Source organism: Flammeovirga agarivorans (genome assembly GCF_012641475.1).
Lineage (GTDB): Bacteria > Bacteroidota > Bacteroidia > Cytophagales > Flammeovirgaceae > Flammeovirga > Flammeovirga agarivorans.
This window is the reverse complement of record NZ_JABAIL010000004.1, coordinates 173,015-230,685: the sequence shown is the minus strand read 5'-3', so window position 1 is coordinate 230,685 and position 57,671 is coordinate 173,015. Positions and strand designations below refer to the sequence as shown.

General features: G+C 34.1%; 37 protein-coding genes and 3 tRNA genes (2 of these 40 running past the window's edge). 11 read left to right on the top strand and 29 right to left on the bottom strand.

The features are described from left to right. The 3 genes from HGP29_RS13900 to HGP29_RS13890 all read left to right on the top strand — a co-directional run. Positions 1-2,708 carry the 3' portion of a CHAT domain-containing protein gene (locus HGP29_RS13900; RefSeq protein WP_168883026.1) on the top strand. Its footprint begins 751 nt before the window's first position, so 2,708 of the gene's 3,459 nt are visible here — the last part of the coding sequence; its start codon lies beyond the left edge, outside the window; it ends in the stop codon at positions 2,706-2,708. 124 nt (positions 2,709-2,832) lie between these two features. Beyond that, positions 2,833-3,192, top strand: a complete 360-nt coding sequence (locus HGP29_RS13895) for a CidA/LrgA family protein (protein WP_168883025.1) — start codon at positions 2,833-2,835, stop codon at positions 3,190-3,192. Then, complete coding sequence (locus tag HGP29_RS13890; RefSeq protein ID WP_211093293.1) at positions 3,176-3,880, top strand: LrgB family protein; 705 nt, start codon at positions 3,176-3,178, stop codon at positions 3,878-3,880. Before HGP29_RS13895 ends, HGP29_RS13890 begins: the two co-directional genes overlap by 17 nt. 66 nt (positions 3,881-3,946) lie before the next feature. Here HGP29_RS13890 and HGP29_RS13885 read toward each other — a convergent pair whose 3' ends face one another. The 4 genes from HGP29_RS13885 to HGP29_RS13870 form a co-directional block, all read right to left on the bottom strand. Beyond that, complete coding sequence (locus HGP29_RS13885) at positions 3,947-5,152, bottom strand: ATP-grasp domain-containing protein (RefSeq protein ID WP_168883024.1); 1,206 nt, start codon at positions 5,150-5,152, stop codon at positions 3,947-3,949. Further along, positions 5,149-5,958, bottom strand: a complete 810-nt coding sequence (locus HGP29_RS13880; RefSeq protein ID WP_211093292.1) for a type 1 glutamine amidotransferase — start codon at positions 5,956-5,958, stop codon at positions 5,149-5,151. The genes HGP29_RS13885 and HGP29_RS13880 overlap by 4 nt, the downstream gene beginning before the upstream one ends. A 17-nt stretch (positions 5,959-5,975) precedes the next feature. Continuing rightward, positions 5,976-7,130 carry a carboxylate-amine ligase gene (locus HGP29_RS13875; RefSeq protein ID WP_168883022.1) on the bottom strand — a complete coding sequence of 385 codons (1,155 nt, stop codon included), beginning with the start codon at positions 7,128-7,130 and terminating at the stop codon, positions 5,976-5,978. A 134-nt stretch (positions 7,131-7,264) separates the two neighbouring features. Then, a complete protein-coding gene (locus HGP29_RS13870; protein ID WP_211093291.1) occupies positions 7,265-8,383 on the bottom strand; it encodes an ATP-grasp domain-containing protein in 1,119 nt (372 codons plus the stop codon). 300 nt (positions 8,384-8,683) lie between these two features. Here HGP29_RS13870 and HGP29_RS13865 point away from each other — a divergent pair, with 300 nt between their 5' ends. The 4 genes from HGP29_RS13865 to HGP29_RS13850 all read left to right on the top strand — a co-directional run bounded on the left by HGP29_RS13865 (position 8,684) and on the right by HGP29_RS13850 (position 13,923). Continuing rightward, positions 8,684-10,345: an alpha/beta hydrolase-fold protein gene (locus HGP29_RS13865; RefSeq protein WP_168883021.1), complete on the top strand. Its 1,662-nt coding sequence runs from the start codon at positions 8,684-8,686 to the stop codon at positions 10,343-10,345. A 34-nt stretch (positions 10,346-10,379) separates the two neighbouring features. Next, positions 10,380-11,828 carry a leucyl aminopeptidase family protein gene (locus HGP29_RS13860; protein WP_168883020.1) on the top strand — a complete coding sequence of 483 codons (1,449 nt, stop codon included), beginning with the start codon at positions 10,380-10,382 and terminating at the stop codon, positions 11,826-11,828. Between the two features lie 76 nt (positions 11,829-11,904). After that, positions 11,905-13,128 (top strand): ATP-grasp domain-containing protein, encoded by a 1,224-nt coding sequence (locus HGP29_RS13855; RefSeq protein ID WP_168883019.1) that lies wholly within the window; start codon positions 11,905-11,907, stop codon positions 13,126-13,128. A 60-nt stretch (positions 13,129-13,188) separates the two neighbouring features. Next, positions 13,189-13,923 (top strand): esterase family protein, encoded by a 735-nt coding sequence (locus HGP29_RS13850; protein ID WP_168883018.1) that lies wholly within the window; start codon positions 13,189-13,191, stop codon positions 13,921-13,923. Positions 13,924-13,980: 57 nt separating this feature from the next. Here HGP29_RS13850 and HGP29_RS13845 read toward each other — a convergent pair whose 3' ends face one another. Beyond that, positions 13,981-16,185 (bottom strand): caspase family protein, encoded by a 2,205-nt coding sequence (locus HGP29_RS13845; protein ID WP_168883017.1) that lies wholly within the window; start codon positions 16,183-16,185, stop codon positions 13,981-13,983. 224 nt (positions 16,186-16,409) lie between these two features. On the opposite strand from HGP29_RS13845, the gene HGP29_RS13840 reads away from it, so the two are divergent. Together HGP29_RS13840 and HGP29_RS13835 are read left to right on the top strand one after the other, a co-directional pair. Further along, positions 16,410-18,590 (top strand): 7TM diverse intracellular signaling domain-containing protein, encoded by a 2,181-nt coding sequence (locus tag HGP29_RS13840; RefSeq protein ID WP_168883016.1) that lies wholly within the window; start codon positions 16,410-16,412, stop codon positions 18,588-18,590. A gap of 1 nt (position 18,591) precedes the next feature. Then, a complete protein-coding gene (locus HGP29_RS13835) occupies positions 18,592-20,211 on the top strand; it encodes an alpha/beta hydrolase (protein ID WP_168883015.1) in 1,620 nt (539 codons plus the stop codon). A gap of 67 nt (positions 20,212-20,278) precedes the next feature. On the opposite strand, the gene HGP29_RS13830 is transcribed toward HGP29_RS13835, so the two are convergent. The 3 genes from HGP29_RS13830 to rpe form a co-directional block, all read right to left on the bottom strand. Further along, positions 20,279-20,698 (bottom strand): hypothetical protein, encoded by a 420-nt coding sequence (locus tag HGP29_RS13830; protein ID WP_168883014.1) that lies wholly within the window; start codon positions 20,696-20,698, stop codon positions 20,279-20,281. A 140-nt stretch (positions 20,699-20,838) separates the two neighbouring features. Then, complete coding sequence (locus tag HGP29_RS13825; RefSeq protein ID WP_168883013.1) at positions 20,839-22,107, bottom strand: aspartate kinase; 1,269 nt, start codon at positions 22,105-22,107, stop codon at positions 20,839-20,841. A 136-nt stretch (positions 22,108-22,243) separates the two neighbouring features. After that, on the bottom strand, positions 22,244-22,894 hold the full coding sequence (gene rpe, locus HGP29_RS13820; RefSeq protein WP_168883012.1) for a ribulose-phosphate 3-epimerase: 651 nt from the start codon (positions 22,892-22,894) through the stop codon (positions 22,244-22,246). Positions 22,895-23,268: 374 nt separating this feature from the next. Between rpe and HGP29_RS13815 the strand changes: the two genes are divergently transcribed. Further along, positions 23,269-25,296: an alpha-amylase family glycosyl hydrolase gene (locus tag HGP29_RS13815; protein WP_168883011.1), complete on the top strand. Its 2,028-nt coding sequence runs from the start codon at positions 23,269-23,271 to the stop codon at positions 25,294-25,296. A 174-nt stretch (positions 25,297-25,470) separates the two neighbouring features. Here HGP29_RS13815 and HGP29_RS13810 read toward each other — a convergent pair whose 3' ends face one another. The 21 genes from HGP29_RS13810 to HGP29_RS13710 form a co-directional block, all read right to left on the bottom strand. Beyond that, complete coding sequence (locus HGP29_RS13810) at positions 25,471-27,201, bottom strand: SusD/RagB family nutrient-binding outer membrane lipoprotein (protein WP_168883010.1); 1,731 nt, start codon at positions 27,199-27,201, stop codon at positions 25,471-25,473. Between the two features lie 70 nt (positions 27,202-27,271). Continuing rightward, a complete protein-coding gene (locus HGP29_RS13805) occupies positions 27,272-30,343 on the bottom strand; it encodes a SusC/RagA family TonB-linked outer membrane protein (RefSeq protein ID WP_168883009.1) in 3,072 nt (1,023 codons plus the stop codon). A gap of 608 nt (positions 30,344-30,951) precedes the next feature. Further along, entirely contained in the window at positions 30,952-32,574 is a 1,623-nt protein-coding gene (locus tag HGP29_RS13800; protein WP_168883008.1) for a SusD/RagB family nutrient-binding outer membrane lipoprotein, read from the bottom strand. A gap of 72 nt (positions 32,575-32,646) precedes the next feature. After that, complete coding sequence (locus HGP29_RS13795; protein WP_168883007.1) at positions 32,647-35,724, bottom strand: SusC/RagA family TonB-linked outer membrane protein; 3,078 nt, start codon at positions 35,722-35,724, stop codon at positions 32,647-32,649. Positions 35,725-36,193: 469 nt separating this feature from the next. Next, complete coding sequence (locus HGP29_RS13790; protein ID WP_168883006.1) at positions 36,194-36,397, bottom strand: hypothetical protein; 204 nt, start codon at positions 36,395-36,397, stop codon at positions 36,194-36,196. 154 nt (positions 36,398-36,551) lie between these two features. Further along, positions 36,552-36,625, bottom strand: a tRNA-His gene (locus HGP29_RS13785). Between the two features lie 26 nt (positions 36,626-36,651). Beyond that, a tRNA-His gene (locus tag HGP29_RS13780) sits at positions 36,652-36,725 on the bottom strand. A gap of 266 nt (positions 36,726-36,991) precedes the next feature. Continuing rightward, a tRNA-His gene (locus HGP29_RS13775) sits at positions 36,992-37,065 on the bottom strand. 78 nt (positions 37,066-37,143) lie between these two features. Next, positions 37,144-38,478, bottom strand: coding sequence for a dihydroorotase (locus HGP29_RS13770; protein WP_168883005.1), 1,335 nt, complete (start codon positions 38,476-38,478; stop codon positions 37,144-37,146). Positions 38,479-38,569: 91 nt separating this feature from the next. Next, a complete protein-coding gene (locus HGP29_RS13765) occupies positions 38,570-40,174 on the bottom strand; it encodes a PepSY-associated TM helix domain-containing protein (protein WP_168883004.1) in 1,605 nt (534 codons plus the stop codon). A 3-nt stretch (positions 40,175-40,177) separates the two neighbouring features. After that, positions 40,178-40,453: a hypothetical protein gene (locus HGP29_RS13760; protein ID WP_168883003.1), complete on the bottom strand. Its 276-nt coding sequence runs from the start codon at positions 40,451-40,453 to the stop codon at positions 40,178-40,180. Between the two features lie 384 nt (positions 40,454-40,837). Then, entirely contained in the window at positions 40,838-42,160 is a 1,323-nt protein-coding gene (locus tag HGP29_RS13755) for a hypothetical protein (RefSeq protein WP_168883002.1), read from the bottom strand. An 11-nt stretch (positions 42,161-42,171) separates the two neighbouring features. Next, on the bottom strand, positions 42,172-44,559 hold the full coding sequence (locus tag HGP29_RS13750) for a TonB-dependent receptor (RefSeq protein ID WP_168883001.1): 2,388 nt from the start codon (positions 44,557-44,559) through the stop codon (positions 42,172-42,174). Between the two features lie 394 nt (positions 44,560-44,953). After that, on the bottom strand, positions 44,954-47,947 hold the full coding sequence (locus HGP29_RS13745; protein ID WP_168883000.1) for a golvesin C-terminal-like domain-containing protein: 2,994 nt from the start codon (positions 47,945-47,947) through the stop codon (positions 44,954-44,956). Positions 47,948-48,269: 322 nt separating this feature from the next. Continuing rightward, positions 48,270-48,851, bottom strand: a complete 582-nt coding sequence (locus HGP29_RS13740; protein WP_168882999.1) for a TetR/AcrR family transcriptional regulator — start codon at positions 48,849-48,851, stop codon at positions 48,270-48,272. Between the two features lie 154 nt (positions 48,852-49,005). Then, the gene (locus HGP29_RS13735) at positions 49,006-51,405 is read right to left on the bottom strand and encodes a TonB-dependent receptor domain-containing protein (protein ID WP_168882998.1); all 2,400 of its coding nucleotides are present in this window, start codon (positions 51,403-51,405) and stop codon (positions 49,006-49,008) included. Positions 51,406-51,411: 6 nt separating this feature from the next. Continuing rightward, entirely contained in the window at positions 51,412-52,761 is a 1,350-nt protein-coding gene (locus HGP29_RS13730) for an HTTM domain-containing protein (RefSeq protein WP_168882997.1), read from the bottom strand. Further along, positions 52,751-53,830, bottom strand: a complete 1,080-nt coding sequence (locus HGP29_RS13725) for an imelysin family protein (protein ID WP_168882996.1) — start codon at positions 53,828-53,830, stop codon at positions 52,751-52,753. The genes HGP29_RS13730 and HGP29_RS13725 overlap by 11 nt, the downstream gene beginning before the upstream one ends. A 90-nt stretch (positions 53,831-53,920) precedes the next feature. Then, complete coding sequence (locus HGP29_RS13720; RefSeq protein WP_168882995.1) at positions 53,921-54,991, bottom strand: DUF4856 domain-containing protein; 1,071 nt, start codon at positions 54,989-54,991, stop codon at positions 53,921-53,923. A 200-nt stretch (positions 54,992-55,191) separates the two neighbouring features. Next, complete coding sequence (gene eno, locus HGP29_RS13715; RefSeq protein ID WP_168882994.1) at positions 55,192-56,490, bottom strand: phosphopyruvate hydratase; 1,299 nt, start codon at positions 56,488-56,490, stop codon at positions 55,192-55,194. Between the two features lie 316 nt (positions 56,491-56,806). Next, positions 56,807-57,394 (bottom strand): HAD family hydrolase, encoded by a 588-nt coding sequence (locus HGP29_RS13710; protein WP_168882993.1) that lies wholly within the window; start codon positions 57,392-57,394, stop codon positions 56,807-56,809. Positions 57,395-57,636: 242 nt separating this feature from the next. Between HGP29_RS13710 and HGP29_RS13705 the strand changes: the two genes are divergently transcribed. Then, positions 57,637-57,671 carry the start of a ligand-binding sensor domain-containing protein gene (locus HGP29_RS13705; protein ID WP_168882992.1) on the top strand. It continues 2,890 nt past the right edge of the window, so the window shows 35 of its 2,925 coding nt (coding positions 1-35); it begins with the start codon at positions 57,637-57,639; its stop codon lies beyond the right edge, outside the window.

Below are 57,671 nucleotides of genomic sequence, written 5' to 3'. Positions count from 1 at the left end.
AACTTATGTATCGATTAGGTGACCTTCATTTTTATAATAATGAACTATCTATTGCATTACACTACTACAATAAGTATCAAAAGGTATCTCAAAAGATGTTGGGAGATCATAATATCTTAACCAATAATGCCAATTTTAAACTCGCTACAGTTTATAAAAGACAAAACTATTTTAATAATGCTATTCCTTTATTTGAAACGGTCATCAAAAAATATAATAAACATGATGATGATGTAAATAAATACGCTCAAGCTATCTTAAGCTTAGCGGATATTTATATTTGCCAAGGACATTACAATAAAGCAAAATCATTATTGGATTTAACTGATGATATTGAGTACAATAAAGCACAGGTTCAATATTATCATTTACGATTAAAAGGAAGTTTAGCGATGTATAAAGGAGACTTTATTAATGCTGAAAAATTTCTCTTAGAAATGATGGCCTTTGTAGAATTAAAAGCCAAACATTACTCCCCGCAGTATACAGAAGCGGTGATTTCATTAGTTGAATTAAGTATAATTCTAGGTAGGGTAAATACCGTCACAGATGTTGTTCGAAAAGAGTTGAACTATCTCGAAAAAGAAAATTTGACGCATACAATATATTATCAGAAGCTTCAATTGGCACATATAAGAATACAATTATCCTTGGGTAAATATGAAAAGCAGTACGGAGAATTAGAAACCATATATGATAATACAAGAAAAATCACTGGTAATAATCACTATAGCAACATTAAAAATTTCTTCCTTAAAGGAATCATTGCAGAGAAGAACAAGCAGTTCGATTTAGCCATCAACTTTTATGATTCGGCAGATCACATCTCTGAACAATTAGAAATAATACCTAAAGAGTATCATCGGTTACATATAATTAATGCTAGAGCATTGATCTATCTGAATGAAAACAATTATCTAAATGCATTAAAAGAATATCAACGATTAGAAAATGTTTTCTCAAAAAACTCTGTGTATTATCCTTCTATCCAAGCAAGGTTGGCTTATGTTCACTCGTTAAATGGGAATAATAAGTTGGCAGAAGATATCATCATTAAAGCAACCCAAAACAGACTCAATCAATTTGATCAAAAATTAAAGTTCACTTCTGAAGATGAAAAGATCAATTTCATCCATAATAACAAAGATGTTTTTATCTTTTTCAATAGCATTATGATGCATAATGAGGGAGTGCAATCGCAGAAAATGATCAATCAATGTTATAATATTCAGTTAAACTATAGGAAGTTTTTCCTTACTGAAGAAATTAAACGAAAAAACAGAATTCGATCTTTTGGCAACTACAGAACACAACTCCATTTTACGGACTATGCCTATGATCTTGCTGTAAAACGTTCTCAATTATCTGCGGCCAATTTTTTCACAAAACAGGAAAGAGATTCTTTACATTTTGATCCTTTTGAACAGGTACAACAGATCAATAATCTTGAAAAATCTATTGTATACGCAAGTGCAGATATCAAAGACTCTGTACAATATACGAAAGCGATCAAATGGGAATCAATAAAAAATAACCTTTCCGAAGGTGAGGTTGCAATTGAAATTATTAAACTAAAAAACATTGATTCAACTAAAGATTACTACGGTGCTCTTCTATTATCATCAGAAGCTAAAAACCCTAAGTTTGTTGTTCTAAACAATGCCGATTTATTAGAAAATGAAGGACTCAACTCCTTTTCTAATTCTATTTATGAAAATAGTCGATCGTTTAAATTGAAGATAAAAAATGCATCTTCGCCCCCATATGAGCACTTTTGGCTACCAATTAAAAATAAACTAAAGGAACTCAATTGGACGGCAGAGAAAATATACTTAAGTAATGACGGTATATTTAATACAATAAACATAAATGTATTAAAGAACCCAGAAACAGAAAAGTATGTAATTGAAGAAGATAACATAAGTATTGTTACTAGTACAGCCTCCATTAAAAAGACAAATACTGTCCATTTTAATCAAAAGAAAATTGTTTTGATGGGCAACCCAATTTTTAGTGATTTAAAAAGAGAACAATTATTAAATCAAAGAGGAAGCCATAATACCATTGATGAGGTAGGATATGACTTTCATTTACCTCAACTACCTGGTACTGAAAAAGAGGTGATTAGCTCATCAATAATCTTCAAAAAAGAAGGTTGGGATGTAACGTTACTCACTCAAGAAACTGCTTCAGAAAAACAATTAAAAAACTTAGGCTTCTCTCCTACAATACTACATATTGCCACTCATGGTTTTTATCTTGAAAAGCTAAGAAATCCTGTCTCGAATAATTCATTATTAAAATCTGGATTATTTTTTTCAGAGATATCCAAAAGAAAAAAGACGCCAATACAGCTCATCTTTGATCAAGGAAATGATGGTATCTTAACCGCATATGAAGTAAAAAACCTAGATCTTCATAATACAGAACTATTAGTGCTTTCAGCTTGTCAAACAGGGCTTTCAGACCTCTCTGAAGGAGATGGCATTTCGGGGTTACAATATGCTTTTAGTATCGCCGGGGTAAAATCTATAATCATGAGTTTATGGAGTGTAGACGATGAGGCTACCCAACAATTGATGAAGTCTTTTTATGAAGAATGGTTTAAAACAAAAGATAAGACCAAAGCTTTCCAAAATGCCCAAATTCTATTGAAAAAGAAATTTCCTGAACCCTACTACTGGGGAGCGTTTGTGATGGTAAATTAAACAGTATTACATAGTTAAAAGTGTAAATATTCCCTTTTTTAATAATTCCAATAGATGATTTTCATTACAGTTTTCAAAAGATTTGGTCTATTATCTTTGTCATAAGATCAAAACAAAAACTACAATGATAAGAGGATTTATGTTGATCCTAGTGATGCTTTCTTTGGGTACACTAATCAATGAAATAACAGACTTACCCATTCCAGGCAATGTGATTGGAATGATAATACTATTCATTTGTCTATATACTAAAATTATACCTTATGATTGGGTAAAAGATGCGGCACATTCTTTAACTAGACGAATGTCTCTATTCTTTATTCCCGCTGGTGTGGGTATGATGAATTACCTGGATCTTCTCTCTGAAAATTGGTTAATGATTACCGTTGTTATTGTTGTAAGTATGTTTGCTGTTATGTTCTCCGCAGGTTGGACAGGACAATTATTAGGAAAAAAAGACGAAGACTATGACGGAGCTAATTAATCATTTGTTTGAAAGTGAGACCTTTGCGTTGGCAGCTACATTAGGTCTATTTATTTTATTTGAAGCCATCTATCAGAAATTAAAGACCCCTCTATTAAACCCTGTATTATTGACGATCTTATGTTTAATAGTGGTTTTAAAATATTCAGATGTTCCTTATGAGACTTACCAGAAAAACACCCATATGATTCATTTTATGTTGGGGCCTTCTGTTGTAGCATTGGGAGTCTTATTATATGAACAATTACACACTATTGGTAAGAATGCCATTGCAATTCTTTCTGCAACATTTATTGGCAGTGTAATGGGTGTTGTAAGTGTAATCATCGTTGCAAAACTATTTGGTGCCGATTATGATCTTATTGTTTCAATGGCACCAAAATCTGTCACTACTCCAATTGCCATGGGAGTATCACTACAAAATGGCGGTATCCCTTCCATGACGGCTGTTTTTGTAATCATTGTTGGAATTCTAGGAGCTACCGTTGGACCGATTGTCATTGAAAAAGTTGGTATTAAGAAACCCATTGCAAAGGGTTTATCAATGGGTACTTGTGCACATGGAATTGGAACTGCAGCAGCTATTCAAATGGGTGTATTAGAAGGAGCTATCAGCGGATTGTCCATTGGTTTAATGGGTATATTTACCGCATTGGTCACTCCTGCTTTATTAGAACTTTTCTTCTAATAAAATAAGGGCTTATCACATTTACTATGGATAAGCCCTTTTTTCATTTTCATATCTATGGACGTATTACTCTGCTTCCATAAAACCGATGCTAGCACCAACAAATGTTTTGTTTTTGTTGTACTTCACCCCGATCATTTCACCTCTACTTAAACGGCAAAGGTTAATAATAAGTTCAGGTTTTTCTTGATTATCAGCCCAAGTAAACATCATTCGGACCTCTAACTTTACATCTCCTTCATCTGCAGCTTTGACAATTGGAGCATAATTGATCTTTTTCTGTAAAATATAATTATGCTTTTCCTCTTGTGCGATAGCCTCTAAATGATGTGATTCTACATTAAAAACTACCCCTGCTCCAGCAAAAGAGTAGAGTGGTTTTAAAACATAATTCTCTAAATCGGATGGGTATTTATCATACGATGAAAGGAACCTCGTTTCAGGTACGTATTCACTTTCTAGATAAGGCATCAAACTTTTAGAGATTCTAAAAAACCAGTTAGGATGCCCTGCCCATTCTACATCAACATCGGTATCGGTTAACCTGAATTGAAGGTCTAATGGTTCCCATCTATCAATTTCATCAAAAATTAATCGATTATAGATCCTTTTTATATGAACCTTCTCTCCTTTATCATTTCGATAAAAAAGATGTTTTCCTTCTTTAATTACTTTGGTGATACAAACTGTCTCAATTCCAAATACTTCTTTGGTAGCAGCAAAATCAACTTTTGTATGTTGTTTTTCAGGGAAGATCTCTAGCAGAATAACATTTTCCTTATCATGTCCTCCTAAAATTACGTTTGACAATTTTTGAATATAATCGTCTTGTGACTTTGTGAAGTAAGGTGATAAGTTTTCTTCTAAACCAAATACCTCTTTATACCCTTGCTGCTTAAATATATTAAAAGCAAAAATTGAAGGAAATCCTTGCAACTCGATCATCTGAGGTATTAACTCGTCTTGATCGTTTTTACAAACGGCAAAATCAACGGCTAAAAAATTAGTATGCTCATCCTCATTAGGTACATAACAATTTTTTGGAATAGCTTCTTCAGTGATAGATTTAAAATCTGGTCTTTTTAAAACACTAACAACATCATCACATGCTTGTTTTAATCTACCTACAAATGCCTTTGGAAAGAAAATTGGTGTTTCACACATTCTAAACCCTACTTCATCTCCAAACTTATCTGTGAAATATGAATTCAATTTTTCATAGTTCTCAGAAGAGTATTTATCATTAAATTTTTCTCTTAATTCAGTGATCATATTGTACTTACTTCTTGAAGTTTTTCGATGGCTATATTTAAAAATGTAGAAATAATAGGTCGATCCGCCAGATTAATCCTATCAGGGTCTTCTAATACATCAATTAAATTGTTGTATTTTTCTTCTCCGTATTTCTCCGTTATTGTTTTTCTTTGCTCCTCTTTACCAAAGAATTTTAATAGGCTTGCAGCTTCAGCTTCTGGGTGAAATTGAGTGCCAAAAAATTCCTCTGAATACCTAATGGCCATTACAGCCCTTTGGTAAGTAGTATGAGGTCTTTTTTTCTCCAAACAAACAATTTGAGCACCAATTCTATTTAACTGCTCTTCCGTAATATCAAGTAATTGATAATCTCTAGAATCAATAACATAAAAGATATTTTCTAGCGCTGATAATATAGGATCGGTTTTACCTTCCTTTGTTTTATGGACACTCATCGCTCCAAAAGCAGTAGAATTTCTTGGTGATAATGTTCCCAATTTGAAGAATCTACTCGCCATTTGGAAAGAATGACAGATAAAGAACACATACTTTTTTCTTTCACTCGTTAGGTTATGGTTCCATAACTTTTCTAATAAATCAAAGTACTGATCTTCCCACCCTTCATTTTCTGATGGATCTCCAGGTCCACCCGAAGATATATATATATCGTAAGAATCGTCTGGTAACTGACCTTCTGCTCTAAGGTCATAAATTTTGTAAGAAAGATTCTCTTTTTTCTCTTCAACAATTTCTTTGATACAACGCATACCCTCATTTGGGAATTTGTTATACATATCGATAATTGCTAACCTTAAACGGTTCATATAAATCAATTACTTATTTAAGCGACGATTAATTCTTTTTGCTTTTCTTCAACTAACCAAGGTAACTGAACATCAAGATCTTTATTTGTTTCTTCAACAATGTATCTTGCTACTGCCTTTAAATCGTTAGTTTGTTCAAATATTTCTAACTGACGTTTTGATCCAGTACCTTTTTCCAATAGAGCAGGAATACCTTCAATTACTTCACGGCTTCCTAACCCATCGATCACATCATCAACGAAATCGATAATTTCTAACATTAGTTGTTTCGAAAAAACTTCTTTTTTCTTACCGAAATCAATCAGTTTATCCTCCATACCATAACGAGCTGCTCTCCACTTATTTTCATTAATCAGTGAACGGCTATAATTTCTAAATGAAAGATTCTGACGCATTAGTTTATCTAATTTCGCAACAATTGCTTGTACTAAGGCTGCTATGGCTACAGTTTCTTCGGTCGTCATCTGAACATCACAAATTCTAAACTCAATCGTGTTATAGAATGGATGCATACGGATATCCCACCAAATTTTCTTAGCATTATCAATGCAATTGGTGATTTTTAGCATTTCCACATACTCATCGTATTTTGCTGCAGATTCAAAATATTCTGGAATACCTGTACGAGGAAACTTATCAAATACTTTTGTTCTGTAAGAATTGTAACCTGTGTTACGTCCTTCCCAGAAAGGTGAATTGGTTGAAAAAGCAAATATGTGAGGTAAGAAATACCTTGCCTGATTCATTAAATGAAGTGCTTGATTACGATCCTCTATCCCAACATGAATATGCATCCCAAATATTAGATTGGATCTTGCTGCATCTTGTAGTTCATTTACAATTTGATTGTAACGAGGGTCATCTGTCATCAGCTGCTCTGTCCATGATGAAAATGGATGAGTACCTGCTGCTGCAATATATTGATTTTGATCTGCAGCCATTTGAGCTGCCATATTTCGTAGTCGAATCACATCTTGTCTCGCCTCATCTATATTTTCACAAATATGAGTACCTACTTCTAGTACTGCTTTGTGCATTTCGGGCTTAACATGTTCTGCAAAGTAAGCTTTGTCTTGATCAAGGATTTCATACAGGTGTGCTTTTAATGAAAGATCGTCCATGCATACCGTTTGGAATTCCTCCTCGATACCTAATGTAAATTTCTTACTCATGATTGGGTTTAATAAAAAAGATGCAGAATAAATTAAAAGGTTTACTCGGTGTTAGGTGTAATCTATTAGTAGAAAGAAAAGTATTACTCCTTCCGAAAAAGAAGTAATACTTTAGCAAAATCTATCAAGATTGATTAAGCCAATACAGGCTCTTTCTTAGCTCTTGTTGTTTTTTTGGCAGTTGCCTTTTTTGTCGTTGTCTTAGCAGCTGTAGCTTTTTTAGCTGTAGCTGTTCTTTTTGTAGTAGTTTTCTTTGCAGGTGCTTTTTTGGCAGCTGTTTTCTTTACTACTGGTGCATTTGATAAAGATTCTTTAATGCTATCTTGAACATAAGTACCCCAAGTTAAGTTGTTTTCTCCTGGTACTTGAGCCTCAGCTCTTTCAATAGCATACTTCGCAGCGTTCTCTACAATCCACTTAAAGTTTTCAGGACCTACTGATTCTAAACCAGCATCTGGAGCCGGATTACAGAAATCAATAGCATATGGAATACCATCTCTGATCGCAAATTCAACAGTATTGAAATCATAACCTAAAGCTTGGTTAAGTTTGATTACATACTCTTCAATTGTTTTTAACAATTTAGGATCAGTTGGTTGTTCTTGATCTACAACATAACGTAAATGATGTGGATTTTCAGGTGCATATGGCATGATGTGTACATGCTTACCACCTAAACAATAACAACGGAAGTATTCTGTAAATTTGATCTCTTCTTGTAATAACATTACCAAACGACCTGTTTTAGCATGTTTTTCAAAAAGATCTTGAGGACTTGTCACTTTGTACACGTCTCTCCAACCACCACCATCAAATGGTTTCATATAAGCTGGGAAGCCGATATATTCAAAAATATTTTCCCAATCCATTGGGAATGCCAAGTTTGTAAAAGAGTCTTGATTTGTGTCTTCAGGCCATTGGTTAGATGGCAAAAGAACAGTGTTAGGAACAGGTACACCTACTTTCTTCGCTAATGCGTTGTTGAAGAATTTTTCATCAGCACTCCACCAGAATGGATTGTTAATTACTGCAGTACCTGCACTTGCAGCATTCTTTAAGAAAGCACGATAGAAAGGAACATCTTGAGAAATTCTGTCGATGATTACAGCATAGTCACTTGCTTCACCTTGAACTACTTTATCAATAGAAACAGCTTCAGCCATAATACCTTTAGGAGCGATCTCATTTACTTTGTCAATAAAAGCCTGAGGAAAGCTACGCTCTTTCCCAAAGAGGATACCAATTTTTTTCATGGTGTAAATTTGTTTGATAAGGTTAATTTGTTTCAAATACTTGGGTACGAGTTCACACTCACAATCAATACGAATTAGGTTATTACTTGGTGTTATAAGTTTGTCCAAATCGTCTTAACGGCTGCAAACATAATAAAAGATTTTATTAATCAACGTAAGTAAATGTAAATTTCTAGTTAAAAACTTATTTCAATTAACAATTTTATACTATCATTGCAGCCGATTTAGATATTTATCACATAACACGTCATACTTTTTAGGCGTCACCACACTTTATCACCCATAAGTAATTATCAATTAATGAGTTACGACACTTATAACAAGATTACAACGGATCAATACTATAAAGAGGTAGAACAGTATTACTATTCTCATTTCTTACAAAGAGAGGTAAAACTGAGTATTTTTCTCCCAAAAATAGATAGAGAAAAGCCTTTTAAGGCTCTATTTGTTAACGATGGACAAGATATGGAAGCTGTAGGAATGTTATCTACACTTAACTATCTGTACGACCTCAAAATGATTGGGCCAATGGTAGTCATTGGTATTCACTGTAGTCCTAGCAGAATTGATGAATATGGGTGTATTGATGCTGCCGATTATATGAACCGTGGTGACAAGGCAGAGCCCTACTCAAGATTTGTTGTTGAGGAATTGATTTCGTTTATCAGAAAAGAGCATAACATAACGACGAATCCGCAAGGAGTTTCATTTGCAGGTTTTTCTTTAGGTGGATTATCTGCTTTAGATATAGCATGGCATTATCCAAACCATTTCTCTAAAGTGGGTGTATTTTCGGGATCTTTCTGGTGGAGAGACAAACCTGCAGAAGGAGAATATAATGATGATATTGACCGTATTATGCACAGAACAATTCAGAATTCTTCAAAAAGAGAAGGAATGAAATTCTGGTTGCAAACAGGTACTCATGACGAAACATCCGATAGAAATAACAATGGAATTATCGATTCTATTGATGACACTTTGGATATCATTAGAGATCTTAAGAGTATCGGATACAATGAAGACAGTGATATTACCTATGTCGAAATAAATGAGGGTGAACATAACTTCTATACCTGGTCGGCAGTTCTTCCTAGCTTTCTAACTTGGTTATTTGACAAAAGCCATAAAGTAGAAATTTCTTCACAACAGAAATTAGCTCGTCGGAGGCATACTTCATGGTTTCAGCTCAATGCTTTGGCAGAGGCTCCGGAAGTGGATATCATCAAAATAAGTGATCGATTTGATATTCCTCAATTAGGAAAAAAGAGAGCTGTTTGGGCATTGCTACCCAAAGGTTGGGAATCTTATAAAGAGCGATATCCTGTAATGTATCTCCATGATGCTCAAAACCTTTTTGATAAAAATGCACCTTATGGAATGTGGGGTATTCATCAAAGTTTATCAGAAATGATAAAAAATGATCAGAAAATGATGGTTATTGCCATCGATCATGGTGAAGAAGAAAGAATAAAAGAGTTCTCCCCTTTTGAACTTGATAAAAAGCAAAGTGGAGGAGCAAAAAAATACATCAATTTCATTATCGATACATTAGTACCTTATATCAATAGAAACTTCCCTTCTAAACAAGGAAGAGAGTTTAGTGGTATAGGTGGAAGCTCTATGGGAGGTCTTGTTTCCTTATTTTCAGGATTATATAGACCTGAATCATTCAAGAAATACATGATTTTCTCTCCATCGTTGTGGTATTCCAAGAACATTTATAGTTTTGCACAAAGAGTTACCCCTTCTTATCCTTCTGATATCTATTTTTATTCAGGTGGACAAGAAAGTGAAAACTTAATTGATGAAATTAACCTATTAAGAGAGATTCTTGTCGAAAGAGGTTTCTCTAAAAATAACCTGCCTTTTTCTATTTGCCAAGAAGCAGATCATTCTGAAGCTGCCTGGGGCAAAGAGTTTCCAAAGGCGATGCAAAAACTGTTTTTTGAATCGTAAAAAGATAAATTTATATCCAAACTTTATTACTGTTATGTCAACAAACATTTTAATTGATTCTGTTGTTTCTTGGGAGATGCCAAGACTCCAACTCTATACCAAGCAAGATTGGGAAGAAAATGTTGATGAAATCGCCAAAGAATGGAAAATTACCAAAGCCATTCTGACCAACGATTTCAAAGCAGAACTTGGTGAATCAATCGTATTAAGAAGAAAAGATCAAAAAGTTACTCTTCTTGGATTAGGTGATACAAAATCATTTAAAAAGATTGAAGATGCAGTAAGAAGTCATGTCTTCAAAAGCAAAGACAAAATGGGTAAGGCCTATATCATAGACTTACATTGCTTAACACATAAGCTCCATAAGATTATCGACCCTATTATTTCGGGTATTTTATTGGGTCATTATATGCTTAAAGGTATCGCCCCTCAGGTGGATATACATTTAGATATTCCTAAGAAAAATAAAGGGAAAATTATTCTAGCAATTGAGGATGCTAAGAAAGTTGCAGAAGCGAAAATGTGGACCATGTATTTGGTAGACACTCCATCAAATATCATTGACCCTCAGGGTTTTGCTGATGAAATTGAAGCTAAATCTAATGACTTTGGCTTTGATGCCACCACTTTTAGATCTAGAGAAGGGCTGAAAACTTTAGGGCTTCATGCTGTATTAGCTGTTAATGCTGGAAGTAGTAATTTACCTTCTTTTTCTATCCTTGAATATACACCTAAAAAACCAATCGCAAATATTGCGTTTGTAGGGAAAGGTGTCACTTTCGATACCGGTGGAGTATCTATTAAAGGGTCACAAAATATGCATTGGATGAAATGTGATATGGGTGGAGCTGCTGCAGTTGCAGGTGCTATCGCTGCTATCGCCTCATTAAAACTTCCGATTGCAGTTACCGGTTTTATTCCTGCTACTGATAATATGGTAGATGGCTCCTCAGTAAAGCCTGGAGATATCATTCAATCTCATTCAGGGAAAACTATAGAAATCATCGATACAGACGCAGAAGGTAGACTTTGTTTAGCTGACGGAGTTTCATTTGCCTCAAAAATGAAAAACTTTGAGCATATAGTTGATATAGCTACTCTCACAGGATCTTCAGTAATGACACTTGGTTATGAAGCTGGAGCATTATTTAGTAATAATGACGAGACTGCTGAGCTAATTACAAAAGCAAGTGATGTTTCCGATGAAAAAGTATGGCAACTTCCACTTTGGGATGAATATGCGAAAGGTATTCAATCTGATATTGCAGATGTAAAAAACTATCCTGGTTACCCTGCCGCTGGAGCTATTACTGCGGCAAAATTTATCCAAGCATTTGTTCCTGAAAAAACAAAATGGGCACATTTGGATATTGCAGGTGTAGCTTTTGGAGCAAATGGTTACGGAAAAGATAGAAATGCCACTGGTTATGGAGTCCATTTATTAATGGAGTTCGCCAAACAAGTCATAAAAAACAATCAATAATAATTAATGATAGGAGGTCTTACCTACCTCCTATCATTTTCTCATATAAACCTAAACTTAACGACAAACCCATACAATGAAAAATTCGAACAGACCATTGTCGATTTTATGTGTATCGTGCTACTTTAAAGGAGAAGACTTTTTAAGAGGTGCAAAAGACACAGGAGCAAAAGTCACTTTGCTTACGGTAAAAGATCTAGAGCATCAACCTTGGCCACATGAAGCTATTGATGAAATGATCTATTGTGGTCAATCTCCTGCTGACTGGAACTATGAACATGTAATCAAAGGTTTAGCCTATAAATTTAGAGAAGAACCTTTCGATGTAATAGTTGCACTAGATGATTTTGATGTTGAGAAAGCTGCTTATTTAAGAGAGCATTTCAGAATTGGTGGAATGGGTCAAACAACCGTTCGTCACTTTAGAGATAAACTAGGAATGCGTTTAAAAGCACAAGATGCTAATATTGACATCCCTAAGTTTACTGCTCTTTTTAGTAATGAAGAAATCAATCAATATTTAGATGAAGTGGAAGGACCTTGGCTAATTAAACCAAGATCAGAAGCATCTGCATCAGGTATCAAAAAGGTGAATACTAGAGATGAATTCTGGAATCATGTGCATAGCTTGGGTGATGAAAGAGACGAGTTTCTAGCAGAAGCTTTTAGACCTGGAGATGTATATCATGTAGATAGTTTATCATTAAATGGTGAAGTAATCTTTACAAGAGCACACCGATATATGAATACTCCTATGGAAGTTGCACATGATGGAGGAGTTTTCAGAACTCACACATTATCACATAGAGCAAAAGAAACAAAAGAGTTACTACAACTAAACAAAGAACTTTTATCTACTTTTGGTTTGAAACATGGGGCATCTCATTCTGAGTTTATTAAAGACCATGCTACCGGTAAATTTATATTTTTGGAAACAGCATCTAGAGTTGGTGGAGCTAATATTGCAGAAATGCTAGAAGCCTCTTCAAATATCAATTTATGGAAAGAATGGGCTAAGATTGAATATGCTGTTGCTACAGATACAGAATACAAATTACCTAAAGTAAAAAATGAATATTCTGGAATTATCGTTTCTCTAGCAAAACAAGAATGGCCAGACCTTCATTCATACAATGAAAATGAAGTGGTATGGAGAATGAATAAAAAGCATCATGCAGGTGTTGTGGTTAACCATAAGAAACAAGATCGAGTAATTGAATTACTAGAGCAATATGCTTCTCGTTTTTATCAAGACTTTTTCGCAACCATGCCTTCAACAAGAGATAGGCCTGCCATCTAAATTTATAATCACCCCACCTTTCAATTATGAAAGGCTATACATATATAAACAAATTTCACGATGAGACGTCACATTGCAGGTTGGCATAGCCCAAGACTGAATAAATGGATGGATATTGTAACCTATGGTCATTATGGACCTGCGTTATTACTTTTCCCAACTGCAGCTGCAGATTATTTAGAATATGAAAGATTCCAATTGATCGAATCTTTAAGACCTTTTATTGATGCCGGTAAATTAAAAGTTTACTCCATCAACAGTATTAATACTGAATCTTGGATGAATAATCAGATGCATCCAAGACATAAAGCCGAACGTCAGGAAACATTTAATCATTACATATATGATGAGGTAGTTCCTTACATTTTTAACGATTGTGGTGGTCATACTCCTATTATTCTATCTGGAGCGTCATTTGGAGCTCTTCATTCGGCAAATATTTTCTTTAAACGTCCTGATTTATTTTGGGGATTGATCGCAATGTCTGGAGATTATCAATTGCATTCTTATACTAAAGGGTATTCTGATGATCTTACTTTCTTTAATTCACCGTTAAGTTATCTTCCGGGATGGCATGATCATAATATCATCAATCAATTAAAGAATAAACAAATCGTACTTGCCACTGGGCAAGGTAACTTTGAGAAGCCTTCAGCAGCTATTGAGTTATCACATGTACTCAATGCAAAGGAAGTACACAATAATTTAGAGGTTTGGGGACATGATATCCATCATGACTGGCCTACCTGGAGACAGATGTTACCACATTTTATTGGTAACTATTTTGTTCACTAATAAAAAAGCCAGCTTTAAGATCTTAAAGCTGGCTTTTTTATTTTTTTATATAAAGTCTTATTTAATGCCTTCACCAAAGTAAGTGTGTCTTTCTAAATACCAATTGGCAGCGTCTTTTTTCTTTCCTCTCCCTGTTTCATTAAGGATATCATCTAATGCTGCCTGTTCACCTCTTTCCGAAACTCCTTTTTGTTCAAAAATTGAAGTATCTGTGATAATAGCTTTTGAACTTAACATCAAAATATTATCTGTAGTAAATGGTGGTTCAATTGAAATAAGGTCACTATCACTTAAAGCAATTTTATCTTTATAATTTCCTTTTTTATCCTGACAAATTTGTTCTGTGAAGTTTTCAACTGCAACACCATTTGCTGGAAATAAAAGAGTCATTTCACCATTACTTTCTAGAAGGAAGATATATAAATAGCGATCATTACCATTCCATTTTTCAAATAGGTTAGGATCCTTATAAATCACCATTCCATACTTTTCTCCTTCTATTAAAGCTCCCTCTTTTACTAAAATTTGATCCGATTCTTTCTGTAAACCAAACTTGTATGGGAAATTTGCTTCATTAGCAGGAACGTTTGTCACTAACCAACCTTTCATATTTCCCAAACGTTTAGCAAAATCAGAAATTACATAAACTTTATCTTCTGATTTCCACATTGTTTCATCTGGAAATGGATTATGGTTCGTGTTATTATGTGCATGAGCTCTCAACCATGCATATTCTAGTTGGTTATTCTCATTATATCTACCTATTAATCGATAATCATAGACATCAGATTCTTTCACTAGCTCTACCTTTGGTTGAGCACTGAGATCACCCTGAATAGATTGAAAAACTTTTGTTGTTGGAGGAATTTCTAAATAGATTAACTCTCCGGCTTCCAAATCTTTCTTTTTTAGTGATTCGATTTTTGAAATTGAAGGAACTTTACTACCTAAAGAAACCGGATTTCTTCCGTTGAATATAGCTTCATAATTTTTTCCATTTTTATGAATAATCATTCCTACTTTAGCATCCAAAGGTGAGTACGCCATTATTCCCTCATCATTAAGGTAAACAGCCAATTCCTTCAAACCTTGTTCTTCTATCGTAGTAATTCCAATATCGGTCATCGTAACTTTTAAACGATTTGGACTAAATGGAGCCCACTTCGTCACCTTCAATAAATAACCTTCTTCTAATTTATTTTCACCTTTTATGATTTCTCCATAACAACCGTTCACTCCGAACAAGCGAGTAACTTTGACTACAATCTCATCTTCACCATAAGTTAACTCCGCTCCCGGAACCAGACCGATAGCAGCACCTCCATCTAGCGTTATTTTAAATTTAGCTTCTGCATCTATAACAGCTACATGTACTCCTTGTTTTGCATCAGCAACCTTCCCAAATAATGGACGACTTAACCTCTCTTCAGTAGCTTCCACTACAGGGTCTTGCCTAGGTACTGAGTTATATAAAATAATAGAATTAACTCTTTTAAAGATATCGTCGGCAGATTCATGTACACTACTCATCTGTAGTGCTTTCATTAAAGAGTAAGTAAAAACACCATGAGACTGTCCTCTACTGTCTTTGTATTCTTTCGCCAATTGATAATCCTGAGCTGCAGAAACTACCAACGCTCCTTCGTCAACAATTGATTTACTTAATGGAAACTCTTGATTTACATCTATATCATCAACAGGAACATATCTTGATTTTAACTCTTCAATATCAATTTTTCCTCTTGTTCCAGATCCTGAGAAGCAATTATCGAAGACAACAACTAATTCTCCTCCTTTCTGAGTTACTTGATACAAGTAATTATTTATTTCAACATCCAGTAAATACTCTCCTGTTCTTAAAACATCTGAAGGAACAATCGCCTCGTGTTTCTTATCCGCTTCATAGAATTTAGAATTGGAGATCTGAGCTCCATGTCCTGCATAATAAACGAATACTTGATCTCCTTTTGCAACCTTTTTGATTAGAGCATCAAAATTCTTTTGTATGGACTTTTTTGTCGTTGACTTTTCTGAAGTCAAAAGCTTCATGTTCTTTGATGAGAACCCATACTTAGCTTTCAAAATATTATAGATTGAAGTAGCATCATTTACGGCTCCATCAAGATTTTGCCACTCAGCAAACCTTGCTTTATTAGAGTCCATATAGCTATCAATACCAATAATTAGGGCATGTTTTTCTACAGCAAATAAGCTAGAAGTGAATAAAGAACAAAAGAGAAAAAAGGGTACTAAAAATTTCATTTTCAAGAGTTAAAACCCAACAAAACAGGAATATTAATCTAGTTTGATTATTATGTAATGTAAGATACGATCTACGCGATGGAATGTTTCTAATGTAGAATAAATATGTTATAATTATATAGAAATATACATTGGGAACGTTATTTACATACTAATTGTATAGATAATATCTATATATAAAGATACAACCTTTTCGTATACTAACACAACTATTACTTTTTTTCATGAAAATACTTATAACCTATACAACTATTTTCTTGCTTATTTCTTCTATGATTCATGCCCAAAATCAAAGACTACTTTTGGATGAACTAACTGAAGAAATAGAACCCAATTCTTCTGGAAAATATTTCCAAACAGATTCTATCTACACAATTAATGATATCAGAAGAAAGCACAATCTTTTTAGCAACTATAATGAGACTTTAAATTTAGGTTTTACAGATAAACAGGTTTGGATTAATATCCCTATTGATCATGATATTAACCATGCTCAATCATGGTACTTTGAAATTGATAATCCTAGCTTGGATTACCTAAAAATATACCTGATCGAAGAAGGGAAAAATAACTTTATTTCTTGGGAGATGGGTGATCTATTTCCTTTTAATTCAAGAATTATTGAACACAGGAATTTTATTATCCCATTAGACTTAAAACCGAAAACCAAATACCAACTATATATCAATGCCAAGTCATTAAATGCAATGTATTTGCCTCTAAAGTTTCATACTTCTGATTCATTCTTGGAGAGTAGTATGTTATCCGAGATGCTATTTGGTTTATACTTTGGGATTATTCTGATTATGATTATCTATAACTTAATGATATTCTTTTCATTAAAGGACATCAATTATCTGTTATACATCTTTCCTATTTTCGGCAATCTATTTTTCTTCAGTAGTGAAACAGGTCATAGTTTTCAATACTTACATCCATGGAGTATTTTCATGCAAAAAGTGAATATCCCTATTGCAATCAGTTTTTGGATTACCACATCAACGGTATTTACACTATCCTTTCTTAAAGCAAAAATATATTCGAAACCTATGTATTATGCTCTTTTAGTAATGATGTCATTCGGTATACTATTAGGAATATTCTCTTTATTTGGCACCTATGAAACGGTAATGGGCACCATGAATAAAGTATCTACCTTAAATGCCATAGTTCTGATCACATCCGGAATAGTAATTTATAATAAAGGAAATAAGTTTGCTCGATTTTTTATCATGGCATGGGCAGTATTCTCATTAGGAATATTTACTCACAATTTAGCTCTTATGGGCATTTTACCTCTAAATTTCATAACGGACAATGCTTTGAGTATTGGAGTGATTTTAGAGATCACTTTACTTTCTCTTGCCTTAAGTGATAAATTTAAAATTATACAGAGGGAAACAGAAATCGTTCAAGCAAATTTATTTAAGCAACAAGAAAATGATAGAAAGACATTAGAAAGAAGAGTTAAAGAAAGAACTCGTCAAATGGAAAAAATGTCTTCTGAAGCAGACCGATATACGCGTAAAATTGAATCTGCTTACGGTGAGATTCAAAGCATGAACCAAACATTAGTATCACAAAACTCTGAAATTGAATTACAGAAAAAACAACTTTCAACAAAAAATGAGAAAATAACTGCAAGTATCAATTATGCTCAAAGAATTCAGCAAGCTATTTTACCCTCAGATAAAAGCATAAAACATTCATTCGAAGACTCATTTGTCCTTTTTAGACCAAAAGATATTGTATCTGGTGATTTTTATTGGCATCATGAAACAGATAAGCATATATTTATAGCCGCAATAGATTGTACAGGTCATGGTGTTCCAGGTGCATTCATGTCTATGATTGGAGAGCGTCTTTTTAAAAAGATTGTAGTCACTGATAAGGTATGGATGCCCAACAAAATACTTGACCGTTTAAATAAAGCAATTATCGGCGAACTTCATGAAAAAGATGAAGGAACAAGAAAGTTAAAGGACGGAATGGACTTGGCCATTTGTGTCTACGAAAAAAGAAATTCTATTCTTAACTTTGCTGGTGCTAAAAACCCTTTAATTTATATCGCTAATGATCGATTATTACAGATTAAAGGAGACAAAATGAGTATTGGAGCAGCAGATATTGAGAAATTCAAATACAAACTTCAACGAGTAGTAATTACTGCTCCCACTTCATTTTATATTGCGTCTGATGGTTATCAAGATCAGTTTGGTGGACCTCAGAATAGAAAAATCGGCAGAAAAAAGTTCAGAGAGCTTTTATTTATGTTATCTAAACTTCCTTTCGACAAACAGTTACTTTCACTTAACCAATTCTTAAACCGATGGATGGAAGGTGAAGGAAAAAAAGAAAATCAAATCGATGACATTTTAGTAATCGGTTTCCAAATTAATCCTTAGTATGCGTAATTTTTTTGTATTTCTAATCATTTCATTTTTTTCACTACAAAACGCAAATGCACAATGGTTAAATGAAAACCTAGAAGGAAAATGGATTGGTACAGTAGATTTTGAACTATATCCTGACTTGGTTTTTGTTAACATCGACTCAGTGATAAAAGTAAAACTATTCTATCATCAAGAAGAAACAGAGAAAGTTGAAAACTATAAAGAAACCTCCGATTCTCTTACTTTTCAGATCGATACACCTTCAATGGCTGCCACTTACAAAGGTGAAATCCTAAATGATAGTACGATCATGGGTAAGCTTGAAGTAGGTTTCAAAACTATCAATTGTAACTTAATTCGAGTAGCTTCTATCGACATCAATGACATGGGTAGTCTTCTAGGATTCTTTAGTTTCGAAGATGGCCGTATTATACAAATTGAGCCTTTTTATATTGATGGCACTACACACCCACTAAGAGTATTAGATTTCTATAACGGTAAGCAACGTATTTTATATCCAATTTATAAGGATAAGAATAGAGTAACATTTGCCGCAGGGCCTAAGATGGCTACTTCGTATCCAACAGATTTTCATATAACTTTATTTAGAAATGATGCAGGAGAAGCACTACGTTTACAATACGATTCATTTACTGAAGGAACATCCTTGAAAGAAGGTAAACGTCTGCAAGAATTAGCCAATATTAAAGAGATTACTGTAAAGAATAAAGATATTGATATCGAGGGAACACTGACGTATCCTAATATAGATCACAACAAAATACCTTTGGTCATTTTTGTTCCAGGAGCAGGTCCTCAATTTAGAGGAAATATGTTTGATGAATATGTGAGAACACTACCATATTACGGCATTGCTACATTCGTTTATGACAAAAGAGGATGTGGCCTTTCCACTGGAGATATTAAATCTGCTGACTTTAATGATTTAGCTTCTGACTTAACTCAGATTATCAATAAGTTGAAGAAAGCGAAACATATTGATGCTGACCGAATTGGTTTGGTTGGTTTTGATCAAGCAGGTTATGTGATGCCAATTGCAGCTTCTGAAAGAGATGACCTTAAATTTATTGTCAATATTTCAGGTTCAGTATCCTCTTTCGCAGATCAAGAAAAACAAGCTTTAGAGCAACGACTAAGAGCGGATCAGTTTACTCAATTTGATATCGACCTCACTCTGAAATATCAAAACCTATTAATGAAATATTTAGAGGATGGTCAGAAAACACCAGAGCTTACTGAAGCTGAAAATGCGATCCTCGTAACACCAATGACTGAATATGTCACGACCTTAGATGAAGAAGATTATATTCAATGGTGGAAACGCTATTATAAGTTTGATGCGAAACCGTATTGGGAAAAATTAAATATCCCTGTACTAACATATTACGGTGAATTTGATAACATTCTTAATCCAACACTGAATGAGGAAAGAATAAAGACTTTCTCAAATACTCAAAATTTTGAGACTAAGATTATGAAAAAGTCTAATCACTTTATTATTCAAGGAGGAAAAAGAGGTGATGTCCAACTTACCGAAATCGAAGGTTATCATCCTTTCTTATTCAAGGACCTTAATGAATGGATAGGAATGCAGATGGGACTGATCAAGTAGTCCCAGCAAATAAAAAAGCCTTCATATAATATTATATGAAGGCTTTTTTATTCTTAATGATGAGAAATTATTCGTTAGACCAAGCTACTTTTCTATTTCTAGCATCAACATTTAATATAATTCTTAATGGGTTTGGAATAAGCACCAATTTAGTAGGCTTACTTTCCAACTCATCAACTTCTACTGGAACACCTTGAGAATGGTTACAGTCATATTGATTTCCTGTTTCATTCTCTCCTGTTTTAACATATTCTTGAGCAATATAACTTAATGGAGAAAGCACCTCAGTATCTACTGAAAAGTCCTCATGGACGTCACCAATAATATCTTCTAAAGCTTCACCATGTTCATCGATGAAATCATCTTCAAGGTCATGCAACTCATCTTCAATATCATCATATGATTCGTCTTCATATGATAAAGCATTTAATTGTTGGCGTTTTTCAATAATAGCAATAAGTGCCTTGTCGATTGCTGTTGTATCCATATTCTAATTATCTAAGCAGTAATAGCTACTACTGCTTGGGTTAATCATTTTTTAAAGTTGTGAATATCTCATTTCCATTTTTAGGATGCAAGAATATTCTCCTTTCTAATATAAATAATGAAATCAATTAATAAAAAGATTTAATCAGCTTCTACCTTAACGGCAACTTGTAATGTATCTCTTGAAAATTGTCTCATATAAACATCAGAAAGATCTATTTTAAGTTCATTTAGAGTGGTTTCCTTGTAATTTTTAAAGGTAATCAACTCCAACCCAGTAGTCACTTGAACTACGAATTTGTCACTAAAAAGGTCCTTCAGTTTATCAATTTTACTTGTTTCGTTATTAGTACATATTGACAAAGAAAGTGCTGAGTTTTTAATCATATTGATCTTAATGTTCAAACGAGCACATTCACTAAAAACTACTCCTAAGTCTCCTTTCGAAACATTTAAGTAATCTTGTTCTTCAAACCTGATAATCGCTTGGCTAGGTTTGAATATCACTGAAGTGGTTGTAGGGTAATCAGAAAAGTCTCCAATCACTGTTCCCTCTTTATCCGGTTCTAAAAACGAATTGACATATAACGGAATGTTTTTTAATGCCAACGGACGTATTGTTTTTGGATGAATAACGGTTGCCCCATAATAAGTGAGTTCCGCCGCGTACTTATAGGGCAACTGTTTAAACAGCGTTACCTCATCAATTCTTCGTGGATCACTACTCATTATACCCGGAACATCTTTCCAAATGCATACCTTTTCTGCATCTAAACAATACGCGAAAATTGCTGCAGAGAAATCTGATCCTTCCCGACCTAAGGTTGTCGTTTTATTATTAATTGTACCACCAATAAATCCTTGTGTAACTACAATACTGTCTTGTATCATTGGTTTCACATCATTTTGTATCATTTTGGTGGTCCAAGCCCAATCTATATCTCCCTCTCTCCAATTATTATCTGTCTGAATATAAATTCTTGCATCTAAGAACTGAGTATCCACTCCTTCCTGGTTTAAATAAGCCGATACGATATGAGTAGATAAGAGCTCACCAAAACAGACTACTTGATCATACAATTCATCATCAGAAAAGTATCTTAATTTTAAGTAAGATTCTAGATCACAGATTAGTTTTTCAATCTGCTGAAAAATACTCGCTGATGGGTTGTTAAAAAGCCCCTTTGCAATATCAAAATGAAAAGTTCTTAATTGGTCAATATGTTCCTGATAGTCAACACCTCTAAGGTAGTCTACTACAACCCTCTCTATAAGGTTTGTGGTTTTACCCATTGCAGAGATGACTACGACTAGGTTTTTCTGCTCAGAACAATTTTTAATAATGTCTTTTACATTGCTAACTGCTTCAGCACTTTTTACTGAGGCACCTCCGAATTTAAAAACTTGCATATCTTCTGAGTTATTGGTTAAAAAAATGAATAGTTAAGTATAAGAGGTATTACAAAAATAAACTTTTATTTCAATGATACCACTTTAACCTAACTATTCATCAAAAGTATATGCATCCTAAGAGATGCTTTCTTATTTAGTCGATTTTAATCTTTTCGATAGCTGCTTTAGGATCTTCAGCTCCAAAAACATAACTACCTGCAACCAATACCGTTGCACCTGCCTCAGCTAATTTATCATAGTTTGAAGCATCTACACCTCCATCAATTTGAATCAACACATCAGCACCTGCTGCATCGATCATTGATTTAAGCTTTCTTACTTTGTCATAAGTAGAAGGAATAAACTTTTGCCCGCCAAATCCTGGGTTTACAGACATGATACAAACGTAATCGATGTCGTTTAATAAGAACTCCAAACAATCTAAAGAAGTATGTGGATTTAAAGCCACACCAGCTTTTAAACCTAACTCTTTAATGTTTTGAATAGTTCTATGAAGATGAGGACAAGCTTCAGCATGTACAGAAATCATATCTGCTCCTGCTTTTTTGAAAGCTTCCAAATAACGATCTGGTTGTTCGATCATTAAATGAACATCCATAGGTTTCTTAGCATGCTTTTTAATTGCTGCACATACTGGTAAACCAAATGAGATGTTAGGGACAAACATACCGTCCATAATATCAATATGGAACCAATCTGCTTTACTGTCATTGATCAGTTCAACATCTCTTTGAAGGTTGGCAAAATCAGCCGCTAGAACCGAGGGTGCTATTATTGTTTTCATTCCTTTGTAAGTAAATCTTTAACACCAAAACTATGGTGTTGAAATTAACTAATTCTTATTCGGGGGCAAATGTAATTGTTTTTTATGGAATGGCTAATAGATGACCAATATTATCTATTACAAAGCCTTGAAAATTGATGACTTACCAAGGTATTAAACCTCATTAACAGTTAGAAGTACACTTTATATAACACTATTTAGATTTTTAACTATTTATAATTGATATAAATGTGTTATTGAAATCGGTTTAAATAAGAATATTTAATGTTTTACATATATTTTTTCACTGTGTAAAGCATACACTTAAATTGTAAATAGGAAAAGATTCCTTAGTTTGCATATCATACAGAAAACTATACTTTTTGAAAAATAAGATGAGTAAAAAATTACCACAAATAGTAAAAGATGACCCGTGGTTAGAACCACAAACAGAGCAAATTGAGGCACGTATCAATTCTTATAATCAACTAAAAAATGATTTAACGAATAAGTATGGTAGTCTATACAATTTTGCTGGTGCTCATACTTTCTTAGGAATTAACTATGATGCTACTAACAACGGTTGGTGGTACAGAGAGTGGGCCCCTGCTGCACATGCTTTGTTTTTAACGGGCGACTTTAACAATTGGAATAGAGATTCTCATCCTTTAAAACGAATAGAAGGTTCTAATGAATGGAATGGTGTCTGGGAGATCTTCTTACCTAAAGAAGAATATAAAGATACATTTGTTCATGGTAGTTTCATTAAAGTAAGAGTTTTATCACAATTAGGTGATCAAGATAGAATTCCTGCTTATATCGAAAGAGTAGTTCAAGAACCTAACTCTCCTAACTTCAAGGGACAGGTTTGGTTCTCTGATCAAACAAATTTTGATTGGTCAGGTGATGATTTTAAAACAAGTTCAATCCATACTCCTATTATCTATGAGGCACACGTTGGTATGTCTCAAGAAGAGGAGAAAATGGGTACATATAAAGAGTTTACAGATCATGTATTACCAAAAGTCCGTGATTTAGGTTACAACTGTATTCAACTAATGGCTGTACAGGAACATCCCTACTATGGATCATTCGGTTATCATGTAAGTAACTTCTATGCTGCCACTTCTAAATTTGGTACTCCTGAGGAATTAAAGCAATTAATTAAGACTGCTCACAGTATGGGAATTGCTGTTATTATGGATATTGTCCATTCACATGCCGTAAAAAACCATAATGAGGGTATTAATGAATTTGATGGTACTGTCTATCAGTATTTCCATGCAGGAGAGAAAGGTGATCACCCAGATTGGGATTCAAAACTTTTCGACTACAGTAAATGGGAAGTTATTCAGTTCTTAGCTTCAAATGTTAGATATTGGTTAGAGGAATATCATTTCGATGGGTTCCGTTTTGATGGTGTTACTTCAATGATGTACCATCACCATGGCCATGCTGGGTTTGGTAGTTATGACGATTACTTTAACATGGGTGTTGACGTTGATGCTGTAAGGTATTTACAATTAGCCAACGAAATTGCTCATGATATTAAGCCGGACGTTATCAGTATTGCTGAAGATGTTTCTGGTATGCCTGGTCTAAGTAGAGCTACTCAAGATGGTGGTGTTGGTTTCGATTACAGATTATCAATGGGTATTCCTGATTTCTGGATTAAAATCTTAGAAGAACAACAGGACGAAGATTGGAATATCTGGGATTTCTGGTCGGTAATGCTAAACAGAAGAGCAAATGAAAAGGCCATTGCATATAGTGAATCTCATGACCAAGCATTAGTTGGTGATAAGACTATTGCAATGTGGTTAATGGATGCTGAAATGTATACCGGAATGGACAATGAATCTGGAAGCATAGTAGTAGATAGAGGAGTTGCACTTCATAAAATGATTCGTTTCCTTACTTGTGTTTTAGGTGGTGAAGGTTACTTAAACTTTATGGGTAATGAATTCGGTCATCCGGAATGGATTGATTTCCCAAGAGAAGGTAATGGATGGAGCTACAAGTATGCAAGAAGACAATGGTCTTTAGCAGAAAATGGCTTCTTAAGATATCAGAAATTAAATAATTTTGATGCAGCAATGATCCATTTGGTAAGAGATCATCACACATTGGAACCTGATACTCCAGTAAATCTTTTAAATATGGATACAGATAACAAAACGATCTGTTTCCAAAAAGGTGACTTAGTATTTGTATTTAATTTCCATGCAAATCACTCATTACCAAACTACAAATTCTTCGCAGGAGAATCAGGTTCATATGAGATCCTTTTCTCATCTGACGAGAAGAGATTTGGGGGTCATGATAGAATTAATACAGAAGATCGTTTCTTTACTGATGAAGATAAGTGCATCTCTATTTATAATACGAATAGAACAGCTACAGTCTTTAAAAAAGTAGATTAATACGTCCTTCAATAGCAATAGAAAAAGCCTGAGCAATACATTTTGCTCAGGCTTTTTTATTATTAAATTTTAATAACCCATCTTCCTAGAAATTAGAAAATGAAAAAAGTCAGTAAGCAAAACTATGCCTACTGACTTTTTTTGATTTAGGAAGAACTCCTATTATTATTACCCTTATTCAATAACTCTATAGTTATCAAACTCAGCTGTATTCCACCATACTGTTTTACCATACATAGTGTTAGTAATACCAGTTGCTGCTTCTGACCAGTTAGCTGCGTTTGCAGTTTGCTCAGAGATCGCATATGGGAAACGGAATGGTAAACCTAAACCTTTATATTGTGTACCACCTCTTACAAAAGTTAACTGAGGGAAGTTTGTTCTTCTTACTTCAGTGAATACCTCAGGACCGTTTGTAAATAATGAGATAAACTTTTGTTCAGCGATTAGTTGTGCTGCTTTACCTGCATCCCAAGCTACGTTTGGTTGTGCAATGGTTCTGTTGTAGTGCTCGTCAACGTTAGAGTAAGCAATCTCTACTTCATAACCATCTTCTTCGATCACTTTTGACTCTGCAAAAGAAATTGAACCATTTTGCTCACCAAATGATGCTGTTTTGATACCATAATTATCAGCTAATAAGTATTGTCTTTCAAAAGAAGCTCTAATACCATTGTTATATGCTGTTTGAGGATCACCTGCTGCACCAATTCCTAAAACAGCTGCAGCCTCGGCTTTGATAAATTCTAATTCAGAATATGACATTACATGAGAAACACCATTTGGAGTTACTCTGTAAAGAACACCGATACGAGATCTTTCTGCTAATTTGAAATCTTCGCTCTTCGGCACACCGTTTTCTTGACCTACATATTGAATATCTGCTGCGTTACCAGTAGAATCAAATACTGTGATAGAAGCTGGAGTTGGTGTAGCGTAGATATACATACGAGTATCTTTTCTAGCTTTCAACATGTCGATCATTGTCTTAGAAGAAGAGTGATCGTCACGCGCATCACGAACATAGTTCTCGAAGAATGGATGCTCGTATGGTTGTGATCCAGAGTAAGTTAACATTGCATCATCCTCCACCGAAGTAAATACAGGATATTTACCAGCATTCGAAAAGATTTTTGTTAACCCTTCTTGTGCTTTACCTTGATCTACTTTTGAAATATGGATATAAAGACGAGCAGCTAAAGAGTTCGCAAACTTTTGCCATTTTTTAGCATCACCACCATAGATCATATCCGCTTGTGATTCAACATTACCACCACCTGCTAATAACTCGTTAGCTGTTTCTAACTGTACAAAAAGATCATCATAAATATCTTTCTGAGCGTCATATTTAGGTTGAGTGATTGTCTTCTCATACCCTAATGCAACAGTTTTGAATGCCTCAGAATAAGGAATATCACCCCAAACGTCTGTCATTACTGAAAAGAAGTAAGAACGCATCACTAAGATTGCACCTTCCATCGCTTCTAAATCAGCAACATCATATGCAGGATCACTTGCTAAAAGCTCCTCCTTAGTGTTTCTTACACTATGTAAAGCTAATTCTAAATCATACATTGAAGCAGATCCATTTGTACTTGAACCTGATAACATGTACTTCCAGTATCCATCAATAGCACCAGATCTATACTCATACCAGTCTTCGTCGATGTATTGAATTTTAGCAAATTGTTGTGCCCATAAACCTGAAGCTGTCATGTTGAAGTCCTCAGCTTGAACACCGTAAATACCACCAATTCTTGAGAAAGTTGCGTTGGCAAATAAGTTACCTGGATTAACCTCCGAAGGGTAGTTTGGATTTACTTGCATATCATCAAAGTCTTTGAAACAAGAAGTTGTTCCTAAAGAAATCATTAATGACGCTGCATATATTAATAATTTTTTCATTCTTATTGAAGTATTAAGTCAGGAGGTTTTACCCTCCCTAATATCTAAATTAACTTACTAAGCTGGTCGATTAGAATTTCATTTTGATATCAAAACCATAGCTTCTTGGCGATGGTAATTGACCGAATTCAAATCCTTGACCGTCTAAACCAGTACCGAAACCAGCTTGAGGATCAATGTTAGGAGCATTAGAGTGAATCATCCATAAGTTGTTACCAACAAATGCAACACTCATCCCCTTGATACCATACTTCTTAGTTAAAGATGAAGGAATATTATATGCGATAGACAACTCTGCTAACTTAACATAAGTTGCGTCGTATAAATACTCTTCGTGGATACCATATAATGATTGGTAGTAATCTTGAGCAGGTACAACAATTGTGTTAGGGTTACCGTCTACACCTACACCTTGAGTTACTCTACCATCTTCACGGTTTACAGCAGTTACGTCTAGTACACCTGCATATTCACCAAACATGTTTGATACTGAGAAGATGTCACCACCCATAGAGATATCAATCAATGCTGATAAAGTGAAGTTCTTGTAAGAGATTGAGTTACGGATACCACCTCTCCAATCTGGGTTGATTGATCCTAACTTTTCCTTCTCTTCAGATTTCATTGGGAAACCATTTTCATCTACTAGTATGTTACCAGCATCATCTCTTTGGTAAGCATAACCGTAGAATGTACCTAACTCCTCACCCGGACGAGCTTCAGTAGTTAATCCCCAATATTCACCTAACACGAATGAATCAATACCTTCTGCTAATTCAACAACTTCGTTTTTGTTTTTAGAGAAGTTGAATGAAACATCCCAAGTTAAATCTTCAGTTTGAACTGGAGTAGCATATACCATTAGTTCGAAACCTTTGTTATCGATTTGACCTGCGTTGATATATGAATATCTATAACCTGATGCTGCTGAAACGTCTGCTGGTACGATTTGGTCATAAGTTGACTTCTCGTAGTAAGCGGCTTCAAATCCAATACGGTTATTTAAGAATGCCATGTCTAAACCAACTTCCCATGATTGAGTAGATTCTGGTCTTAAGTCAGGGTTAGCTTCTGTAGTCTCATACTTGAACATTGGATAGCCATTATAAGGAAGACCTGAAACATATACGTTAGAAGTTGAGTAAGGAGTTGCTCCGTTACCTACTTCAGCCCAACCACCTCTAATTTTACCATTTGAGATCCAGTTTGGTAATTCCATGTGTTCAGAGAATACATATGATAAGTTCACTGAAGGATACATGAAAGAGTTGTTTGCTTTTGGTAAAGTCGAAGACCAGTCGTTACGAACTGAGATGTCTGCAAATAAGAAATCTTTGTAACCTACTGAAGCTGTACCATATAATGAATTAATGATTTGCTCTTCGAAATACGTTTGAGAATCTACTTGACCCGTTGCGTTAGCAGGAGTATAAACACCAGGTGATGCTAAACCAAATGCAGTCATAGAGTTTGATTTGTAAACTCTGTACATGTTGTTACCACCAAAGTTAGCATTCACATTCCAGTCAGTACCGAAGTCTTTTGAGAACGAGAATAAGAAATCAAAGTTTGTTTCATTTACAAAGTAGTTAGACTCTGTGAAACCACCATCAGGGTCGTTGATTGAGTACATCGCTGACTTAGATAAACGGTTTTCAGTATACAAGTCTGTACCACCTTTCACTTTGAAGTTTAAGTAATCAGTGATGTTCCATTTCAATGAAGCAAAACCATTAATACGATCTCTTAACTGCGAGTTTGTATTCTCATGTAAGATCCAGTAAGGGTTGTCATGGTAGTTGTAGTTCCAGTTATATGGAGTACCATCTACTTTTTTGTAGTCTTTCAATAAGTTGTAATCTACTTGACGACCACCCCATACGAATTGTTGCATGACGTTATTTTCACCATAACCTTGTTGAGGAAGGTTATCTGATTGTCTTCTTGAGTAAGTTACTTTTGAATCTAATTGTAACTTATCAGTGATCTTATGACCGAAATTCAATGATGCTGAATAGTTTTCTAATCCAGTGTTAGGTACCATACCTTTTTGGTCAGAATACATCATTGAGAAACGTACATTTGATTTATCTGTAGCGTTTTGAATCGAAAGGTTTGTTGTAGAAACATGACCTGTCTCGAAGAAGTCTTCCACATTGTTAGGAGAAGACACCCATGGCACTGCCTCACCATTAGAATGGAATTGAGGAATCATTAGACCTGCATCTAATTTAGGACCCCAAGATTCGTCCACACCATCATAAACACCACCATTTTTACCATCAACAAAAGAGAATTGACCATTTAAACCTTGACCATATTCATTTTGGTAGTTAGGTAAAATTAATGGGTTTTGGAAAGTAGTTGTGTTTGATAATGAAACACCTAAACCTTCTGAACCTTTACCTGATTTTGTAGTAATTACAATTGCACCATTTTGTGCTCTTGAACCATACAAAGCGGCTGCGTTTGGTCCTTTTAGTACCGACATTGACTCAATATCATCTGGGTTGATGTCGTTAATTGGAGAACCGAAGTCAGTACCACCACTAGAAGTGTTACCAGAGTTGTAAGTGTTATCCACTGGAACACCGTCAATTACGAATAAAGGTTGGTTGTTACCTGTTAATGATGAGTTACCACGGATAGTGATACGAGATGAAGCACCTGGAGCCCCTGATGAAGTGTTTACCATCACACCAGCAACTTTACCATTTAGGTTGTTTAATACTCCGTTGTCTGATCCTTTTAGGTCATCTCCTTTTACTTCAGAAACTGAATAACCTAAAGATTTTTTGTCTTTTTCGATACCTAATGCTGTAACAACTACTTCTTCTAATTGCTCAACATCCTCTTCCATTGCAAACTCAAATTTAGATTGAGTGCCGATTGCAACAGTTTGAGTTTTGTAACCGATAAGTCTTACGACTAATTTTTCGGCAGTTTCAGGGGCATCGATACTGAAAGTACCATCAAAAGATGTTACTGCACCAATAGTTGTTCCCTCTACCATTACTGTAGCGCCAGGAAGCGTCTCGCCAGAAGCGTCCATAACAACGCCTTCAATTTTTCGCTCTTGAGCTATAGCCGCAGCTGTTAACCCCAAGAACAAAAAGAGAAATTGAAGTACTCTTTTTTTCATGTTGATAGATAATAATTGATTGATTGGATAATAAAATTAGTCCTATTGAAAAGGTTAAAACTCCTTCAAAAGGGTCTAACAATACTTTTTAATGTTTCAAAAAGTTTGAAAGTTATTTATTGTATTAATGCAAGCTTAGCCCAACGTAGTTCTTAATGGATTAATAGTTTAGGAACTGAAGTTTAGCGTTGGATTTTTTTATCGTTTGCAATACAAGTTTAACACTGTATAAACATAAATCACAAATCGTTTAACATATAGAAAGAGTTGAACAATTCTTCATTAATACACTATGCAATTGATTACCTGCACATTACGAATATCTAAATAATCTTAAATTCATAGTACATTATGTTAACAACAAAGTAACAATGAAACTTTCCAATTCAATCAAAAATCACATAACAATCTACAAATCAATTATTTAATTGGAAACAATGTAACAAAAGTGAAATTTACACTTCGTTAATTTTTTAAATCACTGAATAGTCAAAAATATAAGGTTTCAAAGATTTTGATTATTTCCAATTTTTTAACTAAAAACAAAAAAACCATCCCTTTTCAGAGATGGTTTCTTAATTTATTCAACTACCTGAGTTCAATCAATATTATTCATTGATTAGATAGTCAATTTCAGGTGATTTTTCAGCAAACCACACTTTCTTACCGTAAACTGTTTGTTCGATTCCTTGAGCAGCCTTCGAGAAGTTCTCGAAGTTTGTTGTCTGCTCAGAGAAAGGATAAGGGAATCTGTTAGGAAGACCTCTTTCGTACTGTCTAGCACCTCTTACCCAATGAATTCTTGGTAAAGCTGTTCTTCTTAACTCAGCAAATGCTTCTGCACCATTTGAGAATAAAGCTAGGTACTTTTGTTCCATGATCTGTGTCATAGGATCTTTTCCGCTTGCTTTTAACTCATCAATTACAATTTGAGCATCTGAACCAGGTTGACCAACTTCCACACCTACTTCAGGATAAATTGGTGCATTGTATTCAGCTACCTCAGAATACTGTTTTTCAAATGATGCTCTGATACCTGCTTCTAAGAATGTTTGGTAATCACCAACTGGAACATTTAATCTATAAGCAGCTTCAGCTTTAATAAACTGAATTTCAGCATATGACATCCAGAATGATTTACCCGCAGCTTGCTCTCTGAAAAGGTTACCAATTCTCGAAATTGTATTCAAACTTGGAGACTCTTCTCTAGGAACACCATTCTCTTGACCAACATAAACTGGTACTCCAGGCTTAGAATCAGGAGATGGTTGAGCAAAGATATACAACCTGTTGTCGTTGTTCTCTTTCAACATATCCACAACAGTTTTTGAAACTGCGAAGTCATCTCTGTTGTCGATGTATCTGTTGTAATAAATTGGCTGCATGTATGGTTGAGAACCTAAGTATTGTAACTCAGCATCATCTGCATTTGATTCAAACATTGGTCTCTCACCATTTGCAAACAATGCAGTTAAACCCTCAGTAGCAAAAGATGGATCCGTTGTACTCATTCTGATATAAATACGAGCTGCTAACGAGTTCGCTAATTTTTGCCATTTTGTAGAAGATCCTCTATAGATAAGGTCAGTACCACCATCAATAGAACCACCAATTGCCAACAATGCATTTGCTTCTTCTAGCTCTTCTAATAAAGCTTTGTAAATGAACTCTTGGTCATCATATTTAGGTTGGAAATTTGTTGTTTCGTAACCTAACTCAATCGTTTGGAAAGCTTCAGTGTAAGGAATATCACCAAATGCATCCGTCATTGAGATAAAGAAATAAGCTTTTGCAGTTTTTAAAGCACCGATTAATGCCTCATCATTTCTTACAGCAACCTCATTTCCAGCTTCTTCATTATTCGCTTTTCTTTCATATGCAGCTTTAATTGCTAACTCTAAGTCATACAAACCTGCTAAGTTTGTTTCTCCAGAGATACCCGCATACATTCTTTTCCAGATCTCATCCATTACTGAAGGACGGTATTCATACCAATCTTCATCGATGTATTGGATTTTTGAGAAATGTTGAGACCAAATACCTGCAGCTGTTAAGTTGAAGTATTGACCTTGTACACCATAGAAAGAACCTGTAGATGTATACAATACATTGGCAAATAAACTTTCTGGATCTACTTTCGATGGGTAGTTTGGATTTTCTCTTAATTGATCAAAATCCTTAAAACATGAGGTTAAACTAATCGACAAAACAATCGCCGATATTAGTTTCATATATTTAGTCATAATTGTAAACTTTAGGATTGGAGTGCTTTTTAACACACTCCTTTTGAATCATTAATTGGATTAGAATTGAAGCTTGATATCAAAACCGAAACTTCTAGCTGTTGGTAACTGACCAAATTCAAAACCTTGACCAGCCATACCTGCACCAAATCCTGCTTGAGGGTCGATGTTTGGAGCGTTTTTATACATCATCCATAAATCATTACCTACTGCAGAAACTGTCATTCCTTTAATACCTGAGTTACCCAACCAAGCTTGTGGTAAACGGTATCCAATTGATAATTGTGCTAACTTCACATAAGTCGCATCATATACGTATTCTTCATGAATACCATATAAAGACTGGTAGTAAGTCATTGCATCAGCAGATACTTCGTTTTTCTTGTATCCACCATTTCCGTCAGGTACAACACCTACAGTTCTACCATTCTCTCTGTCAATAGCAGTTTTTTCAAGAACACCTGCATACTCACCAAACATGTTTGTTACTGAGAAGATGCTACCACCAATTGACATATCGATTAATGCTGAAACAACAATACCTTTGTAAGTGAATGTGTTTCTGATACCACCTCTCCAGTCTGGGTTGATGTCACCTAAAGCTTCTTTTTCATCTTTTCTTAAAGGAATACCTTGCTCATTTACAATGATGTCACCATCAGGAGAACGTTGGTATTTGATACCATATAAAGTACCCATTGCCTCACCTGGACGAGCTTCAGTTGTTAGACCCCAATAGTCACCTAAGATAAATGAATCTACACCATCAGCTAATGATTTTACAGTGTTTACGTTTCTAGTGAAGTTGAAGGAAACATCCCACTGGAAATCATTTGTTTGAACTGGTGTACCATAAAGTAAGAATTCAAAACCTTTGTTTTCAATTTCACCGGCGTTAATTGTAGAATATCTATATCCTGAAGATGAAGATACGTCAGCATTTACGATTTGATCGTAAGTATTTTTCTTATAATAAACAGCCTCGAAACCTAATCTGTTATTTAAGAAACTCATCTCTAAACCTGTTTCCCAAGAGTTAGTAGTCTCTGGTCTTAAGTTAGGGTTAGCTTGTGTATGCTCATACTTAAACATCGGGTTACCATCCCATGGAAGTGGAGAACGGTAAGTGTTCATCAACATGTATGGGTTGGCAGCAGCACCTACTTGTGCCCAACCACCTCTTACTTTAGCGTTAGAGATAAAGTTTGGTAAATCTAAATGCTCAGAGAATACATATGATAGGTTCATCGCAGGATATAAGAAACTATCATTAGCAGCTGGTAAAGTAGAAGACCAGTCATTTCTTACTGAAACATCAAAGAATAAGTAATCTCTGAAGCCTACTGAACCTGTTGCATATAATGAGTTAATCACTTGCTCCTCGAAGTATGTAGTTGCACCTACTTGCCCTACTGCGTTCGCTGGAGTATAAATACCTGCTGTAGCTAAACCAGTAACTTCCATTGCATCTCTCTTGTAATTTCTATACATGTTGTTACCACCTGCATTTGCTGAGATGTTCCAATCAGGACCAAAATCTTTCGAGAATGATAATAAGAAATCAAAGTTTGATTCACTTACAAAATAGTTCTCCTCAACGAATCCACCAGTTGGGTTGTTGATTGAATACTTTGCAGTTCTTGCCATACGGTTTTCAGAATAGAAGTCCGTACCACCTTTAACTTGTAAGCTTAAGTAATCTGTGAAGTTATACTTTAATGAAGCAAAACCATTCACACGATCTCTTCTTTGTGAGTTAGTATTCTCATGAACAATCCAATATGGGTTATCATGGTAGTTGTAGTTCCAGTTATAAGGAGTACCGTCTGCTTTTTTATAATCTCTAAGCTGATTAGTATCTACCTGACGACCGAACCATACAAATTGCTGCATTACGTTGTTCGCACCGTAACCTTGTGCTGGAAGGTTATCCGCTTGTCTATTTGAATATGTTACTTTCGAATCGAATCTTAACTTGTCACTGATCTTATGACCAATTGCCATTGAAGTACTGATGTTATTCAAACCAGTATTAGGTACCATACCTTTTTGATCTGAATACATCAATGAGAATCTCAAATTTGTATTATCTGTACCATGAGCAATGGCTAAGTTCGTTGTAGAAACATGACCTGTTTCGAAGAAGTCTCTTACGTTATTAGGGCTAGATTTCATTTCTACTAACTCACCGTTAGAGAAGAACTGTGGCGCCATGTAACCTGCATCTAAACGAGGACCCCATGATTCGTCAAAACCATCGTGAGTACCACCACCACGGCCATCAACGAATGCGAACTCACCGTTCATACCTTGACCATAAGTGTTTTGGTAATCTGGTAAGATTAATGGCGTTTGGAAAGTTGTAGTGTTTGATAAAGTTACACCTAAACCTTTCGTTCCTTTACCTTTTTTAGTTGTAATGATGATTGCACCATTTACCGCTCTTGATCCATAAAGAGCTGCTGCGTTTGGTCCTTTTAAGACCGTCATTGATTCAATATCGTCAGGGTTGATATCTGAGATTGGAGATCCGAAATCGGCAGTACCTGAAGATGTGTTACCTGAGTTATAAGTGTTATCCACTGGAACACCATCAACAATATAAAGTGGTTGGTTATCGCCAGTTAAAGATGAGTTACCTCTAATTACAACTCTAGATGAAGCACCAACTGCTCCAGAAGAAGCCGTTACTTGAACACCTGCAACCTGACCGTTTAATGAGCTCAATAAGTCATTGTCCGCAGATTTAAGGTCATCACCTTTTACTTCAGTTACAGAATAACCTAAAGACTTTTTGTCTTTTTCCATACCTAAAGCTGTTACTACTACTTCTTCTAATTCTTGAGCATCCTCTTGAAGAGTAAAATTGATCACTGCTTGTGTACCAATATTTACTGTTTGAGTAGTATAACCGATAAGTCTTACTTGAAGTTGTTCTCCCGATTCAGGGACTGAGATTGAAAATTCGCCATCAAAATTGGTTACTGCTCCAACTGTAGTTCCTACAACCATTACGGTTGCACCAGGCAAAGTTTCGCCGTTGGCGTCAGACACAACGCCTTCTACTCTTCTATCTTGGGCAAATAATGAAGTTACAATACCCAACATAAAAGAGAACAAGAATAAAGTTCTCTTCATGATAATTTAAAGTGGAATAATAAAATTGGTTGTTTTTAATGTTTTGAAGCTTTCACTTCTAAACAGACAAGGCAGTACTACCCTATTTTCAAAAATGTATGTAGTGAAATGTTATGAGATACACATCTTTGAAAAGGTATAAGAAATAAGTACTGATATATGATAGGTACCTGTAAACAGGATTTTTTGGTTTTATTTTTAGTTCAAATAATAAATAGAATTAGTTTAGACTCTTGTGATGTCTCCATCACATGTGATTTTAGTTTTTAGTAATTACTGATAGTACAAGAATAACAGATTGTTAAGTTTAGAGTTACATAATTTAACGATTTTTGAATATAACAAACATCACAATCATGTATTTTGAATACTATAACAAACAGATAGTCAATAACAATACATACACAACGAAAGAAGGTTCATTTCAACACTTTTTGATGAAATGAACCTTCTTTTTACTTAGTATGTCTTATTTATGTTTTAAACCATTATGAGACTTACCATAATATTTATTTAAGAAACGTCTCTTTTGTTTCTTCTGCTTTTTCTTTCTTCTTAAAGAAGCTTTCACCTCTTTTCTGATACTCTTATTGATGTTTCCAGCTTCAACAGCTTCTACAGCAGAAATATTTAGACCAATAACCAATGAGATTAGAAGTAATGTATTTTTCATAATAAAGATAAAAAAATGGTTTTTAGAATAGATTCATTTTCATAAACGTCTACTCCCATTTTTTAACCTTCGAAAAACGACTATCTACTTTCAGAATATGGTTATTCTCAATAAAAGCACAAAAAAAAAGCTTACCATTTCTGATAAGCTTTTGGGCGAACGATGGGATTCGAACCCACGGCCCCCGGAACCACAAACCGGTGCTCTAACCAACTGAGCTACGATCGCCATAACCAACAAAAAAATAAAACTTGGGCGAACGATGGGATTCGAACCCACGGCCCCCGGAACCACAAACCGGTGCTCTAACCAACTGAGCTACGATCGCCGTTTTATTTTTTGCTGTGCAAAGGTAAGAATAATACAATGTCTAATCCTAATATTTTTTTCAAAACAAAATGAAATGGAATTCAAACCATTATTAATCAATTGAATAAATTTATAAAATCATTCAAAAAAGTAATTTATTGAGGCTTTTCATCTACTCAATTAGACTTCTTCTCTTATTACCTTCCTATTTTAATAGTATTATTTCTAAGCAGTACTAAAAAATAAAGACAAAAAAAAGACTTACCATTTCTGATAAGTCTCTTGGGCGAACGATGGGATTCGAACCCACGGCCCCCGGAACCACAAACCGGTGCTCTAACCAACTGAGCTACGATCGCCATATGATTGCGATGCAAATATGGAATTAATAGTATTATTTTCCAAACTTTACATCGCAAACAAAATTAAATACAAAATTATCTACTGAAAGTCAGTCTCTTTCCTTTTACACTTTCATGGAAAGTACCATTTTCATAGGCTAAATGCCCTGATACAATAGTGTGTGTAATGCTTGATGAGAAGGTATGACCTTCAAATGGAGACCATCCACACTTATAATTAAGATTTGATTTATCTACTTTTTGAGGAGCATTAAGATCTACCAATACTAAATCTGCCCAATACCCTTCTCTAATGTATCCACGTTTTTCAACATCGAACAAGATTGCAGGGTTATGACATGCTTTCTCAACAATTTTTTCTAAGGAGATTTTACCTTGTTTATGGAAATCCATTAGTACTTGAAGAGAGTGTTGTACCAATGGTCCTCCAGAAGGTGCTGAAAGGTATTTATTTGACTTTTCGGCTAAGGTATGCGGTGCATGATCTGTAGCGATTACATCAATTTTGTCATTAAGAACACCTTGAAGTATACCCGCTCCATCTTCTTTAGTCTTTACAGCAGGGTTCCACTTAATAAATGCTCCTTTTTCTTTATAATCTTCATCAGAGAACCACATATGGTGTACACATGCCTCTGCTGTGATTTTCTTATCTTTTAATGGAATATCATTTCTGAATAGTTCCAATTCTTTCGCTGTAGAAATATGAAGAATATGTAATCTAGCACCATGCTTTTCTGCCAATGCAATTGCCTTTGATGAAGATGAATAACATGCCTCAGCACTTCTGATTTCTGGGTGACATTCCATTGGAATATCTTCTCCGTACTTTTCTTTATATCTCTCTAAGTTCTCAGCAATCATTGGATCATCCTCACAGTGTGATGCAATAATCATCTGAGCATTCTTAAATAGGTTTCCTAGAGTTTCCTCATTATCTACCAACATGTTTCCTGTTGATGACCCCATAAACACCTTAATACCACAAACATTCTTAGGGTCAGCTTTTAATACTTCCTCTAAATTATCGTTTGAAGCACCGATGTAAAACGAGTAGTTCGCTAATGAAGTTCTCTCAGCAATGCTGTATTTTTCTTCTAACTTTTCTATTGTTACAGTAGGTGGCTTTGTGTTAGGCATCTCCATAAATGAAGTGACACCTCCTGAAACAGCAGCTCTTGATTCTGTCTCGATGTTAGCCTTCTCAGTTAGACCTGGCTCTCTGAAGTGAACTTGATCATCGATTAAGCCCGGTAATAAATGCTTACCTTCTGCTTCAATTACTTGTTCGTCTTCTGCTTGAATAGAAGTTGCAATTTTATCAATTACACCATCAACTACTCTTACATCACCTTTAAACGTTTTGCCCTCATTTACGATCTGGGCATTTTTGATCAGAATCTTAGTCATAATAAAAAATTTCTCTCTTTGGATTTGACATGGCGAAGATACTGCGAGAAAAGTACTTTTGAAAGTAAAATTAACTACTTACTCTAATCAATTAATAGGTAGTAGCAAGTTCCTTTTCAAACTTTTTATGGTTAGAATCTTTAGGTGATTGATTTATATTAAATTTTGAAAATAGTAAACCTGAAATACCTGTAAATAACCAGAAGATATCAACTATTGCTACATTTGAGTATGTAAAAAGAGTATTCCAAAACCAATCCCCAGTTACAATACCATTTACAAAAGGAATCAAAATAGCAATTACACCTCCACTTATTAGAAATACTTTATTGAGCGTTGAGTATTTTTCTATAAAATAACCACTTACTGACATCAAGACCCATAAACCAAAAAATAAAAGGTTAACATATAAAGTTCTATCTTGAAGGTCAAGGGGTACTATCTTATTAAAAATAAATAAAAGAGCAGTAGCTGGAAATAAACTTAGGCAAATACTAAGATATGATTTCGTTACCTTATGGTGAAAACTTCTTTGCTTTTCGGAGTATCGCTTATTGTCCCTTGCTTTTCGCCAAATCATGACACCCGAAAGAATCATGATACAAGTAAGCATGGCTAAAACAAAGTATATTACTCTCATTGTATGACCACCAAAATTACCAAAGTGTAATTTCGATATGTAATCTAATACCGCTAAACTATAACCTTTGTTGTGTGGAAAAACACTATATTCTTGATTTATCACACCATCTTTAAGAAAGGTCACAACTGCTCCATTACTAAGAATACTTTCTTCACTAGCTAAATGCCAAATTGCAAAACCATCTTCTTTTTTATAATTACGCATACGTACCGTTTGCACTTCATGGTTTGGATATGCTCGTTTTATATTTTTATATATCTCATCAATGGGTATATTATTACTAGCCAATGAAGCATCCTCTTTTACTTCTATTCTATCGTAAGGCCTAATTTTTTGAAGGACTTTATTCTGATCTCCATCGTATTTTAAAAGTACTGTAGGTATTAATATAAAAGTGAGTAAACCAAAAAATGCACCTGTTACAGCATATATCAATTGGAATGGAATACCTATTAACCCCAATACAGTATGCATATTTGTCCATATATTTTTCCATTTCCCTTCAAATACAATTGCATAGAACTTTGTAAACATATTCTGCCAATGTATGATGATCCCTGATATGGTAGCAAAAAGGAAAAATAAAGCAACAAGACCTGAGATGTACTTTCCTACATTTGGAATTTGATCAAAAAAGTGAAGCCTGTATAATGTTTCACCTACTGTTGTTGGCGGAGCTTTTAAATCCTGGATTTTATTTAATGATTCGTGATAATATGCTGCCATTCTAGTATTAGTAGTATCATTTTCTACATGAGAAGCATAAATACTATAAACAGGTGCATGTTCAGATGGTAAGATAATATTCGCTATCTCATAATAATGTAAATTATATGCTTCATCTACTTTTTCAATAGCATTAGCAATATTAATTTCTTCAGTTAATGGGTATCTTAGGTCCTTATTTTCCCATTGGACAATTTCATCTCTAAATAATGAGAATGCTCCCGCATAAAATATAATAAACAGTGCAAAACTGATGACGATACCTGACACTGTATGAACATGGAACATTACATTATAGTCTCTATTCTTTAGCCCTTTAAGTTTCATGATTTAAATGTAGAATATGATGGAAAAAATAGTAATAATACCAAGGATCACTGTCCATGCAACCCAAGCTTTCTTGATATAATAGACCAACAACATCAATCCTACCCAACAGAAAAATGATGTATATGTAGAGGTTAATAACACCGGAGTATCATCTTTAAATAATGTTGATACCGCTAAATGGATCATCATTGTTGCAAAGTATCCTCCAAAGAAAGCCGCAAAAAATTTACTTATTTGAGTTCCTGTTGATGATAAATATTTAGTTTGAGCAGGCATATTTATATTATTCCGATAGTGATTAAAAACAGATGAAATACACCCCAAAACCAAATAAGTTTTACATTCAATTTTACAGTGATAATGATTAGAGGAAGAAAGCACATATAGGCCATCAACCAATAAACGATGGAGGTTGGTGTGTCATAGTGTAACCTAAAAACAACAAAAGCTACAATACCTAATACTATTCCTATTAAATTTTTTATTCTAGAATTGAAATTCATCCAATCAATAAGTGAGGAAGGAAAGTATTTAGAGGTACTATAAAAACAGAAGGATGATAATGTAATAAGAAAAAGAGCCATAATTTAGTTAAAATGGTAAGCACATAAACTACCAAAAGGTAATTCATGTGCTTATTTGAATAATTTAGATTACCAATTAATTATTATTGGCAATGTTAAAAGCTCCAGCTAAATCAGCTCCTGTAACATCGAATGCTTTTGAAGCTGTTGCAGTTCCTGGAGTATATTTATAGTAAGATTGTTCTGTTTTTGTAGCAATTGGAAAATAGATATCACCATCGAATTCAAAAATAATTGAGCCTGTTGAATTCGCTCCTAATTTAGGTGCTCCTTGAATCGGTGTAACAGTTTTTGCCTCTAGATCCAACTCACACCAAGATGCTGTCTCAGCAGAAAATAAAATACCACTAATAGTATTCATGGTAACTGCATCTTGTCTTAATGCTGCAATTTTTTCTTCAAAAGTATTACCAGGTAAAGCATTGATTAAATCTATTGCGTCCTGAGGCACCTCAAGATTAATTTTTGCAATAGCTTTCGAGCCACCAATTAACTTAAACCCATTCATTGTTGGATAGAACACATTTAATGGGTTCAAACTTTTAATAGGTTCAAATACATAAGTTGTATCAATCTCATTACTACCTGCTGGGATTTTATAAATAGCAGAAAAGTTACCTGAACCAATTGAACCACCATCTTGGAAGTATAAATTTCCATTATCATCTAGTAATCCTTGACCAAAGTTATTTACCGTTAAAACACCACCAGAATATGGCTTCTCTACATATGTATCACCAACAAATGATCTAGTTTCCAAGTTTGCTTGGTGTAAATAGAAACCACTGTAAATATTACCATCTACATTTTCTCTGATTGGTGCGAAGACATCGTCTCCTCTAAAAACAAATCTTTGGTATCTGTTATCAAGGTCCATCGGTTTAATACCTTCTGACATATCAATTGTACCTAAAGTTTCTAAAGTGCTAGGGTCAAAAACTGTAATCGCATTTGGAGTAGCTCGGTCTTGATAAACACCAATAGTTTCATCTTTTACCGCTAATCTAAATGATCCGCCATCAATTGTAGGAATTTCACCTGCAACTTCAAACTCACCATCATTATTTACAATTACTCTTGCAAAACCTGCGGCACCGTCAGGACGAGGTAAGAACATTTGAGAATTATAAATTGCTGTTGGCCAAAATCTTTGAAAATCTGTCCCTTGAGACAAATCTACTGTACCAGTTGGTACTTCTTCAAAATAAGCAGCAAATGCTGAAGTTAATGTAGTACCAGTAATTACAAAACCTGAATTCTTGTAAGAGTCAGGATCTAGACCAGTAGTTTGATCTTCTAACTCTAAGTTTTCGTCAGTAGTTTCCTCACATGAAGTAAGAAGTAAGCTTGAAAGTAAAGTAACACATGCTACCTTGAATAAATAATTAAAATAGTTCATTATTGAAAAAATTATAAATGATAACTCACCTTTAAGGCGTAGTTGATACCAGGTCTTGGCACCCTGAAATTGTCATAAATAAGTCTATTCAGTGCATTTCTTACTGTAAAATTCACTGATAATCTTTCCACGGCAGGCTCAACAGTAAGTCCTGTATTCACTAAATGCTGGGCTGGTATTATAAAGTCAGGATTTGCTGTTTCAATATCTCTAACCTCGTTAATACTGTATTCTCCAGTGTAAATATAGTTTGCGAAAAGATTAAGATTAAGACTCTTAACCAGTATATTTTCTATTCTATAATTAGTATTTATGTTATAAAATAATGTCGGAATGTTTGGTAGTTCAGCATCCTGAATAGCATTTTGGTTTAAGCTTGTAGATTGAATCTTATTTGTTTGCTTTGTAAAATTAATATTGAACGAAAGGTTCTTTACAGGTACAACAGTGGTTGATAACTCTATACCGTACCCATCGACTTTTGATTCATTTACAAAAATGGCATTTTCAGGACCATAGTCATCCAATCGAATCAAATCTTCTCGATTTCTAATAAAACCTTCAGCTTGCAGGATAAGTTTTTTGTCTACATTAAACCTTTTATTAAACTGTAAGCCAAGATTAAAATTATTGCTTCGCTCTGGCTTTAGTTGATAATTGGGCAAAATGACACCATAATCACCAAATATTTCTCTTTCTGTAGGTATTCTAGCCGCTTTTTCATAACTACCTCTTACTAAGAAATTCTTTAATAGTTTATACTTCAGTGCCAATCCATATCCTTGAAAGTCTTCATTAACCTCTCTTATTGGTAATTCAGATACATTATCTGCTAAAATATCTATAGATTTAGCATGATATGTATAGTTTTTAAAGAAGCCGACTAATGTAATTTTTTTATTAAAGAATGTTTTTGCCAATTCAGCACCAAAAATATTTTGTTTAATGTTTGAAGGTATGGTGTTAGGGTCAATTATATTACCTCCTATATCTAAACGAACACCTGCAGGGTCATTACCCTTTATTTCTGAATATCTAAAGAAATTACTTCCCTTAAATGTCAATGACTCGGATAGTTCATATTTAACGTTTACTCTATGTGCTGTCCCGAAATTCTCTCCTTCTCTTAAAGTAGCTCTAGAAGCTAATTCAGAACCTTTACCATTACCTGTTGAGAAAAGCTCACCCTTCCAATTATATTTTGCCATAGTACTATCGTATGTATAATCTGTAGTTTGTGAGAATACTCCAAAATATCTTAACTCTAGCCTATTATTAAAGAACTTTTTCCTATAATCAATTCTCTCAGAAAAGGTCGCCAAACCTCTTTCAGCTTCACCTGCAGCTGTATTATAAAGTCTAGGTCCATTCATTAATTGATCATCCCTTTTGCTGTAAGAAACCGATAAAGACAATTCATTTGCCCAAGAAAAGTTTTGAAATACAACGGAACCATCAACAAAAGTTGAAAAGTGTTGATCATGGAATCTTCTTGCATTTATAACTGATTCTGAATAAGTCGGAAAACCATTTTTATCAATTTCCTCATTAAGGTTTTTGATTTTTCTCATTACATAGTCGTTATCAGAATAATTTAAGAATGACGATAACTTCAATGAAATATGGTTATTTATTTTTTTTCCAGCTGAAAAAGTAGCTCTCTGTGTGTTATAAGACCCAATAGAATAGGATACATTAAGGAAGTCTCCAAAATTACGCTTGGGAACCATATTGATACCTCCACCTAAAGCATCTGTTCCGACATCCACAGGCATTACACCTTTGTAGATGTCCATTCTACTTAACATATCAACAGGCAAATTATTTAATTGAATACCACCTCCATAGATTTCAAGTGGAATTCCATCATAATAAATTCTTACTGATTTACCTGTTAGACCATTTAAATTTACGTTTACATTACTACCCAATCCACCCAGTTCTCTTACCACAACACCGGTAGTCTGTTTTAGTATTTCTTGTGCACCAAGTGATTGTTGATCTAATGATTTAATATCTAAAGAACTGATTGTAATAGGCTCTTGCTGCAATTTTGTAGATTCACTTTCACCTATTACTGTTACTTCACCTAAAACTTCAGAGTTAGGTTCTAAAGATATATTCAAATTGAATTCTTCTTTTGTTATATCAAGGTCTTTTTGATATGCTTTAGCTCCCAGAAATTTTATCTCAAGAGTATGTTTTCCAAAATGAACATTTTCAAAATAGAATTCACCATTTTCATCAACTAGTGATTTATGGAATTCCCCATTATCTAAGAAAACTAATGCCCCTATAGCGTTTTCAGAATTCAGTTGAACATGACCAGTAATTTTGCTTTGCCCTAAAAGGTTGGTAACAATTAGACAAGAAAGAAGAAGTAGTATTAATGTCCTCATTATAAAATTGAGTAGCCCTATTTTATTTAGACTAATTTTAAATAATAACTCAAAATTATATAATTTAATCTAATAATTCAAAAAATTATTTAAATAATAACATGTACAATAAATCTGAAAAATTAATAATTAGCTCATAGTGTTTTAGGCATAAAAAAAAGCACCTTAAAGGTGCTTTCTTAAATTCGGCATTATATGCCTTGAAGCTTGTTTAGTTTGTTTATCAAGTGAAAAGAACCATTGTTTCGTTCTCTTGATTTTTCATAACACGATTTATTTTTTCAATCTCTTATATAGACGTATTGTAGTAAGTTATGGTCTATTAAATTTATCAACCTTAACGTTTTTAATACAATTTAAGAAATAAATGAATGAATATTCAACAAACTTTGCATTATTTAAAATATTCAATGATTTCCCTCATCAATTCAATACGTTTTTGTTCCTTATTAATCGTCTCAAACGGAATTCCTAAAGCAACTACTGCATTTTTGTCTCCTTTGTAGGCTATACCCACAGATTTATTACTACTAACATACCTTGCAATTACTTTTGTAGATTTATCTGCTGCATCTATTGCATCCGGGGCTTCTACAGGATATAGTGAAGTAGAATAGCTTTTAGCATAGGTCAGGTCTTTAAAACTTGGAAATTCTTTCATTGTAGCATAAATATTTCCAGAACGGTCTGCATGATTGCTCCTTCCTATAAAATGAAAATAGTTCTTACCAAATATTGCATCTGGATGTTTACGGCCTTTATTTACCCCATCTTCTGAATAGAATAAATCAGTACCAATGTATGCTCCTGATAAGAATAGTTGACTCCCTTTCTTATCCAAAAATGACTTAATTCGGTCTTTAAATACATCATCAAAACATTCATATTCAATGCTATCTTTTTGAGAATTCATAGTGGATTTTTGTTCTCCAAATAAGAGATCAACAAACTGATAATCCGTTAAACGCACAGTGTTTTCTACTACAGATTGTTTACTTACTGACACAAAAGATTGCTGTAGATAGTAAAATGCTTCACCATGAATTTTAGTAAAATCATGAGAATTCCCATTGACAACTGTCGTTTCTAAGTCTGCATAACTTGCTCCATGACCTGGAGCATCGTCATCAATCCATTCAGAAGCAGGGTTAAAATCATATTGATGACCTGTGAAACTTACATCATAATTATCTGCAACACCATCATCTAAGTTTGTAAAACCACTAAAATTCTCTGACACAACTATAGATGGCCCCGACACTCTTTCGAATGCATTGACAATCAAGTAGGGTTTGTTTCCAAAATCAGCCAAGGCCAGTTCTTCTGATGGAAAACTCTGTCCACCTTCATTAAAAGCTATTACTTTAAATCGGTACATGTCCCCTTTGCTCACCTTAACCTTGTGATATGCCTCTTTTACTACTTCTCCTTTACTCCAGCCTTTGTTATTAATATTAGTATATACTTTAAAATAAGTAGGAACAGCCGTTTTTTCTAATGGATCAAGTTGGGGCTTCCACTGTAATATAGCTTCTCCATTACTTAACGATGTTGAAAATGCTACCGGTTTTAATGGTTGAACAATATATGGTTGGTTGTATTGATACGCTAAATATTTAAGCACCCCTTTATATATCGCTCTGCTTACATCAAATTTGAACTTAGGGTTCATAGCAAACCTCATGTCTTTAAAATTTTGATGAGAAAGTAGCTCTATTAAAATTGTAGGAACGTTAGGGTAAACAGCTTCGCTATATCGACGGTCCCATAACTCTCTTCTATTCCATATAGAATCATATAAAACTCTGATATCATCTACAATTTGGGTTTGTACAATATCAGCAAGATCTCTATTGGTATATCTTGATTGTTGATCTGGAAAAATTAAATTCTTCTCCATGTCAGTTGTACTGTAAATCAACAATGTTCCTTCTGTCGTATCTGATTCTGAAATACCAGAATTGGTATGCAATGCTAATGATAAATCTATTGGAATATTTAATCCTTTATTTTCTATTTCAGGGTTTAACGCATAGGTATCTCCTACCATCCAATTCACCCATTCCCCTCTAGATTGGTAATCATCTTTGTAATCATTTTTGTTTTCGTTGGGTGTATATACATTAAGAGGAGCTCCTGCATATTGTAAATTATATCTTGCACCTTCTAAAAACCTTGCTCTTCGACTTGTCGATCCTCCTCTCTGAATATTACCAACTCCTCCACCAAATCGAACAGCATCTGCGGTAATCATCTTTTCGTTATGCTTGGAATAAGAAGATAACTTCACTCCCTCTCCTTCAGATCCATCAAAATAGAAATGGCCTAAATAAACCCAAGTACCACCCCCCATCTTCTGATTGACTTTAAATATTGATTGCTGACCTTGATGATGTACAGTATACGTAGCATCGTCAACACTCATTGGTAATGAAGCATAAGAAATATATACAGCAAAATTCCCTTTCACCTGACCTAATGTTGACCAGTGAATCACATTTTCCTTTTTCTTATTGGCTCTGAACTTTCTATAAGTACCCAAGGAGAAAGGCTGCTCATTATCATTATATACCTCTTTATGAAGGAAACCATTCCCTCCTGCATAAATTGTCCCTTTCTCTGAATATCCATTTCGATCCCCATCATTATCGACCACTAGAGATTGAATTTTAATATCTCTTTCCCGAGGCATATAAACATTCGCTCCTGCATTTTCTAACATTGGCGATAAATATGGCAACACAAATGAAGTAGGAAGAAGATCTTCGACCGTCTGAAACAACCTCGCTCTCTGCCATTCCCATCTGTCTTGAGATTTTTCATAATACCAACCATGAGAATTCCATAAGGCTATATGTTTTCCGTAAAGCCCTTTGGTATACTTATCTTGATCTACTCGAATTACATGAGGAAGGTGTTTATGAGGAATCTTTGTTAAATTTCTTGATTTATCAACTGTGTGTTTATATCTGTTGATATTGGGAATCAGATCTTTAAATTCACATTTTGGAGCAATTGGCCACTTATTTTTCTTAGCTAATTTTTTCGCTTCATATTTATCTGATTTACCTACAAACAATGTGATATCATATTGTTTATAAGTATCTCCAAGATGCAATCTTATTTTTTGATAGACATCTTCGACATCCTCATTTCTTACAGGCCTGTATTCAAATTGTTTACCTAAAAATAAAATAAGTTTTTTCTTTTTACTGTTGAGATAGACAGTATCAAGTCTTGCTGTTGAATCTGGTTGGTAATGATATTCTCCATTCTTGGCTTCTAATAGATATTCATTAAACTTAGTAATAACATCATTTTTAGATTGTGCAGTGGATAATGTCGTTAAAGCAAAAAAGTACAATAGGGAAAAAAAATGCTTGTACATCCGGAATGTCAGTATTTATATATGAAATAATCAAAAAAATAAATGTACAAAAAAAGACGGATAATTTACCCGTCTGTTTTAACCTTCAGTAATATAAATTGTAAAAGGCTACTACTCCTTTTACACGACATTTTCAAGATTGTGCACTTTACTTAATAGAAATTAAGCAAAGAGTGTTTTTCTGTGTAAACAATTACGTACAGAAAAATGTTCTATAAAGTTATTCAAAGTCATAAGAAAGTCAAAAAATTATTTCGACATCCTTAAAATAGTTAAACTTTACATCGGTTTCAACTGTATTTTTCTTTGAATAATAGAATGATTATGCTAAAGCATTTATGCATAAACGGGCAACAATTTTAGCATCCTCCTCAGTAAGTTTCTCCTTACTAAATACTTCAGTTGCTCTTGCCGATGCATATTGGATAGGAATTGCTGGGAATACAGCGTTGAACATTTCAACGTTTATTTCTTTTGAAACCTCTCCCGTTTTATGACCTCTTTCCACCATCCTCTTTGAAGATTCTGGAATTTTTAATACCATTTCTTTTGACATCAAGAATGTATAATCGTTCATCAACATATTGATAAATTTTGCTCTTGATGGGTTTTCATTTGCGAGGGTAAAAATCTCGAAACAAAAATGTGTAATCACTTCTTCTAATTTCTCATGTTCTTCCATGTACTTAAAAATTAAGTTTCGGAAGTATTCAATATTAGAAGAATATAATGCTTGTACTAATGCTGCTTTACTAGGGTAATGTCTGTATAAATAGCCATCCGCTACTTGAGCTTTCTTAGCAATAGACGAAACAGAAGCCCCTCCATATCCTTTTGATACAACCATTTCGATTGTTGCTTCTTTAATACGTTGCAGTTTAGTTTCGTCGATACTCTTTGCCATGCTAAATTATTATGAGTGGATGAATTCAAGTTAAATGAATGAACAAAGTTTCATCTTTGTCAAATTACAAATTTATCATAAACATTAAGGCATACAAGAAAACGCAGATAATAATAGCTGCAAGCATACTAAACCAACAAGAATAAGCCGTTTTCTATATTTTGAACTGTAAAGTCACATAATAATTACGTCCATCAGAAGGTATAATACCCGGCCCAGGATACCCTGTCGCTCTTCTAGTAAAATACATATTATTCGTCAGGTTGTTTATCCCTGTCTCAACACCAAACCACTTATACACATATTTCATCGACAAATCCATTACATAATATGCTGGAATTGGACCATAAATACCGTCAGGCAATGGCTTTTCAGAGTTAGCGGCATCAGTGTATTGCTTTTCAACATAAGTATATTGAAGAGACAAGTTGAAGGATTTATATCCTGTATTAATACCACTCTTAATATTAAAAGGAGGAACTAATTCAACATCATTTCCATCATAAACTCGATCGTCTGAAATGTATTTTCCTTGAATAAAAGCTACATTGCCAAACACGTTAAATCTATAATCCGATAAAGGAGATAAAATCTCTAACAGTTTGAATTCTGCATAAGATTCTACACCTAGTGTATAGGCATCTGCAATATTGGTACGAATTGGGTTCGCTGGATTCGCTAAACCTATTTTATCATTGTATCTTAAATAGAAACCACTCACATCATAAGATAACCAAGGCAAACTACCTCTTACCCCCAAATCCGCTGAGTATCCACTTTCATCTTTCATATCAGGATCAATTCTGATATTCGAGTTTAACGATCTCAAATCAGAATAAGTAATTGCTCTATAGTTTTGAGATACATTAGCATAAACCTCAAGATCATTATTAGGTTTATAACTTACCCCAACACCACCAATAAGAATAGTTCTGTCGTTGATAATATTATCTTGTTCAGGTCTAGTAATTTTTTCTATTAAACCGTCATCCCCTGTTTCAAAGAATATTTTTTGATAATATCCTTTACCTGTAGTTTTAATAATCTCAAAACGTATACCAGGTGTTACTGAAAATTTATCTGTAATTTGAAAAATGTTTTCCGCAAAGAATGCATAGTTCTGTATCTGGAAATTATGATCTGATAATAAGCTATCCGGATGCGAGAAAGTAAAATCTGCATCATTACCATCACTAGCATCACCTTGTTTTTTATCATCATTACCATGATATAACCTAGTTCCTAATACAAACACATTTGATTTTCCATTAATATCATAATGCTGCATATATCTGATCTCAGAACCCACATTTCTAAACTGGTCTGATACTAATAACCTCGGTTCACTGTATGGATTCTCTTTATTCAAATTAATACCTAAGGCATCTCTTGAAGCATACAAACCAAAATTTCTCATCTCAATCTTAGCCTTAGGTGTAAATTGATACTGTAAATTCACAGACGCAATGTTCCAATTTACTTTAAACCAATTCTGATCAGTATATGATGCTCTTGGATCTTTGTAAAACTCTTCATCCGTTAATCCACCTGGTTGTTGAGCTAAATAGTCCATATGAGTAAACTCTACTCCTATTTTGAATTTATCATTTACCTCATATTCAACACCTGTAAAAACAGTATTAACATTAAACCCAGAATTAGGTCTCCATCCATCTCCTCTTTTGTATTGGTACATTGCATAATAATTGACATCACCTTTCTGTCCACCAATACTATTAAATGAGTTAAATAACCCAAAAGAACCAACCGTTTGTCTTGTCTGAAATTCAAATGGCTTTTCTGGATTTCCCTTTTTCATTTTGAAGTTCAAGAGTCCTCCAAACTGAGTACCATATTGTAAAGATGCTGCTCCTCTTACGATCTGTACTTCTTGAACAGCTTCTAAAGGTGGTGTATAATAACTTTCAGGATACCCTAATGCATCTGCTGCTATATCATAACCATTTTGTCTAGTATTAAAGTTTGAAGTACGGTTAGGGCTTAATCCTCTACCTCCAATACCCAACTGTATACCAGCTCCGTCACTTTCCCAAATATTTAAACCTGGTACTCGATTGTATACTTGTCTTGAATTGTTTGTTGCTAAGTTGGCCGTTAAGTTATCTATATTAATTACCTCACTTTTCTTTCCTTCATAGATTGAAGTTCCCTCAACAGCTTCTAACCTTGTGATTTCAGCCTCAGAGTTTTGATCAATTACAGCCACTTCATCCAAAACTTTCTCTAATGGTCTTAATGTAAAATTGATCTGAATATTTTTCTTATCCACCTTAATCACCTTTTCAACTGGTGAAAACCCGTATTTAAAGGCTCCAATGGTATAGGTTTCACCAAGTTTTAAACCTTTAATCTGATAATAACCTTTCTTATTAGTGACTACTTTACTGTAAGTACCTTTAACAAAAACATCAACACCCGCCTCTGACTTTTGAGTAGTGGAAAGTGTTACGACACCACTCAAAGTAACTTGAGAATAAGCGATGTTAGAAAGAAAAATGAATAGCGAGATTATGAATAGATATCTTTTTGTCATAGTTAATTATCCTTTGAAAGGAAGTATCCAACTTTTATGTTGGAATGAATCTTCTAATGTCATTAAATCAACTGAAGGGTTAATGTATTGTTTACTTGACCTACCATTCAAAGTAACAAATGCATTAACAAATACTTTTGGTGTATTAACCCCTTTACTTTTAAATTCCTTGCCCAGAAAATGAGCGTATTGAAGTATTAAATCAGGTTGTGTTGCCATCATTTTTTCTTGCAATGGCGTTAAGTAATTACTATTAATTACTTCTATTTTTCTTTTTGTTTTTGCATCTTCTACATAAAAAGTAGCCATTCCTGACTTTTCAATTAACATCACTCTCCATGAAAACCTAAAGCCTTGCTCTGTCCAAAATAAATTATCTGGATATAATAAATATCTAAATGGAAAAAGTAATTGAAATACTAGAAACGAAGCAAATCCAATTTTTATTATTTTTTGAGGAATAGAATCAATTTGCCCTCTTTCTACTTTAAAATCTAAATTTTCAGAACTAAAAAACCTTGATAAAAAGATAATGATCTTTTCATGAAATTCATCTGAAAAGAAAATCAGAGTACTTAATATCATGATATATGGAAACATCCCTATTGGAAATAGAATTGACGTAGCTATATGAAAGACTATAACTGCTATATATGCAACCCATCTTGTTTTTTTAAAAGACAAGAAAATGGGAATTGTGAGATCATAAATACAACCAAACCAAGAGAACACATAGGCTACCCATTTATATTTCAGCAAAGGACCTATAATAAAAAGGTCGGTTCTAGAAGCTAACCATAACCTTAAAGGCTGTGCTTTGATCAACCAATCGTAGTTGATTTTGGCAATTCCTGCATAAAAATAAACAATACCTAATTGTAATCGAACTATATCTATTGTCCATTTTGAAACAGTTGATCTATAGGTCTCTGGATTTCTATATACATCAATTGAAAACCTACGATGTGCAGGTAAAAAAATCATTATAAAAGCCATTAAACTCACAAAGTAATAATGGTTTAAATAATTAGTGATATCAATTAATTCTACATAGGTAAATGACAGAAAATATAGGGAAGATGAAAAACGATAAAAAGCACCTATAGCCACTCCTACAGCAGATAGAATCATTATTCCAAAAACAATATACATGCCCAAGGAATCTAACGGTTCTACCCACGAAAATCCATAATAATGAAAAAAGAACGAAGGCTGGATAAACTGAGAGTCTATCCATCCATTCGCCCAAAATCTTATCGCACTTCCTGCCATCATAAAACCGAAAAGTATTCGGAATACAACTAAGGGAGCAATTGAAGTTTGTTTATTAATATATCTGTTAAGATTAATCTCCATCACTATCTTGGTAAGTGATTTTTACAGATAAAGCTGAAGACATCTCTGACTTAATCATGACTACTAATTTTTGCATCTCATCATATAAAGATTCTACAGTTGCATCTTTAGCTTCAATATGATCTGAAAAAGGATCAGAACATTCATCTAGTTTATCTTTAATCAACTCAAATTGAGCATTAATTTTTGAAGCTAAATCTTCTTCTATTGAACCTGCTTTATAATACGCATCCAAATAATCTGCTAACCCTAAACCATCTTTACCATTAAAAATCTCTTGAAGAGATGCTACATTAATTTTTAATAGGTTAAGGGTTTCTTGATTATAGTAAGATTCAACAGACATTGGAGATGAATTACCAGAAATCGAATTTTTCCCCAAAGCATAACCCACTCTTTGGTTTTTACAACGCTCATATGCTTTATTATATTCATTTACAATATAAGATAACGAGCTACTTGGATCATTACCTTCATTACTGGCAAATTCAGCAGCATATCCATTATCCCATGCATCATAAGTTGCTACTGCATTATCATTTAACTGCTTTACTACTGTTAAAAGGTAAGTTCCTCTATTTTCATCTTCAGTGAATTCTAATAAGATGGCTTCATCTGTATCTGAATTCAATAAGTAATCAACTGCTGGAAGGCCCTTAATATTATAAGAAGAAATAGATTCGATATTAAAATCTCCTGCTTCTATTTTAGCATCTATATCATCTCTTTGTGTTGGAAATGAGTTTGTATTTGTCTGTAAGTTAATATCAACCGCATATCCATATTGATATGCATTAACTTTTGCCCAATTTTCATAAACTTCTATTAAATTCTCTTTTAAGCCTGATAACTTATCAGCATCTGGAGCAGAAGTGAACGATTCAGTCGCTGTGTAAAGAGATGCTGTACTTGTTGAATAATTTTTAAAAGCTGGTACAATAAGGTTATCAGCATAATTGCTTAACATATCTGTCTGTGAAAAATCAACACTTACATCGTTAGTATCTTCATCACAAGACGTAAATAGAATGAAAGCAAATAAAGTCAGGAATAGGTTAATTTTTTTCATTAGAAAGTTCGTTTCAGTGTATACAGTTAAACTCAGCTAATCTAAATGACTAACTGAGTTTAATCTAATGTTTAATATAATAAGTTTCTATTATAAGTTACTCATTACGTCGTCATCAAATCCATAAGCTTCTTTAATAACAGCTTTTGCAGCTTCCATTGCTGTATCAATTTCTTCTTTTGAAGAAGTTACAGTTGATACATTTAAAGCAATTAGAAGGTTTGTTAAACCTTCATCACTAATTTTCTTTGATGAGTTATATTGTAAACCTACAGCGAAAGCTAAAGCTTCTGAATGGTGGTGGTAGATATCACCTACTTCTGTATCTGAAAGAACAGAGTTACAGTAGTGAACTACGTTGATAGCCACTAATTCTTCCCATTTCTCTAAGATGATGTCTCTTTGAGCATTTCTTTCGTCATAGTCTTTTGCTGAAATTGCTACTCTACCAGCAATAAATGCATTAAAGATATCAGCACTTACGTCATAAACGCTTGCTCTTTTCTTAGCATAACTAGCCCAATAGTAGTTTGTTGCATCATCGTTAGTAGTGTAATCTGTTGCAGCACCAAAGTAACCGAAACCTTCATCCCAGAAGTGTTCCATGTCAGTACCTTCACCTTCAACTACAGTTTCGTTATCAGCACCATCTAATTTCTCATCAGTTAAATAATTTGAAACTGATTGGTAGTATAAAGTAGCGCCCATTAACCCTTTACCTACGATTTGAGCTGGCTCATGACCGTTTGGCATATATAATCTACCATCGATTACGTTATCTTCAGAACCAGAATAAGCTTCAGCACCTGCGAAGTAATCAGGAAGTAATGTATAAACGTTAGCAAGTAGATTATCATCGTTTGCTGTTTTGCTTTCTAAATCCTTAGATGATCCAAATAAATCACCTGATTCATTTGTATAGATAGCATTCATAGTAGCAGCAGAAAGCTTTGTCACACCGTCGTTACCCGATTTGATATACCCTTCTAAAGAGTCAAGCATCATGATTCTAGCAGTCTGACCTGAGTAGTCTACATTTTCAAAGTCGTAGTTCACAGGAGTAGAAGGTGCTGCATCATTTGAATCTTCACAAGAGAAAAACGCGATAGCGATTGAAGACATTACTAAAGTCTTCTTAAAATGATTAGAGAAAAAGTTCATTACTTGAAAAAAATTTAATATTTTCTGATGATGCAATATTATCGCTTATTAAGATTAATTACAAATAATTAAGAAACTTATTTGTAATCAATCTTAATAAATTTTAAAAGTGTAAAAAAAAGAGGTCACCTCAATTGAGGTGACCTCCGCCTTAACTGTTCATAATGATACAGTTAGCAATATTTATACTTACTTCTTAATTAGAAGTTGAAATCTTGCTTGAATGCAGCTAATCCTAAGTATTTAGCAGTAGAACCTAATTTTTCTTCGATACGAAGTAATTGGTTGTACTTAGCCATACGGTCAGAACGTGAAGCTGAACCCGTTTTGATTTGACCACAGTTTAATGCTACTGCTAAGTCAGCAATAGTATTGTCTTCTGTTTCACCTGAACGGTGAGACATTACTGAAGTATAACCAGCTCTGTGTGCCATCTCAACAGCAGCGATAGTCTCAGTTAATGAACCGATTTGGTTAACTTTGATCAAGATAGAGTTAGCGATACCTTCGTTGATACCTCTTTCTAATTTCTCAACGTTAGTTACGAATAAATCGTCACCTACTAATTGTACGTTTTCACCTACAAGGTCAGTTAAGATTTTGAATCCTTCCCAATCGTTTTCGTCCATACCATCCTCGATTGAAGTGATAGGGTACTTTCTTGTTAACTCAGCTAAGTATTCAGCTTGCTCTTGAGAAGATTTAACGCCACCTTTCATGTCGTTGAATTTCTCATAGTTGTACTTACCGTCTACGAAGAATTCAGAAGCAGCACAGTCTAAAGCGATTGTGATGTCTTTACCCCAAACGTAACCAGCGTTTTCAACTGCTAATTTCACTGAATCTAAAGCATCCTCAGTTGATTCGAAAGCTGGAGCGAAACCACCTTCGTCACCTACTGCAGTAGAAAGACCACGGTCGTGAATTACTTTCTTTAATGCGTGGAATACTTCACAACCAATACGGATAGCTGTAGTGAAATCTGGAGCTGATACTGGTTGGATCATGAACTCTTGGAATGCGATAGGAGCATCTGAGTGAGAACCACCGTTGATGATGTTCATCATTGGTACAGGCATTGTGTTTGCAGAAACACCACCTACATATCTATATAAAGGAAGACCTAATTCAGCTGCTGCTGCTTGAGCTACTGCTAATGACACACCTAAAATAGCGTTAGCACCTAACTTAGCTTTATTTGGAGTACCATCTAAAGCGATCATCGCTTGGTCAATAGCATTTTGTTCGAATACAGAAGCACCGATTAATTCTTCAGCAATAATTTCATTAACGTTTTCAACCGCTTTCAAAACACCTTTACCAAGGTACTCTGAACCACCGTCACGTAATTCTACAGCTTCGTACTCACCTGTTGAAGCTCCTGATGGAACTGCAGCACGACCTACTGTACCTGTTTCAGTTGTTACATCTACCTCAACTGTTGGGTTACCTCTTGAGTCAAGGATTTGTCTTGCGTGAACGTCTACGATTAAACTCATGTCTTCGTATTTTTTTAATTGTTGATTTTTAATAACGTCCCAATATTAGAAATTAGAAACGGTTTAAAACATGACTATTGTCAGTCTATAACAAAGACCTTAATTTAATTTCATTTAATAGTGAAATAATCCTTTGTAATTGACCTATTTACATCTTCAATATTGTCATTTTCACACATCATAAATTTAACTTTATTAACACTTATTTAAAGTTAAAAAGAATATAAGTGTACTTTCAACACAGTAATAATCAAGTATTTATAAACGAAAAAAGCTTTAACCTCTTCTTAAGATTAAAGCTTTTCTCTGTATTTTTCTAGATATATTTTCTTACATCAATCACCTTCATACCTGCTGCTCTTGCAGCTTCTATTCCAGGGTCTCCATCTTCGAAAACCAAACAGTATCTTGGCTCTACTCTCATCATGATTGCACATTGTAAAAATGTCTCTGGATCAGGCTTACCGTTTTCAACTTGATCAGCTCCTACCTTTACATCAAACATATGATAGGCTCCTATTCCAGTTAGGGTATGTTCAATCACTTCATCGTTATTACCTGTACCAATTGCCATTGGCATCTTACCATAATATTCTTTAGCAATATTAAAGATAGGTTCAACTGGCTTTACATTATCACCAATTCTTTTTAGATATTCCTCATCTTTTAATTTCACTAAAGCAGGAATATCCATTTCGATATTATTTTCTTTACTAATTTTCTTTAAAATTCCTTCTGATGTCACTCCCGCCAAATCGTAGAACTCTTTTTCTGAAAAGTCGTAACCCACAGTATCTAATGTAGCTCTCCATGCTTTATAATGTATAGGCATAGTATCTGCTACAGTACCGTCCATATCAAAAATTAATGCTTGAATATTCTGAGGAATTTGAATTTTGCTCATCGTAATATTATTTGATTTATTGTGATTACAAATGTACTATTTCTATTGTCTAAGTGGTAAGTATTTAAAAATACTTAGTATAAAATTAATGGTTTCAAATTAGGATATACCAAAATATCAACACTAATAATTCAAAAACTTCAAAGTAATTGGAAAACAATTTGAATTTAAATTAGGAATAGTGATATTTAAACGTATTATCGACATTTAACTTACTATAGCATCTACTACACTTACACTCAATGAAAAAACTACTACATCTTTTTTATTGCCTTAT

What these genes read in the sequence shown, in the direction of transcription:
- HGP29_RS13755 (WP_168883002.1), bottom strand. Translation starts at nt 42,160, where the DNA reads ATGAACTATTTTAATTATTTATTCAAGGTAGCATGTGTTACTTTACTT.
- HGP29_RS13790 (WP_168883006.1), bottom strand. Translation starts at nt 36,397, where the DNA reads ATGAAAAATACATTACTTCTAATCTCATTGGTTATTGGTCTAAATATT.
- HGP29_RS13720 (WP_168882995.1), bottom strand. Translation starts at nt 54,991, where the DNA reads ATGAACTTTTTCTCTAATCATTTTAAGAAGACTTTAGTAATGTCTTCA.
- HGP29_RS13855 (WP_168883019.1), top strand. Translation starts at nt 11,905, where the DNA reads ATGAAAAATTCGAACAGACCATTGTCGATTTTATGTGTATCGTGCTAC.
- HGP29_RS13730 (WP_168882997.1), bottom strand. Translation starts at nt 52,761, where the DNA reads ATGGAGATTAATCTTAACAGATATATTAATAAACAAACTTCAATTGCT.
- HGP29_RS13885 (WP_168883024.1), bottom strand. Translation starts at nt 5,152, where the DNA reads ATGATCACTGAATTAAGAGAAAAATTTAATGATAAATACTCTTCTGAG.
- HGP29_RS13840 (WP_168883016.1), top strand. Translation starts at nt 16,410, where the DNA reads ATGAAAATACTTATAACCTATACAACTATTTTCTTGCTTATTTCTTCT.
- HGP29_RS13810 (WP_168883010.1), bottom strand. Translation starts at nt 27,201, where the DNA reads ATGAAAAAATTATTAATATATGCAGCGTCATTAATGATTTCTTTAGGA.
- HGP29_RS13745 (WP_168883000.1), bottom strand. Translation starts at nt 47,947, where the DNA reads ATGTACAAGCATTTTTTTTCCCTATTGTACTTTTTTGCTTTAACGACA.
- HGP29_RS13835 (WP_168883015.1), top strand. Translation starts at nt 18,592, where the DNA reads ATGCGTAATTTTTTTGTATTTCTAATCATTTCATTTTTTTCACTACAA.
- HGP29_RS13875 (WP_168883022.1), bottom strand. Translation starts at nt 7,130, where the DNA reads ATGAGTAAGAAATTTACATTAGGTATCGAGGAGGAATTCCAAACGGTA.
- HGP29_RS13725 (WP_168882996.1), bottom strand. Translation starts at nt 53,830, where the DNA reads ATGAAAAAAATTAACCTATTCCTGACTTTATTTGCTTTCATTCTATTT.
- rpe (WP_168883012.1), bottom strand. Translation starts at nt 22,894, where the DNA reads ATGAAAACAATAATAGCACCCTCGGTTCTAGCGGCTGATTTTGCCAAC.
- HGP29_RS13770 (WP_168883005.1), bottom strand. Translation starts at nt 38,478, where the DNA reads ATGACTAAGATTCTGATCAAAAATGCCCAGATCGTAAATGAGGGCAAA.
- HGP29_RS13740 (WP_168882999.1), bottom strand. Translation starts at nt 48,851, where the DNA reads ATGGCAAAGAGTATCGACGAAACTAAACTGCAACGTATTAAAGAAGCA.
- HGP29_RS13890 (WP_211093293.1), top strand. Translation starts at nt 3,176, where the DNA reads ATGACGGAGCTAATTAATCATTTGTTTGAAAGTGAGACCTTTGCGTTG.
- eno (WP_168882994.1), bottom strand. Translation starts at nt 56,490, where the DNA reads ATGAGTTTAATCGTAGACGTTCACGCAAGACAAATCCTTGACTCAAGA.
- HGP29_RS13760 (WP_168883003.1), bottom strand. Translation starts at nt 40,453, where the DNA reads ATGCCTGCTCAAACTAAATATTTATCATCAACAGGAACTCAAATAAGT.
- HGP29_RS13850 (WP_168883018.1), top strand. Translation starts at nt 13,189, where the DNA reads ATGAGACGTCACATTGCAGGTTGGCATAGCCCAAGACTGAATAAATGG.
- HGP29_RS13880 (WP_211093292.1), bottom strand. Translation starts at nt 5,958, where the DNA reads ATGAACCGTTTAAGGTTAGCAATTATCGATATGTATAACAAATTCCCA.
- HGP29_RS13860 (WP_168883020.1), top strand. Translation starts at nt 10,380, where the DNA reads ATGTCAACAAACATTTTAATTGATTCTGTTGTTTCTTGGGAGATGCCA.
- HGP29_RS13800 (WP_168883008.1), bottom strand. Translation starts at nt 32,574, where the DNA reads ATGAAACTAATATCGGCGATTGTTTTGTCGATTAGTTTAACCTCATGT.
- HGP29_RS13750 (WP_168883001.1), bottom strand. Translation starts at nt 44,559, where the DNA reads ATGAGGACATTAATACTACTTCTTCTTTCTTGTCTAATTGTTACCAAC.
- HGP29_RS13870 (WP_211093291.1), bottom strand. Translation starts at nt 8,383, where the DNA reads ATGAAAAAAATTGGTATCCTCTTTGGGAAAGAGCGTAGCTTTCCTCAG.
- HGP29_RS13865 (WP_168883021.1), top strand. Translation starts at nt 8,684, where the DNA reads ATGAGTTACGACACTTATAACAAGATTACAACGGATCAATACTATAAA.
- HGP29_RS13830 (WP_168883014.1), bottom strand. Translation starts at nt 20,698, where the DNA reads ATGGATACAACAGCAATCGACAAGGCACTTATTGCTATTATTGAAAAA.
- HGP29_RS13765 (WP_168883004.1), bottom strand. Translation starts at nt 40,174, where the DNA reads ATGAAACTTAAAGGGCTAAAGAATAGAGACTATAATGTAATGTTCCAT.
- HGP29_RS13795 (WP_168883007.1), bottom strand. Translation starts at nt 35,724, where the DNA reads ATGAAGAGAACTTTATTCTTGTTCTCTTTTATGTTGGGTATTGTAACT.
- HGP29_RS13845 (WP_168883017.1), bottom strand. Translation starts at nt 16,185, where the DNA reads ATGAAATTTTTAGTACCCTTTTTTCTCTTTTGTTCTTTATTCACTTCT.
- HGP29_RS13895 (WP_168883025.1), top strand. Translation starts at nt 2,833, where the DNA reads ATGATAAGAGGATTTATGTTGATCCTAGTGATGCTTTCTTTGGGTACA.
- HGP29_RS13825 (WP_168883013.1), bottom strand. Translation starts at nt 22,107, where the DNA reads ATGCAAGTTTTTAAATTCGGAGGTGCCTCAGTAAAAAGTGCTGAAGCA.
- HGP29_RS13815 (WP_168883011.1), top strand. Translation starts at nt 23,269, where the DNA reads ATGAGTAAAAAATTACCACAAATAGTAAAAGATGACCCGTGGTTAGAA.
- HGP29_RS13710 (WP_168882993.1), bottom strand. Translation starts at nt 57,394, where the DNA reads ATGAGCAAAATTCAAATTCCTCAGAATATTCAAGCATTAATTTTTGAT.
- HGP29_RS13735 (WP_168882998.1), bottom strand. Translation starts at nt 51,405, where the DNA reads ATGACAAAAAGATATCTATTCATAATCTCGCTATTCATTTTTCTTTCT.
- HGP29_RS13805 (WP_168883009.1), bottom strand. Translation starts at nt 30,343, where the DNA reads ATGAAAAAAAGAGTACTTCAATTTCTCTTTTTGTTCTTGGGGTTAACA.